This window comes from Achromobacter denitrificans NBRC 15125, assembly GCF_001571365.1.
Taxonomy (GTDB): Bacteria; Pseudomonadota; Gammaproteobacteria; order Burkholderiales; family Burkholderiaceae_B; genus Achromobacter; species Achromobacter denitrificans.
The window spans coordinates 163,414-204,535 of sequence record NZ_BCTQ01000005.1 but is presented as its reverse complement, the minus strand read 5'-3'; the positions used below and the strand labels follow the sequence as shown (position 1 = coordinate 204,535).

Annotated in this window: 40 protein-coding genes and 1 tRNA gene (1 of these 41 cut by a window edge); 21 read left to right on the top strand and 20 right to left on the bottom strand. The window is 65.5% G+C overall.

Annotation, left to right across the window (positions count from 1 at the left end; all coding sequences use genetic code 11):
- The 6 genes from ADE01S_RS06750 to ADE01S_RS06725 all read right to left on the bottom strand — a co-directional run.
- A partial coding sequence (locus ADE01S_RS06750; RefSeq protein ID WP_156494249.1) for a retention module-containing protein occupies nt 1-1,500 on the bottom strand: 1,500 nt, incomplete at its 3' end.
- 84 nt (nt 1,501-1,584) lie between these two features.
- Nucleotides 1,585-2,241 (bottom strand): response regulator transcription factor, encoded by a 657-nt coding sequence (locus ADE01S_RS06745; protein ID WP_062680773.1) that lies wholly within the window; start codon nt 2,239-2,241, stop codon nt 1,585-1,587.
- Between the two features lie 18 nt (nt 2,242-2,259).
- On the bottom strand, nt 2,260-3,681 hold the full coding sequence (locus ADE01S_RS06740) for an HlyD family type I secretion periplasmic adaptor subunit (RefSeq protein WP_062680803.1): 1,422 nt from the start codon (nt 3,679-3,681) through the stop codon (nt 2,260-2,262).
- 7 nt (nt 3,682-3,688) lie between these two features.
- Complete coding sequence (locus ADE01S_RS06735) at nt 3,689-5,854, bottom strand: type I secretion system permease/ATPase (RefSeq protein WP_062680770.1); 2,166 nt, start codon at nt 5,852-5,854, stop codon at nt 3,689-3,691.
- Nucleotides 5,838-6,050 (bottom strand): hypothetical protein, encoded by a 213-nt coding sequence (locus tag ADE01S_RS06730; protein WP_062680768.1) that lies wholly within the window; start codon nt 6,048-6,050, stop codon nt 5,838-5,840. The genes ADE01S_RS06735 and ADE01S_RS06730 overlap by 17 nt, the downstream gene beginning before the upstream one ends.
- Before the next feature lie 25 nt (nt 6,051-6,075).
- A complete protein-coding gene (locus tag ADE01S_RS06725) occupies nt 6,076-7,569 on the bottom strand; it encodes a TolC family outer membrane protein (RefSeq protein WP_062680767.1) in 1,494 nt (497 codons plus the stop codon).
- A 528-nt stretch (nt 7,570-8,097) separates the two neighbouring features.
- Between ADE01S_RS06725 and leuC the strand changes: the two genes are divergently transcribed.
- The 11 genes from leuC (at nt 8,098) to ADE01S_RS06670 (ending at nt 19,069) form a co-directional block, all read left to right on the top strand.
- On the top strand, nt 8,098-9,501 hold the full coding sequence (gene leuC, locus ADE01S_RS06720; protein ID WP_062680765.1) for a 3-isopropylmalate dehydratase large subunit: 1,404 nt from the start codon (nt 8,098-8,100) through the stop codon (nt 9,499-9,501).
- A 25-nt stretch (nt 9,502-9,526) separates the two neighbouring features.
- Nucleotides 9,527-10,177: a 3-isopropylmalate dehydratase small subunit gene (gene leuD / locus ADE01S_RS06715; RefSeq protein WP_062680763.1), complete on the top strand. Its 651-nt coding sequence runs from the start codon at nt 9,527-9,529 to the stop codon at nt 10,175-10,177.
- Between the two features lie 29 nt (nt 10,178-10,206).
- The gene (gene leuB, locus ADE01S_RS06710; RefSeq protein ID WP_062680761.1) at nt 10,207-11,283 is read left to right on the top strand and encodes a 3-isopropylmalate dehydrogenase; all 1,077 of its coding nucleotides are present in this window, start codon (nt 10,207-10,209) and stop codon (nt 11,281-11,283) included.
- Between the two features lie 244 nt (nt 11,284-11,527).
- Nucleotides 11,528-12,658: an aspartate-semialdehyde dehydrogenase gene (asd, locus tag ADE01S_RS06705; protein ID WP_062680760.1), complete on the top strand. Its 1,131-nt coding sequence runs from the start codon at nt 11,528-11,530 to the stop codon at nt 12,656-12,658.
- Between the two features lie 259 nt (nt 12,659-12,917).
- Nucleotides 12,918-14,879: a type IV pilus assembly protein FimV gene (locus ADE01S_RS06700; RefSeq protein ID WP_062680758.1), complete on the top strand. Its 1,962-nt coding sequence runs from the start codon at nt 12,918-12,920 to the stop codon at nt 14,877-14,879.
- Between the two features lie 3 nt (nt 14,880-14,882).
- Complete coding sequence (gene truA / locus ADE01S_RS06695; protein ID WP_062680755.1) at nt 14,883-15,692, top strand: tRNA pseudouridine(38-40) synthase TruA; 810 nt, start codon at nt 14,883-14,885, stop codon at nt 15,690-15,692.
- Nucleotides 15,693-15,745: 53 nt separating this feature from the next.
- Nucleotides 15,746-16,843: a TRAP transporter substrate-binding protein gene (locus tag ADE01S_RS06690; RefSeq protein ID WP_062680753.1), complete on the top strand. Its 1,098-nt coding sequence runs from the start codon at nt 15,746-15,748 to the stop codon at nt 16,841-16,843.
- 50 nt (nt 16,844-16,893) lie between these two features.
- On the top strand, nt 16,894-17,589 hold the full coding sequence (locus ADE01S_RS06685; protein ID WP_255220859.1) for a phosphoribosylanthranilate isomerase: 696 nt from the start codon (nt 16,894-16,896) through the stop codon (nt 17,587-17,589).
- A gap of 169 nt (nt 17,590-17,758) precedes the next feature.
- Nucleotides 17,759-17,835 (top strand) — tRNA-Val (locus ADE01S_RS06680).
- A 326-nt stretch (nt 17,836-18,161) separates the two neighbouring features.
- Entirely contained in the window at nt 18,162-18,368 is a 207-nt protein-coding gene (locus tag ADE01S_RS06675) for a cold-shock protein (RefSeq protein ID WP_062680749.1), read from the top strand.
- Between the two features lie 503 nt (nt 18,369-18,871).
- Nucleotides 18,872-19,069: a DNA-3-methyladenine glycosylase gene (locus ADE01S_RS06670; protein ID WP_228468203.1), complete on the top strand. Its 198-nt coding sequence runs from the start codon at nt 18,872-18,874 to the stop codon at nt 19,067-19,069.
- 199 nt (nt 19,070-19,268) lie between these two features.
- On the opposite strand, the gene ADE01S_RS31135 is transcribed toward ADE01S_RS06670, so the two are convergent.
- Nucleotides 19,269-19,706 (bottom strand): hypothetical protein, encoded by a 438-nt coding sequence (locus ADE01S_RS31135; RefSeq protein WP_075873415.1) that lies wholly within the window; start codon nt 19,704-19,706, stop codon nt 19,269-19,271.
- A 268-nt stretch (nt 19,707-19,974) separates the two neighbouring features.
- Complete coding sequence (locus ADE01S_RS31750; protein ID WP_165695647.1) at nt 19,975-20,136, bottom strand: hypothetical protein; 162 nt, start codon at nt 20,134-20,136, stop codon at nt 19,975-19,977.
- Nucleotides 20,137-20,286: 150 nt separating this feature from the next.
- Between ADE01S_RS31750 and ADE01S_RS06660 the strand changes: the two genes are divergently transcribed.
- Nucleotides 20,287-20,583: a hypothetical protein gene (locus ADE01S_RS06660; protein ID WP_062680745.1), complete on the top strand. Its 297-nt coding sequence runs from the start codon at nt 20,287-20,289 to the stop codon at nt 20,581-20,583.
- On the top strand, nt 20,573-20,851 hold the full coding sequence (locus ADE01S_RS06655) for a hypothetical protein (protein WP_062680743.1): 279 nt from the start codon (nt 20,573-20,575) through the stop codon (nt 20,849-20,851). Before ADE01S_RS06660 ends, ADE01S_RS06655 begins: the two co-directional genes overlap by 11 nt.
- Before the next feature lie 189 nt (nt 20,852-21,040).
- Here ADE01S_RS06655 and ADE01S_RS06650 read toward each other — a convergent pair whose 3' ends face one another.
- Both ADE01S_RS06650 and ADE01S_RS06645 read right to left on the bottom strand, forming a co-directional pair.
- The gene (locus ADE01S_RS06650; protein WP_062680741.1) at nt 21,041-21,298 is read right to left on the bottom strand and encodes a hypothetical protein; all 258 of its coding nucleotides are present in this window, start codon (nt 21,296-21,298) and stop codon (nt 21,041-21,043) included.
- Nucleotides 21,299-21,401: 103 nt separating this feature from the next.
- Nucleotides 21,402-22,820, bottom strand: coding sequence for a ferredoxin reductase family protein (locus ADE01S_RS06645; RefSeq protein ID WP_242663452.1), 1,419 nt, complete (start codon nt 22,818-22,820; stop codon nt 21,402-21,404).
- A gap of 148 nt (nt 22,821-22,968) precedes the next feature.
- Between ADE01S_RS06645 and ADE01S_RS06640 the strand changes: the two genes are divergently transcribed.
- Nucleotides 22,969-23,202, top strand: coding sequence for a hypothetical protein (locus tag ADE01S_RS06640; RefSeq protein ID WP_062680739.1), 234 nt, complete (start codon nt 22,969-22,971; stop codon nt 23,200-23,202).
- A 78-nt stretch (nt 23,203-23,280) separates the two neighbouring features.
- Here the strand turns inward: ADE01S_RS06640 and ADE01S_RS31485 are convergent, their stop codons facing one another.
- The gene (locus ADE01S_RS31485) at nt 23,281-23,586 is read right to left on the bottom strand and encodes a CrpP-related protein (protein WP_087881456.1); all 306 of its coding nucleotides are present in this window, start codon (nt 23,584-23,586) and stop codon (nt 23,281-23,283) included.
- Nucleotides 23,587-23,823: 237 nt separating this feature from the next.
- Here ADE01S_RS31485 and ADE01S_RS06630 point away from each other — a divergent pair, with 237 nt between their 5' ends.
- Together ADE01S_RS06630 and ADE01S_RS06625 are read left to right on the top strand one after the other, a co-directional pair.
- Nucleotides 23,824-24,537: a tetratricopeptide repeat protein gene (locus ADE01S_RS06630; RefSeq protein WP_062680736.1), complete on the top strand. Its 714-nt coding sequence runs from the start codon at nt 23,824-23,826 to the stop codon at nt 24,535-24,537.
- Between the two features lie 26 nt (nt 24,538-24,563).
- Entirely contained in the window at nt 24,564-24,959 is a 396-nt protein-coding gene (locus ADE01S_RS06625; protein ID WP_075873416.1) for a YbaN family protein, read from the top strand.
- Between the two features lie 18 nt (nt 24,960-24,977).
- Here ADE01S_RS06625 and ADE01S_RS06620 read toward each other — a convergent pair whose 3' ends face one another.
- The 8 genes from ADE01S_RS06620 to ADE01S_RS06585 form a co-directional block, all read right to left on the bottom strand.
- Nucleotides 24,978-26,759, bottom strand: coding sequence for an IlvD/Edd family dehydratase (locus ADE01S_RS06620; RefSeq protein ID WP_062680734.1), 1,782 nt, complete (start codon nt 26,757-26,759; stop codon nt 24,978-24,980).
- Nucleotides 26,760-26,804: 45 nt separating this feature from the next.
- Entirely contained in the window at nt 26,805-27,095 is a 291-nt protein-coding gene (locus tag ADE01S_RS06615; protein WP_062680732.1) for a cupin domain-containing protein, read from the bottom strand.
- 51 nt (nt 27,096-27,146) lie between these two features.
- A complete protein-coding gene (locus tag ADE01S_RS06610) occupies nt 27,147-28,778 on the bottom strand; it encodes an ABC transporter ATP-binding protein (RefSeq protein ID WP_062680731.1) in 1,632 nt (543 codons plus the stop codon).
- Nucleotides 28,779-28,787: 9 nt separating this feature from the next.
- Entirely contained in the window at nt 28,788-29,627 is an 840-nt protein-coding gene (locus tag ADE01S_RS06605) for an ABC transporter permease (RefSeq protein WP_062680729.1), read from the bottom strand.
- Complete coding sequence (locus ADE01S_RS06600; protein ID WP_062680727.1) at nt 29,624-30,631, bottom strand: ABC transporter permease; 1,008 nt, start codon at nt 30,629-30,631, stop codon at nt 29,624-29,626. The genes ADE01S_RS06605 and ADE01S_RS06600 overlap by 4 nt, the downstream gene beginning before the upstream one ends.
- Before the next feature lie 92 nt (nt 30,632-30,723).
- Nucleotides 30,724-32,298, bottom strand: a complete 1,575-nt coding sequence (locus ADE01S_RS06595; protein WP_062680725.1) for an ABC transporter substrate-binding protein — start codon at nt 32,296-32,298, stop codon at nt 30,724-30,726.
- A 229-nt stretch (nt 32,299-32,527) separates the two neighbouring features.
- Nucleotides 32,528-33,274, bottom strand: a complete 747-nt coding sequence (locus ADE01S_RS06590) for a FadR/GntR family transcriptional regulator (RefSeq protein ID WP_062680723.1) — start codon at nt 33,272-33,274, stop codon at nt 32,528-32,530.
- A 220-nt stretch (nt 33,275-33,494) separates the two neighbouring features.
- On the bottom strand, nt 33,495-33,761 hold the full coding sequence (locus ADE01S_RS06585; protein ID WP_062680721.1) for a hypothetical protein: 267 nt from the start codon (nt 33,759-33,761) through the stop codon (nt 33,495-33,497).
- 100 nt (nt 33,762-33,861) lie between these two features.
- Between ADE01S_RS06585 and hemN the strand changes: the two genes are divergently transcribed.
- Entirely contained in the window at nt 33,862-35,292 is a 1,431-nt protein-coding gene (gene hemN / locus ADE01S_RS06580) for an oxygen-independent coproporphyrinogen III oxidase (protein ID WP_062680720.1), read from the top strand.
- Between the two features lie 23 nt (nt 35,293-35,315).
- On the opposite strand, the gene ADE01S_RS06575 is transcribed toward hemN, so the two are convergent.
- A complete protein-coding gene (locus ADE01S_RS06575; RefSeq protein WP_062680717.1) occupies nt 35,316-36,053 on the bottom strand; it encodes a response regulator in 738 nt (245 codons plus the stop codon).
- A 168-nt stretch (nt 36,054-36,221) separates the two neighbouring features.
- On the opposite strand from ADE01S_RS06575, the gene rfbD reads away from it, so the two are divergent.
- The 4 genes from rfbD to gshB form a co-directional block, all read left to right on the top strand.
- Nucleotides 36,222-37,133, top strand: a complete 912-nt coding sequence (gene rfbD, locus ADE01S_RS06570; protein ID WP_062680715.1) for a dTDP-4-dehydrorhamnose reductase — start codon at nt 36,222-36,224, stop codon at nt 37,131-37,133.
- A gap of 371 nt (nt 37,134-37,504) precedes the next feature.
- A complete protein-coding gene (thrS, locus tag ADE01S_RS06565) occupies nt 37,505-39,457 on the top strand; it encodes a threonine--tRNA ligase (RefSeq protein ID WP_062680713.1) in 1,953 nt (650 codons plus the stop codon).
- A 20-nt stretch (nt 39,458-39,477) separates the two neighbouring features.
- Nucleotides 39,478-40,029, top strand: a complete 552-nt coding sequence (infC, locus tag ADE01S_RS06560; RefSeq protein WP_075873417.1) for a translation initiation factor IF-3 — start codon at nt 39,478-39,480, stop codon at nt 40,027-40,029.
- Between the two features lie 156 nt (nt 40,030-40,185).
- A protein-coding gene (gene gshB, locus ADE01S_RS06555; protein ID WP_062680710.1) for a glutathione synthase crosses the window boundary here: on the top strand, nt 40,186-41,122 show its 5' portion. 32 nt of this gene lie beyond the right edge of the window; the window shows 937 of its 969 coding nt (coding positions 1-937); it begins with the start codon at nt 40,186-40,188; its stop codon lies off the right edge, out of view.

Genomic DNA, 41,122 nt, shown 5'->3' with positions numbered 1-41,122 from the left:
GGTGATCGTCACCGTCAGCGTGGCCGTGTCCGTTGCGCCCTGGGCGTCGGAGACGGTGTAGGTGATGGAGGTCGTGATCGTAGCGCCGGCGGCCAGGTACTGGAAGTCGGAGCCCGGATTGAAGGTGTAGGTGCCATCGGCGTTCAGGGTGAACTTTCCGCCGTTGGAACCGCTGACTTCATTGCCCACGCCCGCCGCGTTGCCCTCGACCGCCGAGACAACGATCGTGTCGCCATCGGGATCGGTGTCGTTGCCGAGCACGCCTTGGGAAACATGGTCAACCACGAGCACGTTGTCTTCGGTGGTTGCGCCGGAGTCGTCGAGCGCGATCGGCTCGGGGTTGCCGATCGTCCACACGAACGTCTTGGAAACCGAGGCGCCGTACGGGTCGGTGGCCGTTACCGTGATGAGGTACTCGCCCTTCACGCCCGTGTTGGTGTGGTCGGACGCCCAATTGGCCAGTTGGCCGGAGAAGGTGCCGGTGGCGGTGTCGAACGTCAGGCCGCCGGGCACGTGGTCGACGGAGTAGGTGAGGACGTCGCTCTTGTCCACGTCGCTGAAGAAGCCGGACAGGTCGTAGCTGACGACGTCGCCGTCCATGTTGTCCCGGTTGTCCAGCGCGACGGCGGTCGGGCCGTCATTGGTGCCGGTGATCGTCACGACCACGGTCGCCGTGGACGTGGCGCCGCTCGGGTCGGTGATGGTGTACGAGATGGTGGTGGTGGTGGTCTCGCCTTGCGCCAGGTGGTCGTAGTTGCCGCCCGGGTTGAAAACGTAGCTGCCGTCCGGCTGGACGGTGAAGGAGCCGCCGTTGCTGCCGGTGACCGTGATGCCGCCCGGGGTCATGGCGCGGCCGCTGATCGAGGTGATCGTGAGCGGGTCGCCGTCGGGATCCGAGTCATTGAGGAGCAGGTTGCCGCGCACCAGGCTATTCTGGTCGCCGCGTCCCGCGTCGTCGAGCGCGCTGGGCGGGTTGTTGACGGTAACGGTCGGGGCGGGCGTGCCGTCCCCGTCGTCTTCGCCGGCGCCGGTGGCCGACATGCGGGGCAGGATGTCCTCGCCGCGGGCGGGGTTGGGATAGGCCAGGTCCAGCGGGCTGGTGGTTTCGAGGATGCGGGCCAGGCGCACGAAGCTGCTGCCGCCCGCGTCGCCGCCGCCGGCCACGGTGGGATCCAGGTCATCGAACGGGTCGCGGCCGTCGCGCAGGGCGGCCAGCAGGCGGTCGGAGTCGGTGCCGCTGGGCGGAGCCACCGCGGCTTCGGACGGGTCGGCCAGGGGGCCGCCCACGTCGGCGTTCATCGCAACTTCGCGGCCTTCGCCAATGACCAGCGGCATGCCGTCGCCCACCTGAAGCGAAACCGTGGCGCCCGAGGCAGTAACGACGTCGGCGCCTGCGGGGACTTTGCTGCCTTGATGCAGTTCGGTCAGGGAACCGTCGCTATTGCGTATCCACGCGCGACCGGAAATTTCGTTGACGACTGCGGGGGAGGTGTTGGCCATGTTGGTTCCGTTTCAGGGAGTTATCCAAGATGGCCAGATACTAAATGGCGCCGCCGGCGCGGGATATTGTCCTCAAGGACAGTATCAGGAGGGAATTTTCATCCTGGCGTCGGCGGGCGCGGAAATGCCATGGACCAGCAGGGCGAGCTGCAGGCGGTCCGTGACGCCCAGCTTTTCGAAAACGGCCGACAGGTGGGCCTTGACCGTGCGTTCGGTAATGCCCAGCGCTTCCGCGATCGGCGCGTTGGCCTGGCCGTTGGCGGCATAGCGCGCCACGGTGATTTCCCGCTCGGTCAGCAGGCCGCCGTCCCAGGATTCCGTGCCCTGGGAACGTTCGGCCACCAATTTGAGCAGCCGCGAGACGAGCGACCTGCCCATCCAGATGCCGCCCGACGCCACGACTTCCAGCGCCTGCGACAAGCCGGCCGCGGGCGCGTACCCGTGGCAGTAGCCGTGGGCGCCCGCGCCCAGCACCCGGGTGCCTTCTTCGTCGTTCGGGCTGGGGCTGGCGACGACCACGCGCATATCCGCCAGGGTGGGGGTCCAGACGGGATCCTGCCAGGAAGGCAGCCGGGGCAGGCCGGTGTCCAGCACGGCCAGCGTGCGACCCTGTTCGCGCCAGCGTTGCAGGTCGGCCAGGCCGCGGCCCCGGGCTGCGAGCCAACGCGCCGGGTCCAGCGCGCGCCAATGCTGCCACAACAGGTCGTCGTGCGTAATCAACAGGACAGGAACGGGTTTCATAAAGCCTTGCAGCCCTCCTTAACGTTCGGTAAAGGCATTCGCCTTGGCGCGCAATATGGGCTTGAGCAGGTACTGGAGCACCGTGCGCTTGCCTGTCAGGATGTGGACCTCCGCCACCATCCCGGGGATGATGGGCAACAGTTTGTCGCCTACCGTGCTGCGGTCGGTGCGGACGCGCACCACGTAGTAGGAATTGCCTTTCTCGTCGGTCACGGTGTCCGCGCCGATCTGTTCCACCTTGCCTTCCAGGCCGCCGTAGATGGCGAAGTCGTAGGCGGTGAATTTCACTTCCGCCTTCTGGTCCGCGTGCAGGAAGCCGATGTCTCGCGGCTGGATGCGCACTTCGAGCAGCAGGGTGTCGTCCTTGGGGACGATCTCGATGATGTCCTTGCCCGGCTGGACCACGCCGCCGACGGTGTTGTTGAACAGCGTCTTGACGGTGCCGCGCACCGGCGCGCGGACCTCGGCCAGCTTGACGCGGTCGGCCAGCGCCAGCTTGCCCTGGCTGAGCGTGGACAGCTTGGTGTTGGTTTCGGACAGCTCGTTGCGGGCCTGGTTGCGGATATTGAGCTCGGTTTCCTGGATCTTGCTTTCGGCTTCCTTGATGGAGGCCTGGAAACGGTCGATCTGCGCTTCCGCGCCTTTCTGTTCGCCGCAGTAGCGGGCCACGTCGCGCTGCAGGCGCAGCAGGTCGACTTCGGAGACGGCGCCGCTCTTGAGCAACGGACGGGTCACTTGCAGTTCGCGGGAAGTCAGCCCGCAGCTGGTGGCGGCCTGGTCGCGCTTGGCGAGCGTTTCACGCAGGTCTTCCTGGCGCTGCTTGAGCTGCTCGCGGGCGACATTGACGGTGGCGTTCAATTCCGAGGTGCGCGCCTGCCAGGCGTTGCGTTCCATTTCCACCAGGCCGGGCGCCTGCTTGAGCGCCTCCTCGGGCGCCACGAAAGGCTCGCCGGTGGCCAGCGCCTTCAGGCGGGCAGCCTTGGCGAGCAGCGACAGGTACTCCGCGTTGTTCTCGCCCAGCGACGAGGCGAAGCGGGTGGAGTCGATCTTCAGCAGGACTTCGCCGGCCTCGACTTCCTGTCCGGGCCGGACCAGGATTTCCTCGACGATGCCGCCGTCCAGGCTCTGGATGATCTGGACCTGGCGCGAGGGCACGACCTTGCCTTCTCCGCGAACGACCTCGTCGATGCTGCCGGTGCCCGCCCAGAAGAGCAGGCCGCCGGTCGCCAGCAGGCTGACCCACAGCAGGATGCGGGATCCGCGGGCCTGGGATTCATGGATGACCCATTCCGCGTTGCCGACATAGTCAGAGCGATGCTCGGGCTTGCCCTTGGCGGTGCCATCGAGCAGGCGGTCGAAAAAGAACACAAAGATGCCGCGCAGCTTGCGCCACAGGGTTCCAAACAGGCCATGCCTGGGTTCGGCGGGGTTGTTCAGCATGATTACTTCAGCCTCCGCGTCCGACACGACCCTGGCGCAGGGCTTCGACGACTTGTTCCTTGGGACCGTCGGCCACGATGTGGCCGTTGTCGATCACGATCAGCCGGTCGACCAGGTCCAGCAGCGCGGTGCGGTGCGTGACCAGCAGGATGGTCTTGGTCTGGCTGGCTTCGCCCAGGCGCTTGCGCAGCTGGGTTTCGCTCTGGTGGTCCATGTTGCTGCTGGGCTCGTCCAGCAGCAGGATGGGGGGATCGTTGATCAGGGCCCGCGCCACCGCCACCGACTGGCGCTGTCCGCCGGACAGCGATTCGCCGCGTTCGCCGATCACCATGTCGAACCCGTTGGGGTGGAGGTTGGCGAAATCGGAGACGCCGGCCAGGTTGGCGGCCGCCAGGATGCTGGCGTCGTCGGCGTAGGGCGCGCCCATGGCCAGGTTGTGCTTCAGGCTGCCGTAGAAGAGCAAGGGATCCTGGGGCACGTGGCCGATGGCGCGGCGCACGTCGGCCGGGTCGATCTGGCGCACGTCGATGCCGTCCAGCAGGACCGCGCCTTCCGTGGGCTGGTACAGCGCCAGCGCCAGCTTTTCCAGCGTGGTCTTGCCGGAGCCGATGCGGCCGATGACGCCGACCTTTTCGCCGGGCTTGAGCTTGAACGACACCTTCTTCAGCGCCGGTTGCGCGGCGCCGGGATAGGTGAACGTGACGTCGCGGAATTCGATCCCGCCATGGAATACCGGGCGATGCAGGAATTCCGCCTCGGCGGGGCGCTCGACCGGCAGCTTCATGTAGTTGTCGATCGATCCCAGCGAGGTGCGGGCGTTCTGGTACTGCATCAGCAGGCCCGCCACTTGCCCCAGGGGCGCGAGGCAGCGTCCCGCGATCATGGAGGCGGCAATGATGCCGCCCATGGAGATGGCGGACTCCTGCGCCTGGTACACGCCGATGATCACCACCGAGATCGAGACCATCTGCTGGACGGCCTGGACGAAGCCGACCGTGGACGACGAGATCAGCTTGAGCTTGCCGCCGGTCTGGGCGATGAATTCGGTGGCGCGTTCCCAGTTGCGCTGGATGGAGCCCTGGGCATTGAGGGTCTTGACGGCCTCCAAGCCGGTCAGCGCCTCGACCAGGGTCGCGTTGCGCTGCGACGAGGCCTGGAACGTCGCCATCGTCAGCGATTCCATACGGGCCTGAGCCGCCAGCGACACCAGCAGGATCAGCACGATGGCGACCAGCGGCGGCAGGATCATCCAGGGGGAGATCCAGGCCAGGGCCAGCAGGAACAGCAGGATGAAGGGCAGATCGACCAGCGTGGTGATCGTGGCTGAGGCGATGAAGTCGCGGATGGATTCGAAAGAGCGCAGGTTGGCGGCGAACGACCCGACCGATACCGGCCGGCCCTCAAGCCGCAGGTCCAGCACCCGTTCCATGATCTGCGCGGAGAGGCGCACGTCCACCCGCTTGCTGGCGCTGTCCACCACGTGCGAGCGGGCGGTGCTCAGGATCATGTTGAAGATCACGACCATCGTGATGCCGATGGCGAGCACCCACAGGGTTTCGATGGCGTTGTTGGGCACGACTCGGTCATAGACGTTCATCGTGAACAGCGGCATCGCCATTGCGAAGATATTGATCAGCAGCGCGGCGACCAGCGCGTCGCGGTACAGGCGCCGGTTTTCCATGATGGCGGCCCAGAACCAGTGGCGCTCGCGCACCTTGGCGACTTCGGGCGCGCGCGCGTCGAAGCGGAACTGCGGGCGGACGAAGCACACCACGCCGGTGTACTGCGCCGCCAGTTCCTCGGGCTCCATTTCCATCGAACTGCCGCCCAGCTCGGGATGGCTGACGACGTACTTGCCGCCGTCTTTCTTCAGCAGCAGGCAGGCGCGTTCGCCATGGAGCAGCAGGATCGCGGGCAGCAGGTCCTGCGAGATGCTGTCCAGCTCGCGCTTGACCACCCGGGCCGACAATTGGGCGCGGGCGGCCGCGCGCGGCAGCAGGGCGGGGGTGAGCCGGTGTTCTTCCAGCGGCAGGCCGGAAGAGAGCGCCTGGGCCGTGGCCGTCACGCCGTGCAGCCGCGTGATTTCGACCAGACAGTCCAGGAGGGGGTCTTCGTGCGCGGCGCGGGCGTCCGCGCGCCACTCCCGGGCGGCCAATTCAGATAACTTGTCCATCTTCGTCATCCAGCAGGTCCAGGTGGTCCGAGAGTCGCGCGCGTTGTTGCTTGCGCTGGGTCAGCTTTTGTTGTGCCTGTATCGGCAGGTCCGTCATACGCAAGGTGCCATTGGCGATCAGCGCGTCGATCAGGTCTTCCAGAACGCGGACGAAGTCCGCGTCCAACTGCGAGAAGTCGTTGCCCTGTTTCGGCATGGAGTCTCCTTGCGCCAGGGGACGCTCAGGGTTTGGCGCGGGGCGCGCTCACCGGGATGAGCGTGGGCGGCAGCGCGCCTTCGTTGTATTTCACGTGCACCGGGGTCAGGCGGGCCGTGTCGGGCACCGTCGAGTTGCACAGCTTGATCACGTCGTCGGAGACCACCAGCTTGCCGTTTTCCTCGGGCATTTCGTTGCGGGCCGGCTGCAGGGCCAGGGCCGGCAGCAGCTGGTGCGACAGCGCCAGCCAGCGGTACTGCGCGATCTGCAGGTCATACAGGCCGTTGGTCAGGGCGCGGCGCGATTCGAACAGTTCGTTTTCGGTGTCCAGCAAGTCCAGCAGCGAACGCTGGCCGATCTGGAACTGCTGGCGATAGGCTTCGCGCACCTTGGTCGTGGCCACTTCGTGGTCGCGCAGGAAGGGCAGCTTCTGGCCCAGGCTGACCACGTTGTTCCAGGCGATGGCCAGCTCCTGCTGCACGTTGCGGCAAGTGTAGTCGCGGATGTCGCGCGCGGCGTACGACTGCGCGGCGGTCTGGCGCACGCGGGCCGAGTCGGCGCCCCCGCGGTACAGGTTGTAGCTCATGACCAGCTGCACGCTGGAGCTTTGGATGTCGCGGTTCTGGGGCGTCGGGTCGTTCTGGTCGCGGCCGGTGGAGGCCACGAACTCGAACTTCGGCGAGAACGCGCCCTTGGACGACGCCACGCCGGCTTCCGCGGCCTGCAGGCCGGCCTGCTTGGACAGGAAGCTGGGGTTGCGGCGCAGGGATTCATTGAAATCGCTGGGCTTGGCCGGCAGCTTGCCCGAGATGTCGGGCGGCGGCAGCATCGATTCGGGAGGCAGGGCGCCCGTCACGCGTTGGAAGCGCTGCTGCACGTCCAGCAGGTTCGCGGTCTCGGTCATCAGGTTGGTCTGGGCCAGCGCCAGGCGCCCGCCGGCCTGTTCCAGGTCGACGCGGCGGCCCACGCCCGAGTCGGCGCGTTCGTTGATCTGCTTGAGCGTTTCCTCGTGCAGGGAATAGTTCTGGCGGGCCAGCAGTTCCATGTCGCGGTAGCGCTGCAGGTCGATATAGGCCTGCGCGGCGGCCAGCGCCGTGTTGTCGCTGGTGGACAGCAGGTCGTAGAACTTGGCCAGCTTGTCGAAGCCGGCCTGCTTCACGTCATTGCTCGTGCGGAAGCCGTCGAAAATCAATTGGCGCAACTCGACGCTATAGCCGGGACGGCTCCAGTCCTGCGAACCCACGCCCGGCACGTTGCGGCGGTACTCGCGACCCACATAGCCCTGCGCGTTGATCTGCGGGAAAAAAGCCGCGCGCGCGACGTTCTGGCCTTCCAGCGACGCCTGGAAATCATGGTACTTGGCCTGGATCTCCGGATTGCCCATCAGGGTCTGTTCGACGATCTGGTTCATCGAGACTGCGGACTGCGCCGAGGCGGGAGCGGAAGACTGAGCAAATGCCGCAGGAACGAATGCCAGGGCAAGGACCGAAGTCGTGCTTTTGAGCAAAAACGAAGCCATAGTGATTATTCGCGAGTCGAGTTGAGAATGAATGGCCGCCATATTGTGTGGAAATGTCAGATTTGACGAGTCAATATTTGTTAATTCTTGACGAAGTTTCCAAGGCGGCTTTTTGTGTTTCTTCGCGCATCATCTCTTAATTTAGTTGAACTTGCACGAATTTCGCTATGGTGACGATTAACGGTTTACTTTAATACGCGTTTAATGCGATTTATTGCGCTTTATTTCGTAAATGGAGAAACCACAGCGTTGCGTGATTATATCGTTTTGATAATTTTGTATCTGTTTTAACGCCCCGAATTTGTATCTGTGATTATCTGGCCACATTCTCCGGAGCGAGCCCGAAACAAGATCTTCCCGAGACCTGTCGCGGCCCAGCATGGTAGTGCTGGTACTGGTATATAAGGTGCAGTTGTACTAGGTTCAGACCCTGTGCATAATTCCCTCATGCCGCAGTGGCCGGCGCGGGAGCGTTTTGCTTCAACCGCGCGAGGCACGAGCCGGATTGTCTATTAGCAGAGCGCATCCATGGCCCAAACCCTTTACGACAAACTCTGGGACGCCCACGTCGTCCACCAGGAATCAGACGGCACCTGTCTGCTCTATATCGACCGCCACCTGCTGCACGAGGTCACCAGCCCGCAGGCGTTCGAAGGACTGGCCATTGCCGGCCGCAAGCCGTGGCGCACCGGCGCCAACCTGGCCGTGGCGGACCACAACGTGCCCACGATGAACCGCGCCCAGGGCATCGACGATCCCATCTCGCGCCTGCAAGTGGATACGCTGGACGACAACTGCGACAAATACGGCATTACCGAATTCCGCATGAATGACCTGCGCCAGGGCATCGTGCACGTGATCGGCCCGGAGCAGGGCGCGACCCTGCCCGGCATGACGGTGGTCTGCGGCGATTCGCACACCAGCACGCACGGCGCGCTGGGCGCGCTGGCCTTCGGCATCGGCACGTCCGAAGTCGAGCACGTGCTGGCCACTCAGACCTTGCTCATGAAGAAAGCCAAGAGCATGCTGATCAAGGTCGAGGGCGAGCTGCCCTTCGGCTGTACGGCCAAGGACGTGGTCCTGCACATCATCGGCATCATCGGCACGGCCGGCGGCACCGGCCACGCCATCGAGTTCGCCGGCAGCACGATCCGCGGCCTGTCGGTCGAAGGCCGCATGACGGTCTGCAACATGGCCATCGAAGCCGGCGCCCGTTCGGGCATGGTGGCGGTGGACGACAAGACCATCGAGTACTTCCGCGGCCGTCCCTTCTCGCCCTCGGGCGTGCTCTGGGACCAGGCGGTGGGCTACTGGCGCACCCTGCATACCGACGAAGGCGCCAAGTTCGACACCGTCGTCGAGGTCAACGCGCGCGACATCAAGCCGCAAGTCACCTGGGGCACGTCCCCGGAAATGGTGCTGCCGGTGGATTCCCGCGTGCCGGACCCCGACCGCGAAAAGGACGACGTGCGCCGCAGCGGCATGGAGCGCGCCCTGCAATACATGGGCCTCAAGCCCAATACGCCGCTGACCGATATCCGCGTGGATCGGGTGTTCATCGGCTCTTGCACCAATTCCCGCATCGAAGACCTGCGCGCGGCCGCCGCCGTGGCGCGCGGCAAGCGCGTGGCCTCGAACGTGCGCCAGGCGATGGTTGTTCCGGGCTCGGGCCTGGTCAAGCAGCAGGCCGAGCGCGAGGGGTTGGACAAGGTTTTCATCGAAGCCGGCTTCGAATGGCGTGAACCGGGCTGCTCGATGTGCCTGGCCATGAACGCCGACCGCCTGGAACCCGGCGAACGTTGCGCCTCGACCTCGAACCGCAACTTCGAAGGCCGCCAGGGGCAGGGCGGGCGCACGCACCTGGTCAGCCCGGCCATGGCCGCCGCCGCCGCCGTCGCCGGTCATTTCGTCGACGTCCGCACGTTCCGTTAAGCGTTAAGCACCGAGTACCGACATCATGCAAGCATTCACCACACACGAAGGCCTGGTAGCCCCGCTCGATCGCGAAAACGTCGACACGGACCTCATCATTCCCAAGCAGTTCCTCAAGTCCATCAAGCGCACCGGCTTCGGGCCGAACCTCTTCGACGAGCTGCGCTACCTGGATCACGGCGAACCGGGCATGGACAACAGCAAGCGTCCGCTGAACCCGGATTTCGTGCTGAACCAGCCCCGCTACCAGGGCGCCTCGGTGCTGCTGGCGCGCAAGAACTTCGGCTGCGGCTCCAGCCGCGAGCATGCGCCCTGGGCGCTGACGCAGTTCGGCTTCCGCGCCATCATCGCGCCGTCCTACGCGGACATCTTCTTCAACAACAGCTTCAAGAACGGCCTGTTACCCATCGTGCTGTCCGAGCTCGAAGTGGCGCGCCTGTTCGACGAGGTGAAGGCCTTCCCCGGCTACAAGCTGCGCATCGACCTCGACCAGCAGGTCGTGGTGGCGGCGGACGGCCGCGCGATGGGCTTCGATATCGAACCCTTCCGCAAGTACTGTCTGCTCAACGGCTTCGACGATATCGGCCTGACCCTGCGCCAGTCCGACAAGATCCGCGCTTTCGAAGCGGAACGCCTGGCCCGCCATCCCTGGCTGGAAAGCCGTCCCATCGCCTGACGCCCTAATTACTACAGGATTGTTTTCGTATGACCCATAACATCGCAGTCTTGCCGGGTGACGGCATCGGCCCGGAAATCGTCGAACAGGCCGTGCGCGTCCTGAAGGCGCTGGACCTCTCCCTCGACATCAAGGAGGCGCCCGTGGGCGGCGCGGCGTTCGACGCGTTCGAGCATCCGCTGCCGCCGGCCACCCTGAAGCTGGCCAAGGAGTCGCATGCCGTGTTGTTCGGCGCCGTGGGCGACTGGAAATACGACAGCCTGCCGCGCGAGTTCCGTCCGGAACAGGCCATCCTGGGCCTGCGCAAGGCGCTCGGCCTGTTCGCCAACCTGCGTCCGGCCATCCTGTACCCCGAACTGGCCAGCGCCTCGTCGCTGAAGCCGGAGATCGTTTCGGGCCTGGACATCCTGATCATCCGCGAACTGACCGGCGACATCTATTTCGGCACGCCGCGGGGCGTGCGCTCGTCGCCCGACGGCGCCTTCGCCGGCGAGCGCGAAGGCTACGACACCATGCGCTACGCCGAATCGGAAGTGCGTCGCATCGCGCGCATCGGCTTCGAGTCGGCCCGCAAGCGCAACAAGAAGCTGTGCAGCGTGGACAAGGCCAACGTGCTGGAAACCTCGCAGTTCTGGCGCGATCTCGTCATCGAAGTCGCGCGCGACTATCCCGACGTGGAGCTGTCGCACATGTATGTGGACAACGCCGCCATGCAGCTGGTGCGCAACCCGCGCCAATTCGACGTCATCGTGACCGGCAACCTCTTCGGCGACATCCTGTCGGACGAAGCGGCCATGCTGACGGGTTCGATCGGCATGCTGCCCTCGGCCTCGCTGAACGCCGGCGGCCAGGGCCTGTACGAGCCCAGCCACGGTTCCGCGCCCGACATCGCCGGGCAGGGCATCGCCAATCCGCTGGCCACCATCCTGTCGGCTGCCATGCTGCTGCGCTATTCGCTCAACCTGGCGCCCCAGGCCGATCGCATCGAGGCTGCCGTCCGCCGCGTGCTGGCCGACGGGCTGCGCACGGCCGACATTTTCGAACCGGGCACGACCAAGGTCGGCACGGCCGAAATGGGCGACGCGGTGCTGAAGGCCCTGGCCTGATCGGCCAGGACAGCGCGGCAGCCCGGCGCCGGAGCGCCTGGCGGTCGCGCCCGGCAAAGGGTCGTCCGGCGGACGGCCCTTTGCTTTTCCTGTTGCGGAGGCGCCGCGAAAGCCCAGGGCGCCTATTGCGGCCCCTATTTTTTCTAGCTGCGCCGCAACATCTCCCCGTGCATTCTGATAAATTGATGAATTGCACGGCTTTTTCTTCCCCGGACCTTGTCTTCACCTTTAAAGAGCGATTGAAATGAATCAAGCAGTAGGCCTTGTCGGCTGGCGCGGTATGGTCGGCTCGGTGCTCATGCAACGCATGCGCGACGAGAACGACTTCGCACTGATCGAACCGGTGTTTTTCTCCACCAGCAACGCTGGCGGCGCCGCGCCCACTTGGGCCGATGGCGCGGGCCCGCTGCAGGATGCCTACGATATTGACGCTCTGAAAAAACTGCCGATCATCGTGACGGCGCAAGGCGGCGACTACACCTCCGAGATCTATCCGAAGCTGCGCGGCGCCGGCTGGAACGGCATCTGGATCGACGCGGCCAGCACCCTGCGCATGGCCGACGACGCCATCATCGTGCTGGACCCGGTCAACCGTCCGGTCATCGACGCGGCGCTCAAGCGCGGCGTGCGCAACTTCGTCGGCGGCAACTGCACGGTCAGCTGCATGCTGATGGGCCTGGCCGGCCTGTTCAACAACGACCTGGTCGAATGGATGACGACCATGACGTACCAGGCGGCCTCGGGCGGCGGCGCGCAGCACATGCGCGAGCTGCTGACCCAGTTCGGCGAAATCAACCAATCCGTCAAGCCGCTGCTGGACGACCCCGCGTCGGCCATCCTGGAAATCGACCGCGGCGTGCTGGCCAAGCAGAAGGATCCGGCGCTGCCCCACGAACATTTCGGCGTGCCGCTGGGCGGCAACCTGATTCCCTGGATCGACAAGGACCTGGGCAACGGGATGTCCAAGGAAGAGTGGAAGGGCGAAGTCGAAACCAACAAGATCCTCGGCCGCGGCGCCGCCTTCGGCACGGCTGCCACGCCGATCGACGGCCTGTGCGTGCGCATCGGTGCGATGCGCTGCCACAGCCAGGCGCTGACCATCAAGCTCAAGCGCGACCTGCCGATCGACGAAATCGAGGCGCTGATCGCCCAGGGCACGCAATGGGCCAAGGTGGTGCCGAACACCAAGGAAGCCACCGTCGCCGCGCTGACGCCGGTTGCCGTGACGGGCACGCTGGACATCCCCGTGGGCCGTCTGCGCAAGCTGTCGATGGGTTCGCAGTACCTGGGCGCCTTCACCGTGGGCGACCAGCTGCTGTGGGGTGCCGCCGAGCCGCTGCGCCGTATGCTGCGCATCGCGCTGGCCGAAGCCTGACGCCGCGCCGGGCGGCGGCGCGCGCCGCCCGATCACGCGAATAAGGCAAGCAGGGGCACCTTCGGGTGCCCTTGTCGTTTGCGCGGCCGCGGCGATGTGTGGCGGATGTGCATGCCAGCAGGCCTCGACGGGCCTTTCAGGTTTGTGAAATGCGCATGATCCATTACACTTTTCCCGTGAATTGGTGCCGGTTCCCGCGGAGTTTTTGCGCGAATCGGCATCAGCCCGTAATTCGACTACAAGAACGGAATTCCAGCTTATGACCCAGCGTTCGCGCCAAGTGAAGCATGCCCGCCGTTTGAAAGCCCTGCAGTGGGCGATTGCGTTGGCGATCGGCTCAAGCGTGTGCGGGTCGGCGTTGGCCATGCGCGTGGGGCATTCGCGGGTGGTTTCCGTGCCGGGCGCGCCGCTGCAGGCGGTGGTGGGATTGCAGGAACTGACACCCGACGAAGTCTCGTCGCTGAAGGTCGCGGTTGCCGACGAGGCCGCGTGGCAGCGCGCCGGCCTGAAGCCGCCGGTGCCCTTGGCCAGCATGGTGGTGCGCATCGAGGACGGCATGGACGCCACGCGCAAGAACCTGCGCGTGCGGGCCTCGCAGCCGCCGGCCAGCGGCGCGGTGGATCTGCTGCTGGACATCAGCTCCAGCTCCGGACAACGGCAGGTGCAGGTCAGCATCCTGGTGCCGTTGCGCGGCACCACCGCCGAGGTAACGCCGGCGGCGGTCGGCACGCCGTCCCGCCAGGCCGGCACCCGATCGGTCAATGTGAAATCCGGCGACAACCTGTTCGCTATCGCCCAGCGCAACGCGGTGCCCAATGCCTCGGTCTATCAGATGCTCGTGGCCCTGTGGCGCGCGAATCCCGAGGCGTTCATCCAGAACAACATGAACCTGGTGCGTGCCGGCGAGAAGCTGAAGATTCCGGACGCCGCCACCGTGCGCGCGGTGGACCCGGCCGAAGCGCGCCGGATCTTCAACGAACATGCCGAAGCCTTCGCCAAGTACCGTTCGCGGATCGGCGCGGCATCGGCCGCCAATCCTTCCGTGGTCCAGGGGCAGGGCGGGGCGTCGGGCAGCGTCGCCCCACCGAGCGGCAACGGCGTGGCCACGGCGACGCCGCCGCCGCAAGACCGCGTGCGCCTGTCCGCGGGCCAGGCCCAGGACAGCGCCTCGGCGCAAGCCGAAGCCCAGGCCGACGCGCGCACCTCCAACCAGCGCGCCATGGCGGACGTGCAGGGGCGCGTGGACCAGTTGCAGAGCAACGTCGACGATTTGAACAAGGCCGTCGGCCAGTTGGGCGCCGCCGGTGCTTCGGGCGCCGCCGGTGCTCCGGGGACGCCGGGAGCAGCGGGTGCTCCAGGTGCAGCAGGCACGCCGGGTGCAACAGGTACTCCAGGTGCGGCAGGCACGCCGGGTGCAACGGGTACTCCGGGTGCAGCAGGCACGCCGGGTGCAACGGGTACTCCAGGTGCAGCAGGCACGTCGGGTGCAACGGGTACTCCAGGTGCGGCAGGTACGCCGGGTGCAGCAGGCACGCCGGGAGCAACGGGCACTCCAGGTGCAGCAGGTACTCCGGGCACGACAGGTACTTCGGGTGCAGCAGGTACTCCGGGCGGGGCAGGTACTTCGGGTGCCGCAGGTACTCCGGGCGCGACTGGCGCTCCGGGCGCGGCAGGTACTCCGGGCGCGACTGGTGCTTCGGGTGCAGCAGGTACTTCGGGTGCAGCAGGTACTTCGGGTGCAGCAGGTGCTTCGGGTGCAGCAGGTACTCCGGGTGCAGCAGGTACGCCGGGCGCGGCAGGTACGCCGGGCGCGGCAGGTACTTCGGGTGCCGCAGGTACTCCGGGTACAGCAGGTACGCCAGGCGCAGCAGGCACTCCGGGCGCAGCGGGCACACCGGGCGCCGCAGGGACGCCGGGCGCTTCGCCGGACAAGCCGGCAGGCACCCCGCCGAACAAGGACAGCGCGTCGGACATGCCGGCCTGGCTGGCCGATAATCTACTCGTCATCGTCACCGCCGTGCTGGCGCTGATCGCGTTCGCCATAGCCTGGCTGCTGCGCAGGGCCGGCGCCAGGCGCGGCGACGACGACGAGGAAACCGACGCCTATAACGAGCCAGTGCTGGATACGGCAGCACTGAACCGCAAGCTCAACAGCATCAATCTCGACCTGGACGAACCGCCCACGGACGAACCGCGCCGTGTCGGCGGTCCACGGGTTTGATACATGTCTAGAGTTGCTTTGGGGCTGGCGTATGACGGCTCCGCCTGGCAGGGTTGGCAAACACAGCCGCACCGGCAGACGGTGCAGGACACGCTGGAAGCCGCCTTGGGAAGTTTTTGCGGTGTCGAGGGCACCGTGCCGACGATTTGCGCGGGGCGCACCGATACCGGCGTGCATGGCGCCATGCAGGTGATCCATCTGGACACCGGGCTCGACCGGCGGATGGAGTCCTGGGTGCGGGGCGTGAACGCCTTTCTTCCGCCCAGCATTTCCGTGCAGTGGGCGCAGCCGGTGTCGGACGAGTTCCATGCGCGGTTTTCCGCGCGCGCGCGCACCTACGTCTACCTGCTGTGGCGCGGCCGGGTGCGCCCGGCGCTGTGGGCGGGCCGCGCGGGCTGGTGCTTCCAGTCGCTGGACGTGGACGTCATGCGCGCCGCGGCGAATGCCTTGCTGGGCGAGCATGATTTTTCCAGCTTCCGTTCCTCGCAATGCCAGGCCAAGCATCCGGTGCGCCACCTGTACCGGCTGGATATCGAAGAGCGCGGGCCGTTCCTGGTGTTTACGCTGAAGGCGAACGCCTTCCTGCATCACATGGTGCGCAATATCATGGGAGCGTTGTTGCAGGTCGGGCAGGGCAGGGAGACGGTCGACTGGATGTCCCAGCTCCTGTCCTGGCGCGACCGCAAGCGCGGCGCGCCAACCTTTGCGCCGGACGGGCTTTACCTGTCCGCCATCGATTACCCCGACGTATTCGGATTGGAAGAACTCGACGGCGGATCGCAGCTGCTGTCGCCGTTTACTCAAACCTATTAGGGAAGCCGCCGGCGACGGCGACGCCTTTCCGTGCCCGATGGAGGCCTTACGCCATGCGACGCCGCGCGTTTTTGAAGCAGACCGCCTTGGGAGCCGCCGCCGGCGGCGCCACCCTCGCGGCCCCCGTTTTCGCGCAGGACGCTCCGACGGTCGCATGGCGCCTGGCTTCCAGCTTTCCCAATGAATCGCCGACGCTGTTCGCCGGCGCGGAGGACGTCGCCCGGTACGTGGCCGAAGTGACGGACGGGCGTTTCAACATCGAGATATTCCCGGCGGGCGATCTGGTGCAGCCGGGCCAGGTGCTGGAGGCCGTGCAGCATCGCGTCGTCGATTGCGGGCATACGGCCTCGACCCGCTATTTCGATATCGACCCCGCGCTTTGCTTCGATGCGGGCGTGCCGTTCGGCCTGAACACCCGGCAGATGAACGCCTGGATGACGCAGGGCGAAGGCCTGGCGCTGACGCGCGTGCTGTTCGACAAGTACAACATCCTGAACTTTCCCTGCGGCTATACGGGGGCCCAGATGGGCGGCTGGTTCCGCGGTGAAATCAAGACCGTGGACGATCTGCGCGGACTCAAGGTGAAGGCCGGCGGATTCGCCCGCCACGTGCTGGCGCGGCAGGGCGCGACGCCCGTCGAGGTCCCGGCCGCGGAAACCTATGCGGCGCTGGAGCAGGGCGTCGTCGATGCGGTGGCCTGGATCGGCCCTTACGACGACGAGAGCCTCGCCCTCTACAAGGTGGCCAGGAACTATTACTTCCCCGGCTGGTGGGCGGGCACCTTGCAGCTGTCGCTGTACGTGAACCAGGAAGCCTACGACGAACTGCCCAGGCCGTACCAGTCCGCGCTTGCGCTCGCCTGCCGCATGGCCACGGGCAACATGATCGCCAAGTACGACGCCGGCAACCCGGATGCGCTGCGCCGCCTGGTCGCTCGCGGCGCGCAGTTGAAGGCGTTTCCCCGGCCGGTCCTGCAGGCCAGCTATGAGGCGTCGCTCGCCGCGTACAAGGAAATGAGCGCCAAGGACCCCATGTTCAAGAAACTCTACGAGAGCATGGTCGCGTTCCGCGATAAAGAAGTGCCCTGGTTCCGCCTGGCCGAAGGCAGTTTCGATAACCTCGTCGCGACCCTGGGCCAGCCGGAGTCCTAGGCGCGCCGGATATACTGGTCCCACCCGTCGCGCCCGCGACGACGCCAGTGATGAATTCCATGCGCACACGCATCAAGATCTGCGGATTGACCCGCGAACAGGATATCGACGCCGCCGTCGCGGCCGGCGTCGATGCGATCGGTTTTGTTTTCTATGCCAAGAGCAAGCGTTGCCTGACGCCGTTGCGGGCCGCGCAACTGCGCCGCGCGGTGCCTGCCTTCGTCGATGTGGTGGCGCTGTTCGTGAATCCGGCGGAAGACGAGGTGCGCGCGGTGCTGGATCAGGTCGGCCCCGAATTGCTGCAATTCCACGGCGACGAAACGCCGCAGGACTGTGCCCGCTACGGGCATCGTTTCCTGCGCGCCTTCCGCGCCGGCGCGCCGGGCCTCGATACCGCGGAAGACCTGGCATCCGCATGCCGCGCCTACGGCGAGGCCGCGGGGTGGCTGTTCGACAGCTATAGCGCGGGCTATGGCGGCAGCGGACACGGCTTCGACTATGCCTTGCTCGACGACGTGAAGGACGATCCGGTGTCGCGGCCGCTCATCCTGTCCGGCGGCCTGAACGCCGAAAACGTAGGCCAGGCCGTGCAAACGCTGCGGCCTTGGGGCGTCGATGTCAGCAGTGGCGTCGAGGTCGAGCAAGGAATAAAAAGTTCTGATAGAATCTCGCTCTTCGTTGCTGCGGTGCAAGCCGCAGACGCGAGATTGAAGAGCGAAGCAGTGCTGATGAATAAGCAGCATTGAGTAGTGTGAAAGCGCTCTGATTGAGTCATGGATAGACGCCCGGTTGCAGCCATTTGGCCGCAGGCGCGACGCAAAGGCCAAGACCCTTCGGACGCAATGAAAAATGCAAAAAATCTTCCAAGACGATTTGCACAGTTCAAAAAAGCACTATATAATGCTTCTTCTTTGCAGGCGGTTAGCTCAGCTGGTTAGAGCGCCACGTTGACATCGTGGAGGTCGTTGGTTCGATTCCAATACCGCCTACCAAATTCCTGCAAAGTGGTGCCTGGCACCGCCTGAAAAGCCGCTAAGTCATAGACTTACGCGGCTTTTTGCTTTTCCGCCGCGCATCAGTGGCGCGGGCTTTTCACGGCTCCCTGTTCCGCGGTAAATCCGATTCAAGTCCTTGGCGGGCTCTAAATGGAAACGTCGGTTGACTTTCAAGGATGCCGCGCCCATAGTGGGTTAACAGCTTTTCGAGCATCGCGATTTTCGTCCGGTTTTGTGCTCTCTTCAGGGTGCTTCATTGTTCGCAGTCCTTTCCTTGACTAGCTCCGTTTTCGGGCAGTGCCCGCTATTCAAGGAGTAGACATATGGAAACCGGAATTGTTAAGTGGTTCAACGACGCGAAGGGCTTTGGATTCATCATGCCCGAGAACGGCGGCAAGGACCTATTCGCTCATTTCTCCGAGATTGTCAGCGACGACGGTCATAAGGTCTTGGTTGAAAACCAACGCGTCAGCTACGTGACGGCAGAGGGAGCCAAAGGCCCGCAGGCGACGAAAATTCGCGCACTGTGAACAGAGCCCTAAGCAAGTGAATTCATAGGAGGGCTTATGTTCCATAACAACATGGTCTACAAAGGATATCGCTTAACGGCGAGTGTCTCCCGTATATCGGTTGGTGGAAGCCGTCGGCCCGCTTTTACTGCGACTGTGGCACTAGGGGCTGTGGCGGATCAATACGGATTGAATGAGTCGCACCTGGTTCCATTTTTTGCATCGGGTGGATCTGTTTCAAGCCCAGTGATTGCGGTCGATACGGCTATTAATCACGGACGTTATTTGGTCGACGCACATTCGCACGCTGCCTGACCCAGGCTAAGCTGACGAGTACTACCGGTCACACAACTTATCGAGCCCTGTCTGGGAAACCGGCCAGGGCTTTCGCTTTTCTTGGAACACGTGCGAGACCCGGTTCACGATGATCTTGAAATGCTGGGAATGACACTTGCGCAGCTTGAATGCGGCATCGGGCTGCGACTGTCGAGGGCATTATGGACCGGGAAGACCTATTGGCGAGGATGCTGACCAAATCGGTGACGCTGAGCAGTTTCGATGATTGGGTCGATATTCTTACCGACTACGCGGAGCATCTGAATTCGGTCAAGGACAAGCTATCGGCGGGAGACATTGAGCGCTTTGTAAGCGTGGGGGCGTCGTTTTACCGTACCTTGGCTCGCGCCGAAGCGTATCGTGTCAACAGGCCGGCAGTGCCATAGGCCGGTCGTTATGAGGCGGGCTCCTTCTCGCCGGAGGCGACCGCTATGGTGCCGTGAGAGCCGATATTTCCCATCGCGAAGCTGCGGCGTCACTGGCTCGCGCGCCGGAAAATCATCCCCGTCAAGGCTTGCAGCCTGGGGCGTCCTCTAAGCGCGCGCTCTCGCAATCGCGGCTCGGATCAAGGGCAAGCGGGCTGGGCTATCCAGCCAATTTCATCGAGATGTCGGCGTGCGTGCCGCGGTCCAAATCGACTCCTGGTCCGGCCGTATATTCGGGAAGATCAAGCAATTCCCCTGCAACTTCACCGGCCTCAATTCGGCGAGTGATGTCATCGAGCAGCAGCGTGCGCGAAGCGAACCCCCGGCCCGTGAGATTTCGGACGAACAGCCGATAGGCCAAGTTGGGCTCGGCTCCTTTCATAACGCCGAAGTCAAAAATCCTGCCTTGTTCATTCCGAAGAAGCAGGTGTCCAGGACGAGCATAGATTCTGTACACACGCCAAGGCGACATAGTCGCCGCGTGCGGAGCGGACGGACGCGCTCGGTGGCCATCGTCAGGCTTGAACGACGCGGTCAACGGGAGGAATTTTCGGCAAGTGGTAATGAGGCGGGCAAATGACTTACTGAACGGCTTCATGATGGGAACGGCCTAAATGAATCGAGGCACGGTGTGGCTGCGACATGGCGGAGCTGCCGACCAGATTTACGTTTTGATTCGGGGACTGGTTGGCCTCTATTGCGGCCTTTGACTAGCGCGGAGATATCGTGGGTCGGATCGATACACGACAACGCTGGCTCTCGCAAATGTGCGACGAGTCAGCGTCTGTTCACAAACTTTCAGTCATCCATCAGCAATTGGGCGGCTGTGGTTCCGTGGCAGGAATGGACCGAAAGCGTGCGATTCGCTACTGGGGGGTACGTTGCTTTAGCGGATCGTTCTGCGCTTGCTTGCGAGCCGCTTCTTCTTTTTGTTCCTGGCTTTGCTGTTCTTGCTGTTTGTTGGGCTGGTCATCCTGACCAGGTTGGGTGGGAGGACCTGCAGCGCTGTAGCGGGTAGGAAATGTCATGATATTTGCCTTTTGGTTGTCGTGACGAATGCCACATCCCTACAGTACGCTCTGCGGCAGGTCTGACCTAAGACTAATTTGAAACAGCGTAAGTCGCGCGGCGGTGGTTGTCCTACACTGATTTTGTCCACTCATCCAGGAGGCCGCGCCATGTCACAGACAACGAGTACGAAGGCGTTGGAGCGCTGGGACGATGAGGGGGGATCGCAACTGATTTCCCTCGCCCGGTCGTTCGCGATCGAGGAATTCGAGGAGTCGGAGCGCCGAATTCTCGCTTTTCTCGGGGCATCGATATTGAGTCTCTGGGATGAGCTCCCGCCCGATGCGCGTCAGCGGGTATTGAATCGTGAGATCGCTCAAGCAGCATTCGACAGATCCGCACTCAAGGCGAGGATTGCGCGCATCGCCGGGGGAGTTCCTTTTTCGGGGGAAAAACATGACTCGTGATCCTGAGGACTCGGACATTGAGCGCTGGCTCAATGAAGGTGGCGTGCGATTACCCACGTCAGTGGAGATGCTGGATGCTGGGGTACTTGACGAAGGCGAGCGGCGGGTCATTGCTTGCCTTGGCGCAGCGATCTTGAGCGTATGGCATGAAATGCCGAGTGAAATCCGGAGGAAGGTGCTACAGAGTGCCCTCAGCACGGCCACCTATGACGCCGCGTTGCTAAAGGGAAAGGTCGCCATGTTCCTGCGGGGCGACAGAGAGCATTAGCGCAAGCGCCACCCCCGCTGGGAAGACAGGGTCGAATGGACGGGAACTCCGCCCGGCGCCAGGGCGATTTAGGGGCGTGGTTGGGCGCAGGCATTCTTGCACGGTGCTGCCAGGCACGGCAAAAGAGAAGGCCGCCAAGCCTCGAACTTGGCGGCCTTTTTTCTTTTCGGTGCGACTGGGGCGCCGCTCTCAATCCGGGGTTTTCATCGCACTCGCGATCGAGTCCAGCGCATAGCCGATGTTCTGCAGGACTTTCGCGGTGGTGATGCGTGTGAACTCGTCGGATGCGGTCTTCATGAACGCGGCGATCAGTTCCGGATGTTCCCTGGCGTAGCCATCGCCGAAAACCGCGTCGATCTGGGTTTCAGCCGCCCGCAAGTAGCTTTCCGCGCGGCTATGGGCATGAGTGAACAGCGTGTCGAGGTTGGCTTCAATGAATTCAGGCATGGGGGTCTCCACTGGCGACAGTTGGAAGCTCCAAGGCTAGCACCAGGGCCCGGCGCCCGCACGAAAAAAAACGCCAGGTCCCGGGCCTGACGTTTCGTCGTTTTCAGCGCATGGCGAACGATTCGCGATGCACTCGCCAGCGGCGCGGCGCGTGGCCTTGCAGCGCCTCGCCCAGGCCCCGCGGACCGCAGAACCAGATATCCAGCGGCCCGGTTGTGTCGGCCTCCAGGGCCTGGGGCGTGAGGCGTTCGCCCCGCGCATCGCTGTGCACGGTGAGGGCCACCGGCGGCTGGGCGCTTTCGCACAGGGCGCGCAGGCGGGGCAGCAGCGGATCCGCCTCGGCGTCGCGGGTACAGTAATGCATCCGCGCGGGCTGCCGGCCGGCGGGCGCCGTGCCGGCGCCGGGTTGGCGCGCCTCCAGCAGCGCGAGGAACGGCGTGACGCCGACGCCGCCCGCCACCCAGACCTGCTGCCGCTCGCCCTTGCCCTGGCCGTCGAAGCGGCCGTAGGGGCCTTCGATGTCCACGCGCTGGCCCGCCCGCAGGCGTCGGCTCAGGCTGCGCGTGTAGTCTCCCAGCGGTTTGATGACCAGGCGCAGCAGGGGCGCGCCGCGCTCGTCGGCGCCCAGGCTGCCGGGCGCGCTGGCGATGGTGAAGGGGTGGGCGCCTTCGTTGCGGTCGAAACGCACGAAGGCGAATTGCCCCGCGCGATGCCCGGGCCAATTGGCGGGAAGCGCGCAGATCACCTCGACCGGCGCGCCCTCGCCGCCGTCGCCGAGGACATGCACCGTATGGATGCGCCCCGCATGGCGCCGCGACTGGCCGATCCAGCCGGCCAGCGACCACAGCGCCGCCACGCTGCCGAGCGCCAGCAGCGCGCCCATGAGCAGGCCCATCGGGGCGGCCCAGAAGCCCAGGGGCATCAGTGCCACCGTGTGGAACGCCAGGGCCAGGAACAGCAGGGGCATGGCGCGGTGCAGAATGCGCCAGGGCTTGTACGACAACAGCCGGGTCAGCAGGGTGATGGCCACCATGGCCAACAACAGGTAGAACGCCCATTCGCCGAGGTCCTTGGCGGTGCCCCGGAAGTCCGTGAGCCAGGGCAGCACGGCATCCCGACCGGGCCTGGCGGCGGTTCCCCACAGGGTCTTGATCCACCCGCTGGATTCCTTGGCTCCCCAATGCAGGATGGCCGTGAGGGCGGCGCCGATGCCGGCCCATTTGTGCAGCCGATAGACCTGGTCCATGCCGCCCAGTGGACGTTCCAGCCAGGGCAGGCGCAAGGCCAGCAGCAGGGTCAGGGACATCAGGCCGATGCTCCAGAGTCCCGAAAGATACAAGGCGTGCTGGCGTAGTTGCCACCAACCCGCGGCGGCGTCCGGCGCGGCCGTGCCGAGCGGCGCGACCGCCAGCCAGGCCAGGGTAATGCCCAGCAGCCAGATGCCGATAGCCATCTTGATACGCATGATGTTCTTCTTCCAGTGGTTGCGGTGCCGGCGCTCATGCCGGAGGTGCGGAACCATTCTGGGCGCCTTGGCATGAACCCGTTCTGAAGGCGCCGTTCATCCGCCGTTCAGGGTCGAGGCCCGGCCGCGCCGGCCGGCGGCGTGCGTCTAGGCATCGGCGGCGGAATTGGCCTACGATAAAAAGTCCGGGGCACGGAGGCGTACCATGGACCCAATCGATCCGCAGGCATACCGGAGCACGCTCGTCGTGCGGCCTGGCCGCGGCGGCAAGTTCGAATGGGAAATCGTGACGCGTTCGGTCAAGACGGGCGACGTCGTCCAGGTGGAGCGCGGCGAAGACCATGCGTATGACACCTGGGATGCCGCCATCGCGGCGGGCAACAAGGCCGCGCGGGCCTACCAGCCGAACGATCCGCCCATGTTTCGATTGCCGGACTGAGGGGCGCGCCGGCCGCCTCTTCCGAATCGGCGACGCCCCGGCCCGCTTGGCTGGGGCGTATCAGCCTTTGCGGCGTGCTCAGCGCTTGCGCTGCCCGTGATGCGGCAGGATGGCCGGGGCCCGCGGGCCTGCGCCCATCCTGCCGTTCGGCCAGGGCTCGGTGGAACGAGGTACATATCGCGGACGGCCGCCAGGCGGTGGTTTCCATTTCCCGGCTTGCGTCATCCAGCCGGCTTCCCAGGCCTCGACCTTGTCGCGCCACTCGGCGATGGTTTCTCCCGTATGGGCGGGCATGGCGTCCGCGCGGTAATACGGACAATCCCAAAAGGTCAATCCTTCGCGGGCGGCTTGCGCGCCCTGCTTTTGGATGTCATCGCGTTGCATTGCAAAACCCTCCAAAAGTAGATGAACCGGGCAATCAGTATGGCGTCAAACTTCAATGATTCGCAATAGTATTGCCGTACTGGTTGCATGCGAAGCCGGCACTAGGGCCTGTGCCCCCTAAAAGGAGCCTCGCATGCGCGCCCAAATGAATGCCTCTCCACCTTGCGAATGCCCGCCGGGGCCTGAGCGGCGCGCTACGGTATATTGCGGTGTTCCTTCAACACGGACTTGCCATCCATGCGTCAGACCGCCAGGTCCATTTTGTTCATTCCCGTCTTGTGGCTGGCCGGCTGCGCGGCGGGTGGTCCGGCCGCGCCCCAGGCGCGGATCGACGAGGCGCCGATGTACGGGGGCGTGGACCGCTCGGCCGCCGCCGACCTGAGGGCGGCCGACGACAAGCTGATCGCCGGGGCCACGGAATCCTTCGGATCGCGGGCGGGCGCGGCGCGGGCCTGGGTGGAACAGGGCTATCGCTACTATCAGGCGGACCGGCTGGACATGGCCATGCGCCGCTTCAACCAGGCGTGGTTGCTGGACCCGAAGAACCCCGAGGTCTATACCGGCTTTGCCGCAGTGCTGCACGACCAGGGCAAGTTCTGCGACGCCATGAACATGATGGATCGCGCGCTCAGCCTGGATGCGCCGACGTTCCAGGGCATCTACGCGGACGCCGGCCGGACCGCCGCGCGCTGCGCCGCGGAGGACAAGACGCTGCCGCCCGAAGCGCGGGTGGCGGCCACCCTGCGCTCCGACGCGCTGTATCGCAAGGGCGAGCAGGTGGAACCGGACAAGGGCTATCTCTATTCCTCATGGGCGACCGCCTTCTATTGGCGGGGCCAGTACGCGGACGCCTGGTCCATGATCTTCAAGGCGCGCGCCGCGGGCGGGCAGCCTGGAGACAAGTTCGTGGAAATGCTGCGCATGAAAATGCCGGAGCCCGCGCGGCCCTGAGCGGCGCGCCATACCCGCCGCCCATCATGATGAGAGTTCTGTGGCTATGCCTGGGCTGCCTGATGCTGGCATTGGGCGTCATCGGCGCTTTCCTGCCGGTCATGCCCACGACGATTTTCCTGATCCTGGCGGTGGCCTGCTTTTCGCGGTCCTCGCCCAGGCTGGAAAAATGGCTGCTGGACAGCCCGACCTACGGCCCGGCCCTGCGCGCCTGGCGGGACCAGGGCGCGGTGTCGGGAAAAGGCAAGGCCTATGCCTGTCTGGGAATGGGGGTCGGGTACGTGCTGTTCTGGTGGGGCGCGCATCCGTCGTGGCAACTGGCCGCCGCGGTCGCGGTTTTCTTCCTGGCCAGCGCGGCCTATGTCGTCTCCCGGCCGACGCCTCGCGAACCAGGCGCTGGCGGCGAGCCGCCTCGCGACTAGGCGACGCCGCCGGCGGCGTCAGTGCGAATGCCTGGGGTCGCCGCGGGTCTCCACGACCCTCAGGTACAGGGTGGCGGGTTCCAGGCAGCCGCCGGTCGACAACTGGCCGACCAGTTGCCGGTACAGCTCCTGCCACGGCGTTTGCGACTCGGGCGCCTGGTAGCCGGGGCGTTGCCGGCGCCGCTCCAATTCCTTTTCGTTCACGAGCAGCGTGACGGTGCGCTGGTTCAGGTCGACCCGGATCCGGTCGCCCGTCGCCAGCAGCGCCAGGCCTCCGCCCACCGCGGCCTCGGGCGACATGTTCAGGATGGAAGGGCTGGCCGAGGTGCCGCTCTGGCGTCCGTCGCCCATGCAGGGCAAGGATTCGATACCGCGCTTGAGCAACTGCGAAGGCGGCGCCATGTTGACCACTTCCGCGCTGCCCGGGTAGCCCACGTCGCCGGCGCCGCGGATGACCAGAATGCAGTGCTCATCGATGTTCAGGGCCGGGTCGTCGATGCGCGCGTGGTAGTCCTCGGGCCCTTCGAACACGATGGCGCGCGCCTCGAAGGCGTTTTCCGAGCCGGGCTCCGACAGGTAAGCGCGGCGGAAATCGTCGCCCACCACCGACATCTTCATGATCGCGCTGTCGAAGAAATTGCCGGACAGGACGATGAATCCGGCGTGATGCTTGAGCGGGGCGTCGCAGCTGCGGATGACGTCGGCGTCGTGGGTGCGGGCGCGGGCGGCGATGTCGCCGATGGTCTTGCCGGACACGGTGGGGCAGTCCAGGTGCAGGCGGCCGGCCGCCGCCAGCTCATGGAGCACGGCGGGAACGCCGCCCGCGCGATGGAATCCTTCGCCCAGGTATTCGCCGGCCGGCACGCAGTTGGCCAGCAGCGGCACGTCTTCGCCCAGCCGCTGCCAGTCGTCCAGGCTCAGCTCGATGCCGGCATGGCGCGCGATGGCGATGAGGTGGGGAGGGCAATTGCTGGAGGCCCCCAGCGCGGACGCGACGACGATGGCGTTTTCGAAGGCCCGCCGGGTCAGGATATGGCTGGGTCGGACGTCGGCGCGGACCATGTCGCAGATGCGCATGCCGGTGGCGTAGGCCATCTGGCCGCGTTCCCGGTATGGGGCGGGAATGCTGGCGCAGGTGGGCAGCGACATGCCCAGCGCCTCGGCCAGCGAATTCATCGAGAGCGCCGTGCCCATGGTGTTGCAGTGTCCGATCGACGGGGACGAGGCGGTGGCCAGGGTCATGAAGCCTTCATAGTCCAGCTTGCCGGCGGCCATCAGGTTGCGGGCATGCCAGATGACCGTGCCCGAGCCCACGCGCCGGCCTTCGTACCAGCCGTCGAGCATCGGTCCGCCCGAGAGCACGATGGCGGGGATGTCGACGGTGGCCGCGGCCATGAGGCAGGCGGGCGTGGTCTTGTCGCAGCCCGTGGTCAGCACCACGCCGTCCAGCGGATAGCCGTGCAGGATTTCGACCAGCCCCAGATAAGCCAGGTTGCGGTCCAGGGCGGCGGTGGGGCGGCGGCCCTGCTCGGCCAGCGGATGGACGAAAAACTCCATCGGGATGCCGCCGGCGTCGCGGATGCCGTCGCGGATGCGATCGGCCAGGGCCAGATGGTGGCGGTTGCAGGGCACCAGGTCGCTGCCGGTCTGGGCGATGCCGATGATGGGCCGCCCCGATTGCAGTTCCTGTCGCGTCAGGCCGTAGTTGAGGTAGCGCTCGACATAGATGGCGGTCATGTCGGCGCGCGCCGGGTCGTCGAACCATTTCTGGCTGCGCAGCTTGCGGGGAGTCTGTGGCATGGGAACCTCCCTTGCGCCCGTCGAGTGGCGGCCCGGCCGCTCCCGCTACGCGCGCTTGAGTTCGATTTCGACGAACACGAATTCGGTTTCGCCGGGGTTGATGACATTGTGCTCCACACCCACCGGGCGGTAGTAGGCCACGCCGGTGGTGAGCTGGCTGGTGACCTGGCCGTCGGGCGTTTCCAGCAGCAGCGGGCCGGTGGTCTGGGGCACGACGACGTAGTTCATGCCGTGGCGGTGCCATCCCGTTTCGCCGCCGGGCGGAAAGCGCCATTCGGTGACGGTGACCTGCTCGTTGTCGATCTGCACGGTCGGCTTGGCGGCGGGGCGTTGCATGGAAGGTTCTCCTGGGTGTGTGGAAATGAACGATGAGGGCGAAGCCGCGGCTCAAGCCGCCTTCGCCTGGGAAGGATCCCAGTGCTGGCCGGGCACGGCGGCGATGAGCTGCCGCGTGTAGGCATGTTGCGGGTCGTCGAAGATCTGCGCGGGCGAGCCGTATTCGACGACCTTGCCGCGGTGCATCACCAGCACGGAGTCGCAGATCTGGGCGGCCACGCGCAAGTCGTGCGTAATGAACACCAGCGCAATCTTCAGGCGCCGCTGCAGATCGTGCAATAGTTGCAGCACCTGCGCCTGCACCGAAACGTCCAGCGCCGAGACCGATTCGTCGGCCACCAGCACCTTGGGCTCCAGCGCGAGCGCGCGGGCGATGCCGATGCGCTGGCGCTGTCCGCCCGAGAACTGGTTGGGATAGCGGTCGAAGGCGGAGGGGTCCAATCCCACCAGCGACAGCAATTCGCGTGCCCGCGCTTCGGCCTGCGCGCGCGGCGTGCCGTTGGCCACGGGCCCGTCGCTGATGATGCGTCCCACGGTATGGCGGGGGTTGAGAGAGGCGTAGGGATCCTGGAAGATCATCTGGATGTCGTGGCGCAGCGGGCGGAAGCGCGCCTCCGGCATGGCGGCGATGTCCTGCCCGTTGAAGACCAGCTGTCCGCCGTCGATGCCGACCAGCTTGAGCAGGCATTTGCCGATGGTGGATTTACCCGAGCCGGACTCGCCCACGATGCCCAGGGTTTCGCCGCGCCGCACGCTGAAGCTGACGTCGTCCACCGCGCGCACTTCGCGCTTCCCGCCCAGCCAGGCGCGCCCGATTACGTAGGTCTTTTTCAGGTTCCTGACCTCCAGCACGGGCGGGTCGTCGCCGGCCGCGGCGCGCTCGTTGGCGCGGCGTTGCGGCACCGCGGCGATCAGGCGCTGCGTGTAGGGGTGGCGGGGCCGGTTCAGCACGTCGTCCGCGGGCCCCTGTTCGACCAGGATGCCTTTCTCCATCACGGCGACGCGGTGGGCGATCTCGGCCACCACGCCGAAATCGTGGGTGACGAACATCACGCCCATGCCTTTCTCCTTCTGGATGCGGGCGATGAGCGCCAGGATCTGCGCCTGGGTGGTGACGTCCAGCGCGGTCGTGGGTTCGTCGGCGATCAGCAGCGCGGGTTCCAGCGCCAGGGCCATGGCGATCATCACGCGCTGGCGCTGCCCGCCGGACAGCCGGAAGGGGTAGACGTGGTAGAGCGTGGCGGGATCGGGCAAGCCTACGAAGGCGAGCATTTCCAGCGTGCGCGCCATGCGCTGGGCGCCCGGGTAGGCGTTGTGCACGCGCATGACCTCGCTGATCTGCTCGCCCACCGTCATCAGCGGGTTCAGCGCGGACAGGGGCTCCTGGAAGATCATCGCCATGTCCTTGCCGCGCATGGCCAGCAGGGCCGCTTCGTCCTGCCGCAGCAGGTCCTGGCCGCGGAACAGGATGCGCCCCTGCTGGGGCGTGAGATAGTCGGGAAGCAGGCCCATGATGGCGTTGGCGCTCATGGATTTGCCGGAGCCCGATTCGCCGACGATGCACAGGATCTCGCCGGCGCGTATGTCGTAGGAGACGTCCTGCACCGCATAGGCGCGGTCGCCGCCGCGGGGCAGGGCGATGCTGAGATTCTGGACGGACAGCAGGGGCGTGGATTCGGTCATGGCGTTTCCCTATTCGCCGCGTTTGCGCAGTTGCGGATTGAGCGCGTCGTTCAGCCCTTCGCCGATCAGGTTGATGGCCAGCACGGTCAGCAGGATGGCCACGCCGGGCCAGACGCTCATCCACCAGGCCTCGCGGATCATGGTGCGCGCGGCGCCGATCATGAAACCCCAGCTCATCAGGTTGCGGTCGCCCAGGCCCAGGAAGGACAGCGCGGATTCGGTCAGGATGGCGGTCGCCACCATGAAGGACGCCGACACGATGATGGGCGACATGGCGTTGGGCAGGATCTGGGTGCCGACGATGCGGGCCGGCGTCTGCCCGATCACGATGGCCGCCTGCACGAATTCGCGCTGCTTGAGCGTCATGAATTCCGACCGCACCAGGCGCGCGGCGGGCGGCCATGAAACGACCGCGATGGCGCCCATGATGGAGTAGACGGAGGGGCTCAGGATGGCCACCAGCACGACGGCCATGGCGAGTTGCGGAATGGTCTGGAAGAATTCGGTGAAGCGCATCAGCGCATCGTCCAGCCGCCCGCCGCAGTAGCCCGCCACCGCGCCCACCAGGATGCCGAAGGCCAGGGCCACGGCGGTGGAAAGCAGGCCCACCATCAGCGACACCCGGGCGCCCCAGACCAGGCCGGCGGTGATGTCGCGCCCCAGCATGTCGGTGCCGAAGGGATAGTCGGCGTTGGTGAACGGCGGGATCAGCGGGTCGGCCACCATCATCCAGGGCGATTCCTCGTACAGCAACGGGGCGGCCAGGGCCACGACGACCACGATCAGCATGATGGCCAGGCCGGCCACCGCGCCGTAGTTGCGCATATAGCGTTGGGCGAAAGCCTTCATGCGGCGGCTCCTTGCTGCGCGCCCGCGGCGATGCGCGGGTCGATGAGGCGGTACAGCACGTCGGTCAGCAGGTTGAAGACCACCACCATGATGGACGTGACCAGGAAGATGCCCAGCAGCAGCTGGTAGTCGCGCTGCAGCAGGGCGTCGAACATCAGCCGGCCGATGCCGGGCCAGGCGAACACCGTCTCGGTCAGCACGGCGCCGCCCGCCATCTGGCCCAGCTGGATGCCGGCGAACGTGATCACGGGCAGCAGGGCGTTGCGCAGCACGTGCGCGCGGATCACGCGCCCCGGGCTCACGCCTTTCGCGCGGGCCGTCTTCACGAAGTCCATGCCGATCACTTCCAGCATGGAGGCGCGGGTCAGGCGCACGTAGACGGCCATGAAGAAGCAGCCCAGCGTCACCGTGGGCAGGACCAGGTGCTGCGCGATGTCGGCGGCGCGGGCCCAGCCCGTCAGGCCGGCGCCCACGGTCTCCATGCCGAAGGCCGGCAGCCAGCCCAGCACCACCGAAAACAGCAGGATGCCCATGAGCGACAGCCAGAACAGCGGCGTGGCGTAGAGCAGCAGGGCGCCCGTCATGACCGAGCTGTCGATCCAGCGGCGCTTGTTGCGGTAGCGGGCCTTGGCCGCCACGACGCCCAGGAACACGCCCAGCACGATGGAGAACACGAAGGCGCAGGACATCAGCAAGAACGTGGCGGGCAGGCGTTCCACGATCAGGTCGAGCACCGGCACGTGGTTGCGGTAGGAAAAGCCCAGGTCCAGCTGGACCACGCCCTTCAGGTACAGCAGCAGCTGGGTCAGGATGGGCTTGTCCAGCCCGAAGGCCGCGCGCAGCTGTTCGACGTAGGCGGCGTCGCCCGCGCCCGCCTGGCCCGCGAGCACGGCGGCGGGGTCGCCGGGCGCCAGGCGGATCAGGAAGAAATTGATGATTACCACGCCCAGCACGACCACCAGGGCCTTGCCGACGCGGGACAAGAGGAAAGACAGGAATTTCATGCTGGGGCTCCTCCGTGGACGGGCGGGGCTCGTTTCCGTCGCGCTGCCGGGGAGCCGCCGCGATCGGCCGCGGCGGCTCCCCGAGGTCGCGCTTACTTCTCGATGTACACGTCGTCGAAGCTCTCGTTCAGGCCGATGGCGGTCTTCACGAGGTTCTTCACGTTGGCGCGATACAGGGTGGGGAACTCCATGTCGACGAGAAAGCCGTTGGCGATGTCATTGACCAGCGTGGTCTGCAGCCGGGTGTAGATTTCCTGGCGCTTGGCGGCATCCACTTCCGAGGCGGCGGCTTCCCAGAGCTTGTCGGTCTCGGGGTTGCTGTAGCCCTGCACGTTGGCGAACGGCGAGCCCTTCACGATGTTCGACGAGATGTAGAGCCGCTGCACGCCCAGCGCGGGGTCGCCGTACTGGTAGGTGAAGGTGGTCGTCATGTCGAAGTCCCAGTTGCCGGTGCGGCTGGCCCAGCCGCCCGCGTCGGTGGATTCCACGTTCACCTTGAAGCCCAGTTGCTCCAGGGCCTGCTTGGTGTACTCGCCCAGCCGGTCCCAGGTCGATCCGTAGGGGAAGCTCAGCTGGCGGATCGTGTAGTCCTCGGGTTTGATGCCGGACTCCTTGATCAGCGCGCGCGCCTTCTTCATGTCGAAGGGCAGGGCCGGCATGTTCTTGTCGTAGAACATCTCGGTGGTGACGAAGGGGCTGGTGGACACTTTGCCCAGGCCGAAGAAGATGTTGTTGACCACCATGTTGCGGTTGATCGCGGCCATGACGGCCTGGCGCACCTTCAGGTTGTCGAAGGGCGGCTTGCGCATGTTGAAGATCAGGTAGGCCTGGGGCGAGAACATCTCCCAGCCGGCCGTGGTGTATTCCACCTTGGGCAGGGCGCGCAGGCGCTTGATGTCGACGTTGTCCACGTCGCCGCCGCGCAGCACGTCCACGCTGCCGCGCTCGAACGCCACCGCGCGCGAGGCCGCGTCGGGAATGACGTTGAACACCAGCTCGTCCAGGTAGGGCTTGCCCGGCTTCCAGTAGTCGGGGTTGCGGGTGAGCTTGATGTATTCGCCGCGCTTCCATTCCTTGAACATGAACGGGCCCGTGCCGACCGGCTTCTGGTTGGCCGGGTTGGTCATGTAGTCGGTGCCCGCGTACAGGTGCTTGGGCATGATGGGGGCGAAGCCCGGCTCGAACATCAGCATGAAGGCGGGGAAGGGCGTCTTCAGCTTGACCACCACCGTCTTCGCGTCCGGCGCCTGCACCGAATCGACGAACTTGTTCAGGATCACGCGCGCCCGGGCGTGGGTCTTGGGCAGCATGTCCGCCAGCGAGAACACCACGTCTTCGGAGGAAAAGGGCTTGCCGTCATGCCACTTGACGTTCTCCTGCAGGTGGAAGGTGTAGGTCAGGCCGTCGGGCGACGCTTCCCAGGACTTGGCGAGGCCGGGCTGCGGCTTGAGTTCGGTGGAGTAGGTCAGCAGGCTTTCATAGATCTTGCCCGCGACAAATTGCGTGGGCCCCTGCTGGTTGATGGCGGTCACGATCACGGGCGGCTCGGGCTGGACGATCATGTTCAGCGTGCCGCCCTTGGTCTGGGCCAGGGCCTGCGTGGCGGGCAGCGCGGCCGCCAGGGCCAGGGCGCCGAGCTTCAGGTAGAACCATTTTTGCGATTTCACTGCGAGCCTCCGGGCTGGAAAAGGGTGTGACAGGTGTCTGCCGTCGCGCGGCGTATGCCATGCGCCAGCAAGCAAACCTCATGCCACCTGCGTTTTCAGGGGTACTTCGGGTGGAGCCGCTACAACAATGCTTCGTCTGGGTGCTCTTCAACGCGCCGCGCACCAAAGCGGCGACACCGGCGGTGCGCGGGAGGCGCGATCGGGAATGCGCTGCGGCATGGCGGTGTCCTTATGGATGGGAGTGGGCGTTGCGCGGGGTGCTGTCGTCGCCGAAGTCTTCCCGCAGGCGCGCCAGGATGCCGAGCAGGTGCGCGTGCATGGCGTGCCGCGCGCGGATGGGATCGCGCGCCTGGATGGCGACCAGGATCCGCTGATGTTCGGCATGCGCCGCCGCCCAGACCTTGGTATTGACGAAATAATCCTGCATGCGGCTGTACACGGAGCTGGCCTGCGTCAGCTCCCACAGCCGGGCCACCGCGGCCGCGACGGCGGCGTTGCCGCAGGCGGCGGCGATGGCATTGTGGAATTCGCGGTCGTGCCGGCCCGGGGAGTCGGTGAGCGACATGCTTTCGTGGGCGTCGCGGATGGCCGCGATCTGGGCCGGGGAGGCCTGCTGCGCGGCCATGCCGGCGCATTCGGGCTCGATCAGCATGCGCGCTTCCAGCAGGTCGAAGGGGCCGATGTCGTCGTGTTCCCGGGCCGCTTGCCCGGGGGCGCCGGACGCCGCCGGGAAGCCGGCGCCGTCGCGGATCACGAAGACCCCGGTTCCCACCCGCACTTCGACGTAGCCTTCGATCTCCAGCGCGATCAGGGCCTCTCGGATGGAGGCGCGGCTGACCTGGAGCTGCTCGGCCAGTTCCCGCTCGGAAGGCAGGCGGCCGCCGCGAGGGAATTCGCCCGCCCGGATCCGGCCGGCGATCTGGTCGGCGATCACGCGATAAAGGCGGGTGACGGCAACGGATTGGAAGGAGTTCATCGATTGGAAGAGCGAGAACGCATGCCAGTGGTCAGGCCACCAATATAGGCACCTCCTTATTGAATAAGAAGGGAAATTTCGTATTTCAAGGGAAAACGATCACAGGGATTCCACCTCTTACGCAGCGGTGGTCAGGCCAGATAGGGCCGGTGTGATGTCGGGGGAGGGGGAGGGAGAAAAGCGTGTCGGGCGCGCCGGGGCCGGCGCGCCCGACGCGGGCCTACTGCGCGTCGGCGCCCGGTTCGGGCGTCTGGGTGAAGGCGCGCACCAGGCGGGCGATGCCGTCCAGTTCGTCATGCGCGCCCGCTACCCATTCCGGGGTTTCGAAGGGACTGTCCCCGGGCGTGTCGTCCAGGCTGGCCTTCAGGTCGTTGAGCAGCTCCAGCGCCATGCCGGTGGCTTGCGGGGAGCTGCGGGTGGACAGGGCGATGGCGATCGCCAAGGCCTGGCGCATGGCCAGCAGGCGGCCATCCAGTTCGGTGCCCATGGTGGTTTCCTCGTTTTGCGGCTTGAATGGCCTCATTTTACGGGCCAAGGTTTGCGCAAGATCAAGTGGGGGCGGCCGGCACAGGCGAATAATTCACGGTATGCAAGCCGCTCTACGCCCTCTACCGTCAGAACCCCACGCGCCCGCGGTCGCCAAGCCCTTTTTTCCGCCCCAGTTGCTCGCCCGGCTGGACAAGAACGGGCCTCGCTATACCTCGTATCCCACCGCGGATCGCTACCATACCGGGTTCGGCGAACTGGACTACCGATTGGCCTTGAGGCAGCGGCGCGCGACGAGCCCGGACGAGCCCCTGTCGCTCTACGTGCACATTCCCTTCTGCGAGTCGGTCTGTTACTACTGCGCCTGTAACAAGGTAGTGACCCGTCACCATGACCGCGCGGCGCGCTACCTGGACGCGCTGGCCGCCGAGATCAACCTGCACGTGCAGGAGCTGGGCGACGGCGTGCCGGTGTCGCAACTGCATTTCGGCGGCGGAACGCCCACTTTCCTGTCCGACGCGGAACTGGCCCGGCTGATGGCGGACCTGCGCCGCGCCTTCCGCTTCCAGCCGGACGCGGAGCTGTCCATCGAAGTGGATCCGCGCACCGCGACGCCCGAACGGCTGGCCTATCTGCGCCAGCTGGGCTTCAACCGCCTGAGCTTCGGCGTCCAGGATTTCGACGCCCGCGTGCAGGTGGCGGTGCATCGCGTGCAGTCCTTCGAGGACGTGCAGGCGCTGGTGCGCAGCGCCCGCGAGCTGGACTACGCCTCGGTCAACGTGGACCTGATCTACGGGCTGCCCCTGCAAACCACGGAGTCGTTTGCCCGCACCATCGCGCAGGTCATCGAGCTGCGGCCCGACCGCATCGCGCTGTACGCCTACGCCCACCTGCCCACGCGCTTCAAGCCGCAACGCCGCATCAACGAGGCGGACCTGCCGGACCGCGCCACCCGGGTCGGCCTGCTGGGCGCCGCCATCGAAGGCTTCCTGAAGCAGGGCTACACCTATATCGGGATGGACCATTTCGCCCTGGATACCGATACGCTGGCGATCGCCAAGCGGCGCGGCGAGCTGCATCGCAACTTCCAGGGATACAGCACGCAGCCCGATCGCGACCTGGTCGCGCTGGGCATATCGGCCATCGGCCGCATCGGCGATACCTACAGCCAGAACGCCAAGGGGCTGGACGACTATTACGCGGCCATCGAATCGGGGCGCTTCGCCGTGGAGCGCGGGCTGGCGCTGAGCGCGGACGACCTGGCGCGGCGCGAAGTCATCATGGACGTCATGTGCCAGGGGCGCGTGGATTTCGCGCGCATCGAGGCGCGCCACAAGCTGCGCTTCGGCGATTACTTCGGCCGCGAACTGCTGCAGATGGCCAACCTGGCCGAACTGGGCCTGGTCGACCTGCGGCCCGGAGAGCTGCAAGTGACCGGCCTGGGCTGGTACTTCGTGCGGGCGGTCGCCATGACCTTCGATGGCTACCTGCAATCGGCCGCCAGCGGCGCCAGCTACTCCCGCATCATCTAGGGATGCGCCGCGCCGGCGCGCCCTCATTCATTCGCGAATTTCTCGCGCAGGTAAAGGGCCAGCGACAGGTCGTCGGAGAGCTGCAGCTTGCGCATGGCGCAGCGCTTGTGCGTGCTGATGGTCTTCTTGCTGCGCACGAGCCGCGCCGCGATCTGCGTCACGGAAAGGCCCTGGCTGATATGGCGCAGGATCTCCACTTCCGAAGCCGTGAGCGCTTCATGCGGGGCGGAGGGCTCCTGGGCGTGGATCCTGCCGTCGCGCACCGAGAGGAAACGGTGCTTGCCGGAGAGCACGCCGCGGATCATTTCCGGCAACAGGGCCATGCCCCATTGCTTGGCCAGGTAGCCGTTGGCGCCGGCCCGGAACGCGGCGTACTGGGTTTCCTGGCGGTTGCCGGCCGAGAACGTGATGATCCCCATGTTGGGGTGGTAGCGGCGCAGGCGCCGCAGATAGCTCACGCCGTCCCAGGGTTCCTGCGGCAGGTAGAAATCCACCAGCGCGACGTCGCAGGGGTGGCGGGACAGCTTTTCCAGCAGCCCCCGCGACGAGGTTTCCCGGTGCAGGACGCGGAAGCCCGGCCGGGCCTCAAGGTAGGCGCCGACGCCCACCGTGATCACGGGGTGATCGTCCAGGATGGCGACGTGGACGACGGGTTGCGTGCGCGACAGCAGCAGGTGCTGGCGCGCATCGGGAAGGTCGCCGGCGGGCTCGTTCGGCGAAGAGGGGAGCGCCAGATTGTCGGGCGCTGAAACAGGTTTCATCTGTGCTTCCACGATCGGGTTGGGCGGTGTGCCGGGGACGATCCCCGCGCTCAGTGCACCATCAGTCCTAGATTCGAGTGGGCAGATTACGTTTTCGACTGGCTATCCGCAGCGGAAACGCGCCAAAATCAGACTGTTATACCCAAGGCCGACGAGGCGAGCGGGCACATGACCACCAAGATTCTGCTGCTGGGCAAGGACGGCCAGCTGGGTTTCGAGCTGCGGCGCAGCCTGGCGCCCCTGGGCGAGGTCGCGGCGGCGGGGCGGCGCGAGGGCGACCTGACCCACCCTTTGCAGCTGGCGCGGCTGGTTCGGCGGGAAAAGCCCGACGTCATCGTCAATGCCGCCGCCTTTACCGCCGTCGAGCGCGCCGAGGAGGACCCGGTGCGCGCGATGCGGATCAACGGCGAGGCCGCGGGCGAACTGGCGGCGCTCGCCGCCAGCCGCGGCGCGCTGATCGTGCATTACTCGTCCGATTACGTGTTCGACGGCGCCAAGGCCGGCTCCTACGTGGAAAGCGACGTGCCGGCCCCCCTGAATGCCTACGGCCGCAGCAAGCTGGCCGGCGAGCGGGCGGTGAGGGCCATGAACCCCGCCCACCTCCTGTTCCGCACTTCGTGGGTCTACGGGGCGTTCGGCGACAATTTCCTGAAGACCGTGCTGATGGCGCTGCGCCAGGCCGAGGCGCTGCGCGTCGTGGACGACCAGCGCGGCGCGCCCACGGGCGCGGCCTTCATCGCCGACGCCACGGCGCTGGTCCTGGCGCGTTATCTCGCGCAGGGCAGGGACGGCTTTCCCTTCGGCCTCTATCATCTGGCGGCGGCGGGCGCGGCCAGCTGGCATGAATACGCCTGTTTCATCGCCGCGCAGGCCAGGCGGGCGGGCCTGCCGGTCAACCTGAGGCCCGAGGAGATCCTGCCGGTCGCCTCGGGCCAGTATCCGGCCGCGGCGCGCCGGCCCTTGAACTCGCGCCTGGATACCCGGTTGCTCGCCCGCGTGTTCGGCATCCACGCGCCGCCCTGGCGGGACGGCGTCGCCCATGCGCTGGCGACGCTGGCGGGTAGCCGCGGCCTGGGCTAGCCGGGCCGGGTGTCGCGCTTTCGCCACGGAGCAGAGGTAAATGGTGCTACAATCGTCAACGATAAGCGCACTTTGTTGCGTGCCGCGGCAACGCGGCGCAGGCAGCGTTCATCGCCATTTTGATTCTTGATTCGCGCCGCGTGAGGCGCGCCCCGGACAGGCCCCAAACACCATGTTTTTCCCGCTGGCACGAACTACGACCCGGAACTTTCGCCCTATGTCGCGTTAGTTTTTTTCGTGCGTCGGGTTTCTCCGTGTCAGGTCAGCGGTAGAACTCAGCAAGACAATCAAAAGAACGCGGCTTCCAGGCCGCGTTTTTCGTTTCCGTTTTTCGATTTTCAGTTCCTAGAAACCCCCAGGAAATATTCCCGATGGTACAGATCACATTGCCCGATGGTTCGCAGCGCCAATTCCCGGGGCCGGTAACGGTCGCCGAAGTGGCGCAATCGATCGGCACGGGCTTGGCCAAGGCCGCCCTGGGCGGGCGCGTCACGTTCGAGGGCGCGGAGTCCCGGCTGGTCGACACCAGCTTCCGCATCGAAGGCGATGCGCGCCTGGCCATCGTGACCGCCAAGGACGCAGACGGCCTGGACCTCATCCGTCACTCCACGGCCCACTTGCTGGCCTACGCCGTCAAGGAGCTGTTCCCGGATGCCCAGGTGACCATCGGCCCCGTGATCGACAACGGCTTCTACTACGACTTCTCGTACAAGCGCCCGTTCACGCCCGAAGACCTGGCGGCCATCGAGAAGAAGATGGCCGAGCTGGCCAAGAAGGACGAGGTCGTCACGCGCGAAGAATGGTCGCGCGACGACGCCGTCGAGTTCTTCAAGGGCATCGGCGAAAAGTACAAGGCCGAGATCATCGCCTCGATCCCGTCCAACGAGACGCTCAGCCTGTACCGCGAAGGCGAGTTCATCGACCTTTGCCGCGGCCCCCACGTGCCGTCCACGGGCAAGCTGAAGGTCTTCAAGCTGATGAAGGTGGCCGGCGCCTACTGGCGCGGCGACAGCAAGAACGAGATGCTCCAGCGCATCTATGGCACCGCCTGGGCCACGAAGGAAGAGCAGGAAGCCTATCTGCACATGCTGGAAGAGGCCGAGCGCCGCGACCACCGCAAGATCGGCCGCGAACTCGATCTGTTCCACTTCCAGGACGAGGCCCCCGGCCTGATTTTCTGGCACCCCAAGGGCTGGACGCTGTGGCAGCAGGTGGAGCAGTACATGCGCTCCGTCTACCGCGACAACGGCTACCAGGAAGTCAAGGCACCGCAGATTCTCGACATCTCGCTCTGGAAAAAGACCGGCCACTGGGACAACTACCGTGAAAACATGTTCACGACGGAATCCGAGAACCGCGTCTACGGCCTGAAACCGATGAACTGTCCGGGCCACGTGCAGATTTTCAACGCCGGCCTGCATTCCTACCGGGAACTGCCCCTGCGCTACGGCGAATTCGGCCAATGCCACCGCAACGAACCCTCGGGTTCGCTGCACGGCATGATGCGCGTGCGCGGCTTCACGCAGGACGACGGCCACATTTTCTGTACCGAGGAACAGCTCCAGGACGAATGCGCCGACTTCACCGCCTTGCTGCAGAAGGTCTACCGCGACTTCGGCTTCACCGAAGTGCTGTACAAGGTCGCCACGCGTCCTGAAAAGCGTATCGGCTCGGACGAAGTCTGGGATACGGCCGAGCAGGCGCTGATGGAAAGCCTGCGGCGCACCGGCTGCGAGTTCGAGATTTCGCCGGGAGAGGGCGCGTTCTACGGCCCGAAGGTGGAATACACGCTGAAGGACGCCATCGGCCGCCACTGGCAGTGCGGTACGATCCAGGTCGACTTTTCCATGCCCGTGCGCCTGGGCGCCGAGTACGTGGACCAGAACGACCAGCGCCGCCCGCCGGTCATGCTGCACCGCGCTATCCTCGGTTCGCTGGAGCGATTTATCGGCATGCTGATCGAAAACCACGCCGGCGCGATGCCTCCCTGGCTGGCTCCGGTGCAGGCCGTCGTATGCTGCATTTCCGAACCTTCCGCCGATTATGCGGCGGAAATCACGCAAAGCCTGAAAAAACAAGGCTTTAGAGTAGAGTCCGATTTGCGCGGTGAAAAAATCACTCGTAAAATTCGGGAGCACAGCCTGCAAAAGGTTCCGTACATCCTTGTCGTCGGCGACAAGGAAAAGCAAAACGGCACCGTCGCCGTACGCGGACTGGGTGGTCTGGACCTCGGCGCCATCGCCATCGACGAATTCGTCGCGCGATTGGCCGAGGATGTTTCCACCCGTCGCGACGTCAATCATCCCGATAGCAGCGCTGCTTAACATTTCTAGGAGCTTTCAACATCGCCACTGAAAAAGCCAATCGCATCAACGGTGAAATCCGCGTCCCCGAGGTGCGCCTGATAGGTCTGGACGGAGAACAACTGGGCATCGTCAAGATTGCCGACGCGTTCCGTCTTTCCGAGCAAAGCGACGTGGATCTGGTGGAAATCGCGCCGAACGCCGAGCCGCCGGTCTGCCGTTTGATGGACTACGGCAAATTCAAGTACCAAGAGCAGAAGCGCCAAGCCGAAGCTCGTTCCAAGCAAAAGGTCATCCAGGTCAAGGAAGTCAAATTCCGTCCTGCCACCGACGAGGGTGACTACCAAGTCAAGCTGCGCAACCTGCGCCGCTTCCTCGAAGAAGGCGACAAGGCCAAGGTGACGTTGCGGTTCCGTGGCCGCGAAATGGCCCACCAGGAACTTGGCATGCGGGTGCTTGAACGTGTGCGCGACGATCTGCTGGAACTGGCCCAGGTCGAAGCCATGCCGAAGCTCGAAGGCCGTCAGATGGTCATGGTGCTGGCGCCCAAGAAGAAGGCCCCGCCCGCGGGCAAGCCCGAATCGGCGGCCTGAGCTCCAGCCTGAGCCTCCCTTCGGGGAGGTCCGGTCGCTCTTCCACCCGCCGTCCGCTCTGTGGACCGGCGGGTTCGCTTATTGGGCGGCTCTGCGCTACGATGTCATAAGGTCGCCTTCCCGCGAGGGAAGGCGACGTCCGTTCAGGGTGTCGCGATGCACGTTTTGTTCGTTTTGGATCCCTTGCCGCTCTTGAAAGCGTACAAGGACAGCTCTGTCGCCATGATGCGTGCCCTCGTGGCGCGCGGCCATACGCTCAGCGTGGCCATGCAGGGCGATCTCTATATCGAGGGCGGCACGGTCAAGGCCGTGGCCACGCCCATCGAACTGGTCGCGGACGCCGATCTGCACGGCCACGACTGGTGGCGCGAGTCCGCCGCCCAGGATCTGCCGCTGGCGGATTTCGGCGCGGTCGTGATGCGCAAGGATCCGCCGTTCGACATGGAATACGTCTATTCCACGCACCTGCTCGAATATGCCGAGGCGCAAGGCGCCCGCGTGTTCAACGGCGGCGCGGCGATCCGCAACCATCCGGAAAAACTGGCCATCACGGAAATCAGCGAGTTCACCGCGCCCACGCTGGTGACCCGCAACATGGCTCGCCTGCGGGCCTTCCACGAAGCGCATCACGACGTCATCGTGAAGCCGCTGGACGGCATGGGCGGCACCGGCGTGTTCCGGCTCCAGCCCAAGGATCCGAACCTGAACGCCATCCTGGAGACGCTCACCGACAACGGCGCGCGCACCATCATGGCGCAGCGCTACATCCCCGACATCGTCAAGGGAGACAAGCGCATCCTGCTGATCGGCGGCGAGCCGGTGCCGTATTCGCTGGCCCGCATTCCGCTGGCGGGCGAAACCCGCGGCAACCTCGCGGCCGGCGGGCGCGGCGTCGCGCAGGCGCTGTCGCCGCGCGACCGCGAAATCGCCAAGGCCGTCGCGCCCAGGCTGGCCGCGCGCGGCCTGCTGCTGGTCGGGCTGGACGTCATCGGCGACTACGTCACCGAAGTCAACGTCACGAGCCCCACCTGTTTCGTCGAGATCGCCGAACAGACCGGCTTCGACGTCGCGGGCATGTTCGTCACGGCGCTCG

Excerpts from the sequence above, each read along its gene's own strand:
- ADE01S_RS06590 (WP_062680723.1), bottom strand. The coding sequence starts at position 33,274 with ATGAACTCCTTCCAATCCGTTGCCGTCACCCGCCTTTATCGCGTGATC.
- ADE01S_RS31485 (WP_087881456.1), bottom strand. The coding sequence starts at position 23,586 with ATGCAACGCGATGACATCCAAAAGCAGGGCGCGCAAGCCGCCCGCGAA.
- ADE01S_RS06585 (WP_062680721.1), bottom strand. The coding sequence starts at position 33,761 with ATGGGCACCGAACTGGATGGCCGCCTGCTGGCCATGCGCCAGGCCTTG.
- truA (WP_062680755.1), top strand. The coding sequence starts at position 14,883 with ATGTCTAGAGTTGCTTTGGGGCTGGCGTATGACGGCTCCGCCTGGCAG.
- ADE01S_RS06615 (WP_062680732.1), bottom strand. The coding sequence starts at position 27,095 with ATGCAACGCCCCGCCGCCAAGCCGACCGTGCAGATCGACAACGAGCAG.
- ADE01S_RS06725 (WP_062680767.1), bottom strand. The coding sequence starts at position 7,569 with ATGGCTTCGTTTTTGCTCAAAAGCACGACTTCGGTCCTTGCCCTGGCA.
- ADE01S_RS06640 (WP_062680739.1), top strand. The coding sequence starts at position 22,969 with ATGGACCCAATCGATCCGCAGGCATACCGGAGCACGCTCGTCGTGCGG.
- ADE01S_RS06650 (WP_062680741.1), bottom strand. The coding sequence starts at position 21,298 with ATGCCTGAATTCATTGAAGCCAACCTCGACACGCTGTTCACTCATGCC.
- ADE01S_RS06735 (WP_062680770.1), bottom strand. The coding sequence starts at position 5,854 with ATGGACAAGTTATCTGAATTGGCCGCCCGGGAGTGGCGCGCGGACGCC.
- ADE01S_RS06645 (WP_242663452.1), bottom strand. The coding sequence starts at position 22,820 with ATGGTTCCGCACCTCCGGCATGAGCGCCGGCACCGCAACCACTGGAAG.
- ADE01S_RS06690 (WP_062680753.1), top strand. The coding sequence starts at position 15,746 with ATGCGACGCCGCGCGTTTTTGAAGCAGACCGCCTTGGGAGCCGCCGCC.
- leuB (WP_062680761.1), top strand. The coding sequence starts at position 10,207 with ATGACCCATAACATCGCAGTCTTGCCGGGTGACGGCATCGGCCCGGAA.
- asd (WP_062680760.1), top strand. The coding sequence starts at position 11,528 with ATGAATCAAGCAGTAGGCCTTGTCGGCTGGCGCGGTATGGTCGGCTCG.
- hemN (WP_062680720.1), top strand. The coding sequence starts at position 33,862 with ATGCAAGCCGCTCTACGCCCTCTACCGTCAGAACCCCACGCGCCCGCG.
- ADE01S_RS06730 (WP_062680768.1), bottom strand. The coding sequence starts at position 6,050 with ATGCCGAAACAGGGCAACGACTTCTCGCAGTTGGACGCGGACTTCGTC.
- leuD (WP_062680763.1), top strand. The coding sequence starts at position 9,527 with ATGCAAGCATTCACCACACACGAAGGCCTGGTAGCCCCGCTCGATCGC.
- ADE01S_RS06575 (WP_062680717.1), bottom strand. The coding sequence starts at position 36,053 with ATGAAACCTGTTTCAGCGCCCGACAATCTGGCGCTCCCCTCTTCGCCG.
- leuC (WP_062680765.1), top strand. The coding sequence starts at position 8,098 with ATGGCCCAAACCCTTTACGACAAACTCTGGGACGCCCACGTCGTCCAC.
- ADE01S_RS06740 (WP_062680803.1), bottom strand. The coding sequence starts at position 3,681 with ATGCTGAACAACCCCGCCGAACCCAGGCATGGCCTGTTTGGAACCCTG.
- thrS (WP_062680713.1), top strand. The coding sequence starts at position 37,505 with ATGGTACAGATCACATTGCCCGATGGTTCGCAGCGCCAATTCCCGGGG.
- ADE01S_RS06660 (WP_062680745.1), top strand. The coding sequence starts at position 20,287 with ATGTCACAGACAACGAGTACGAAGGCGTTGGAGCGCTGGGACGATGAG.
- ADE01S_RS06605 (WP_062680729.1), bottom strand. The coding sequence starts at position 29,627 with ATGAAGGCTTTCGCCCAACGCTATATGCGCAACTACGGCGCGGTGGCC.
- ADE01S_RS31135 (WP_075873415.1), bottom strand. The coding sequence starts at position 19,706 with ATGAAGCCGTTCAGTAAGTCATTTGCCCGCCTCATTACCACTTGCCGA.
- rfbD (WP_062680715.1), top strand. The coding sequence starts at position 36,222 with ATGACCACCAAGATTCTGCTGCTGGGCAAGGACGGCCAGCTGGGTTTC.
- ADE01S_RS06700 (WP_062680758.1), top strand. The coding sequence starts at position 12,918 with ATGACCCAGCGTTCGCGCCAAGTGAAGCATGCCCGCCGTTTGAAAGCC.
- ADE01S_RS06655 (WP_062680743.1), top strand. The coding sequence starts at position 20,573 with ATGACTCGTGATCCTGAGGACTCGGACATTGAGCGCTGGCTCAATGAA.
- ADE01S_RS06675 (WP_062680749.1), top strand. The coding sequence starts at position 18,162 with ATGGAAACCGGAATTGTTAAGTGGTTCAACGACGCGAAGGGCTTTGGA.
- ADE01S_RS06745 (WP_062680773.1), bottom strand. The coding sequence starts at position 2,241 with ATGAAACCCGTTCCTGTCCTGTTGATTACGCACGACGACCTGTTGTGG.
- ADE01S_RS06685 (WP_255220859.1), top strand. The coding sequence starts at position 16,894 with ATGAATTCCATGCGCACACGCATCAAGATCTGCGGATTGACCCGCGAA.
- ADE01S_RS06625 (WP_075873416.1), top strand. The coding sequence starts at position 24,564 with ATGATGAGAGTTCTGTGGCTATGCCTGGGCTGCCTGATGCTGGCATTG.
- ADE01S_RS06610 (WP_062680731.1), bottom strand. The coding sequence starts at position 28,778 with ATGACCGAATCCACGCCCCTGCTGTCCGTCCAGAATCTCAGCATCGCC.
- ADE01S_RS06600 (WP_062680727.1), bottom strand. The coding sequence starts at position 30,631 with ATGAAATTCCTGTCTTTCCTCTTGTCCCGCGTCGGCAAGGCCCTGGTG.
- ADE01S_RS06670 (WP_228468203.1), top strand. The coding sequence starts at position 18,872 with ATGCTGACCAAATCGGTGACGCTGAGCAGTTTCGATGATTGGGTCGAT.
- ADE01S_RS06630 (WP_062680736.1), top strand. The coding sequence starts at position 23,824 with ATGCGTCAGACCGCCAGGTCCATTTTGTTCATTCCCGTCTTGTGGCTG.
- ADE01S_RS06620 (WP_062680734.1), bottom strand. The coding sequence starts at position 26,759 with ATGCCACAGACTCCCCGCAAGCTGCGCAGCCAGAAATGGTTCGACGAC.
- ADE01S_RS31750 (WP_165695647.1), bottom strand. The coding sequence starts at position 20,136 with ATGACATTTCCTACCCGCTACAGCGCTGCAGGTCCTCCCACCCAACCT.